Annotated in this window: 55 protein-coding genes, 1 tRNA gene and 1 riboswitch (1 of these 57 running past the window's edge); of the genes, 27 read left to right on the plus strand and 29 right to left on the minus strand. The window is 63.3% G+C overall.

Annotated elements, in window-relative coordinates; all coding sequences use genetic code 11:
- Window positions 1-115: 115 nt before the first annotated feature.
- From thiD to secA, 17 genes are all read right to left on the minus strand, one after another.
- Entirely contained in the window at window positions 116-919 is an 804-nt protein-coding gene (gene thiD, locus B7449_RS01070) for a bifunctional hydroxymethylpyrimidine kinase/phosphomethylpyrimidine kinase (protein ID WP_039736335.1), read from the minus strand.
- Between the two features lie 5 nt (window positions 920-924).
- Window positions 925-2,283 (minus strand): phosphoglucosamine mutase, encoded by a 1,359-nt coding sequence (glmM, locus tag B7449_RS01075; protein WP_039736336.1) that lies wholly within the window; start codon window positions 2,281-2,283, stop codon window positions 925-927.
- 51 nt (window positions 2,284-2,334) lie between these two features.
- Window positions 2,335-3,378: a dihydropteroate synthase gene (gene folP / locus B7449_RS01080; RefSeq protein WP_082084712.1), complete on the minus strand. Its 1,044-nt coding sequence runs from the start codon at window positions 3,376-3,378 to the stop codon at window positions 2,335-2,337.
- A gap of 244 nt (window positions 3,379-3,622) precedes the next feature.
- Window positions 3,623-5,563, minus strand: a complete 1,941-nt coding sequence (gene ftsH / locus B7449_RS01090) for an ATP-dependent zinc metalloprotease FtsH (RefSeq protein ID WP_039736338.1) — start codon at window positions 5,561-5,563, stop codon at window positions 3,623-3,625.
- Window positions 5,564-5,694: 131 nt separating this feature from the next.
- Window positions 5,695-6,969 carry a tRNA lysidine(34) synthetase TilS gene (tilS, locus tag B7449_RS01095; RefSeq protein WP_141654877.1) on the minus strand — a complete coding sequence of 425 codons (1,275 nt, stop codon included), beginning with the start codon at window positions 6,967-6,969 and terminating at the stop codon, window positions 5,695-5,697.
- A gap of 17 nt (window positions 6,970-6,986) precedes the next feature.
- Window positions 6,987-7,730 (minus strand): tol-pal system YbgF family protein, encoded by a 744-nt coding sequence (locus tag B7449_RS01100; protein ID WP_039736340.1) that lies wholly within the window; start codon window positions 7,728-7,730, stop codon window positions 6,987-6,989.
- A 111-nt stretch (window positions 7,731-7,841) separates the two neighbouring features.
- Window positions 7,842-8,312, minus strand: coding sequence for a peptidoglycan-associated lipoprotein Pal (pal, locus tag B7449_RS01105; RefSeq protein WP_039736341.1), 471 nt, complete (start codon window positions 8,310-8,312; stop codon window positions 7,842-7,844).
- A gap of 247 nt (window positions 8,313-8,559) precedes the next feature.
- Window positions 8,560-9,927 (minus strand): Tol-Pal system beta propeller repeat protein TolB, encoded by a 1,368-nt coding sequence (gene tolB / locus B7449_RS01110; protein ID WP_039736342.1) that lies wholly within the window; start codon window positions 9,925-9,927, stop codon window positions 8,560-8,562.
- Window positions 9,928-9,957: 30 nt separating this feature from the next.
- Entirely contained in the window at window positions 9,958-10,950 is a 993-nt protein-coding gene (locus B7449_RS01115) for a hypothetical protein (RefSeq protein ID WP_039736343.1), read from the minus strand.
- A 30-nt stretch (window positions 10,951-10,980) separates the two neighbouring features.
- Entirely contained in the window at window positions 10,981-11,415 is a 435-nt protein-coding gene (gene tolR, locus B7449_RS01120; RefSeq protein WP_010515144.1) for a protein TolR, read from the minus strand.
- 2 nt (window positions 11,416-11,417) lie between these two features.
- The gene (tolQ, locus tag B7449_RS01125; RefSeq protein ID WP_082084716.1) at window positions 11,418-12,083 is read right to left on the minus strand and encodes a protein TolQ; all 666 of its coding nucleotides are present in this window, start codon (window positions 12,081-12,083) and stop codon (window positions 11,418-11,420) included.
- A gap of 201 nt (window positions 12,084-12,284) precedes the next feature.
- Window positions 12,285-12,704, minus strand: coding sequence for a YbgC/FadM family acyl-CoA thioesterase (locus B7449_RS01130; protein WP_039736345.1), 420 nt, complete (start codon window positions 12,702-12,704; stop codon window positions 12,285-12,287).
- Window positions 12,691-13,752, minus strand: coding sequence for a Holliday junction branch migration DNA helicase RuvB (ruvB, locus tag B7449_RS01135; RefSeq protein WP_039736346.1), 1,062 nt, complete (start codon window positions 13,750-13,752; stop codon window positions 12,691-12,693). Before ruvB ends, B7449_RS01130 begins: the two co-directional genes overlap by 14 nt.
- Entirely contained in the window at window positions 13,749-14,369 is a 621-nt protein-coding gene (gene ruvA, locus B7449_RS01140; protein WP_039736347.1) for a Holliday junction branch migration protein RuvA, read from the minus strand. Before ruvA ends, ruvB begins: the two co-directional genes overlap by 4 nt.
- Window positions 14,366-14,872: a crossover junction endodeoxyribonuclease RuvC gene (ruvC, locus tag B7449_RS01145; protein ID WP_039736348.1), complete on the minus strand. Its 507-nt coding sequence runs from the start codon at window positions 14,870-14,872 to the stop codon at window positions 14,366-14,368. Before ruvC ends, ruvA begins: the two co-directional genes overlap by 4 nt.
- Window positions 14,873-14,880: 8 nt before the next feature.
- Complete coding sequence (locus B7449_RS01150; protein ID WP_039736349.1) at window positions 14,881-15,630, minus strand: YebC/PmpR family DNA-binding transcriptional regulator; 750 nt, start codon at window positions 15,628-15,630, stop codon at window positions 14,881-14,883.
- A gap of 60 nt (window positions 15,631-15,690) precedes the next feature.
- Window positions 15,691-18,432, minus strand: a complete 2,742-nt coding sequence (secA, locus tag B7449_RS01155) for a preprotein translocase subunit SecA (protein ID WP_039736350.1) — start codon at window positions 18,430-18,432, stop codon at window positions 15,691-15,693.
- Window positions 18,433-18,679: 247 nt separating this feature from the next.
- Between secA and B7449_RS01160 the strand changes: the two genes are divergently transcribed.
- The 11 genes from B7449_RS01160 (at window position 18,680) to B7449_RS01210 (ending at window position 30,643) form a co-directional block, all read left to right on the plus strand.
- On the plus strand, window positions 18,680-19,585 hold the full coding sequence (locus B7449_RS01160; RefSeq protein WP_039736351.1) for a peptidylprolyl isomerase: 906 nt from the start codon (window positions 18,680-18,682) through the stop codon (window positions 19,583-19,585).
- A gap of 103 nt (window positions 19,586-19,688) precedes the next feature.
- Complete coding sequence (gene argJ, locus B7449_RS01165) at window positions 19,689-20,924, plus strand: bifunctional glutamate N-acetyltransferase/amino-acid acetyltransferase ArgJ (RefSeq protein WP_039736352.1); 1,236 nt, start codon at window positions 19,689-19,691, stop codon at window positions 20,922-20,924.
- Window positions 20,925-21,041: 117 nt separating this feature from the next.
- A complete protein-coding gene (locus B7449_RS01170) occupies window positions 21,042-21,635 on the plus strand; it encodes an RDD family protein (protein ID WP_039736353.1) in 594 nt (197 codons plus the stop codon).
- Between the two features lie 189 nt (window positions 21,636-21,824).
- Window positions 21,825-24,392, plus strand: a complete 2,568-nt coding sequence (locus B7449_RS01175) for a mechanosensitive ion channel family protein (RefSeq protein WP_235721331.1) — start codon at window positions 21,825-21,827, stop codon at window positions 24,390-24,392.
- Window positions 24,385-25,119, plus strand: coding sequence for a 2OG-Fe dioxygenase family protein (locus tag B7449_RS01180; RefSeq protein ID WP_082084714.1), 735 nt, complete (start codon window positions 24,385-24,387; stop codon window positions 25,117-25,119). Before B7449_RS01175 ends, B7449_RS01180 begins: the two co-directional genes overlap by 8 nt.
- Window positions 25,116-26,186, plus strand: coding sequence for a hypothetical protein (locus B7449_RS01185; RefSeq protein ID WP_039736355.1), 1,071 nt, complete (start codon window positions 25,116-25,118; stop codon window positions 26,184-26,186). The genes B7449_RS01180 and B7449_RS01185 overlap by 4 nt, the downstream gene beginning before the upstream one ends.
- Before the next feature lie 208 nt (window positions 26,187-26,394).
- Complete coding sequence (locus tag B7449_RS01190) at window positions 26,395-27,531, plus strand: MlaE family ABC transporter permease (RefSeq protein ID WP_082084717.1); 1,137 nt, start codon at window positions 26,395-26,397, stop codon at window positions 27,529-27,531.
- 5 nt (window positions 27,532-27,536) lie between these two features.
- Window positions 27,537-28,349, plus strand: a complete 813-nt coding sequence (locus B7449_RS01195; protein ID WP_039736356.1) for an ABC transporter ATP-binding protein — start codon at window positions 27,537-27,539, stop codon at window positions 28,347-28,349.
- Window positions 28,349-29,314 carry an MlaD family protein gene (locus B7449_RS01200; RefSeq protein WP_048883132.1) on the plus strand — a complete coding sequence of 322 codons (966 nt, stop codon included), beginning with the start codon at window positions 28,349-28,351 and terminating at the stop codon, window positions 29,312-29,314. Before B7449_RS01195 ends, B7449_RS01200 begins: the two co-directional genes overlap by 1 nt.
- On the plus strand, window positions 29,311-29,994 hold the full coding sequence (locus B7449_RS01205) for a PqiC family protein (protein WP_039736357.1): 684 nt from the start codon (window positions 29,311-29,313) through the stop codon (window positions 29,992-29,994). Before B7449_RS01200 ends, B7449_RS01205 begins: the two co-directional genes overlap by 4 nt.
- A 157-nt stretch (window positions 29,995-30,151) precedes the next feature.
- Window positions 30,152-30,643, plus strand: a complete 492-nt coding sequence (locus B7449_RS01210; RefSeq protein ID WP_235721332.1) for a hypothetical protein — start codon at window positions 30,152-30,154, stop codon at window positions 30,641-30,643.
- An 82-nt stretch (window positions 30,644-30,725) separates the two neighbouring features.
- Here B7449_RS01210 and B7449_RS01215 read toward each other — a convergent pair.
- Window positions 30,726-30,799 (minus strand) — tRNA-Gly (locus B7449_RS01215).
- 116 nt (window positions 30,800-30,915) lie between these two features.
- Window positions 30,916-30,996, plus strand: a riboswitch (SAM riboswitch).
- A 131-nt stretch (window positions 30,997-31,127) separates the two neighbouring features.
- On the opposite strand from B7449_RS01215, the gene metZ reads away from it, so the two are divergent.
- The 3 genes from metZ to folE all read left to right on the plus strand — a co-directional run bounded on the left by metZ (window position 31,128) and on the right by folE (window position 33,488).
- On the plus strand, window positions 31,128-32,330 hold the full coding sequence (metZ, locus tag B7449_RS01220; RefSeq protein ID WP_039736358.1) for an O-succinylhomoserine sulfhydrylase: 1,203 nt from the start codon (window positions 31,128-31,130) through the stop codon (window positions 32,328-32,330).
- Between the two features lie 84 nt (window positions 32,331-32,414).
- Window positions 32,415-32,825: a Co2+/Mg2+ efflux protein ApaG gene (gene apaG, locus B7449_RS01225; RefSeq protein ID WP_010515170.1), complete on the plus strand. Its 411-nt coding sequence runs from the start codon at window positions 32,415-32,417 to the stop codon at window positions 32,823-32,825.
- Between the two features lie 57 nt (window positions 32,826-32,882).
- On the plus strand, window positions 32,883-33,488 hold the full coding sequence (gene folE, locus B7449_RS01230; RefSeq protein WP_010515171.1) for a GTP cyclohydrolase I FolE: 606 nt from the start codon (window positions 32,883-32,885) through the stop codon (window positions 33,486-33,488).
- Between the two features lie 96 nt (window positions 33,489-33,584).
- Here folE and B7449_RS01235 read toward each other — a convergent pair whose 3' ends face one another.
- Window positions 33,585-34,160 carry a DJ-1/PfpI family protein gene (locus B7449_RS01235; protein WP_039736359.1) on the minus strand — a complete coding sequence of 192 codons (576 nt, stop codon included), beginning with the start codon at window positions 34,158-34,160 and terminating at the stop codon, window positions 33,585-33,587.
- Between the two features lie 27 nt (window positions 34,161-34,187).
- The gene (gene moaB, locus B7449_RS01240) at window positions 34,188-34,742 is read right to left on the minus strand and encodes a molybdenum cofactor biosynthesis protein B (RefSeq protein WP_039736360.1); all 555 of its coding nucleotides are present in this window, start codon (window positions 34,740-34,742) and stop codon (window positions 34,188-34,190) included.
- Window positions 34,743-35,001: 259 nt separating this feature from the next.
- Between moaB and B7449_RS01245 the strand changes: the two genes are divergently transcribed.
- The 3 genes from B7449_RS01245 (at window position 35,002) to B7449_RS01255 (ending at window position 37,974) form a co-directional block, all read left to right on the plus strand.
- Window positions 35,002-36,480, plus strand: a complete 1,479-nt coding sequence (locus B7449_RS01245) for a carbohydrate porin (RefSeq protein WP_048883133.1) — start codon at window positions 35,002-35,004, stop codon at window positions 36,478-36,480.
- 45 nt (window positions 36,481-36,525) lie between these two features.
- The gene (locus tag B7449_RS01250; protein WP_039736362.1) at window positions 36,526-37,509 is read left to right on the plus strand and encodes a phosphotransferase enzyme family protein; all 984 of its coding nucleotides are present in this window, start codon (window positions 36,526-36,528) and stop codon (window positions 37,507-37,509) included.
- Window positions 37,510-37,788: 279 nt separating this feature from the next.
- Entirely contained in the window at window positions 37,789-37,974 is a 186-nt protein-coding gene (locus B7449_RS01255; RefSeq protein ID WP_039736363.1) for a hypothetical protein, read from the plus strand.
- A 57-nt stretch (window positions 37,975-38,031) separates the two neighbouring features.
- On the opposite strand, the gene B7449_RS01260 is transcribed toward B7449_RS01255, so the two are convergent.
- From B7449_RS01260 to budA, 5 genes are all read right to left on the minus strand, one after another.
- Window positions 38,032-38,475 (minus strand): NUDIX hydrolase, encoded by a 444-nt coding sequence (locus B7449_RS01260; protein ID WP_039736364.1) that lies wholly within the window; start codon window positions 38,473-38,475, stop codon window positions 38,032-38,034.
- A gap of 253 nt (window positions 38,476-38,728) precedes the next feature.
- The gene (locus B7449_RS01265) at window positions 38,729-40,423 is read right to left on the minus strand and encodes an alpha-keto acid decarboxylase family protein (RefSeq protein ID WP_039736366.1); all 1,695 of its coding nucleotides are present in this window, start codon (window positions 40,421-40,423) and stop codon (window positions 38,729-38,731) included.
- Window positions 40,424-40,561: 138 nt separating this feature from the next.
- On the minus strand, window positions 40,562-42,295 hold the full coding sequence (gene dld / locus B7449_RS01270) for a D-lactate dehydrogenase (RefSeq protein ID WP_082084715.1): 1,734 nt from the start codon (window positions 42,293-42,295) through the stop codon (window positions 40,562-40,564).
- Between the two features lie 204 nt (window positions 42,296-42,499).
- Window positions 42,500-44,191, minus strand: a complete 1,692-nt coding sequence (alsS, locus tag B7449_RS01275) for an acetolactate synthase AlsS (RefSeq protein WP_039736367.1) — start codon at window positions 44,189-44,191, stop codon at window positions 42,500-42,502.
- 80 nt (window positions 44,192-44,271) lie between these two features.
- Window positions 44,272-45,075 (minus strand): acetolactate decarboxylase, encoded by an 804-nt coding sequence (budA, locus tag B7449_RS01280; protein ID WP_199858435.1) that lies wholly within the window; start codon window positions 45,073-45,075, stop codon window positions 44,272-44,274.
- 239 nt (window positions 45,076-45,314) lie between these two features.
- Here budA and B7449_RS01285 point away from each other — a divergent pair, with 239 nt between their 5' ends.
- Complete coding sequence (locus B7449_RS01285) at window positions 45,315-45,719, plus strand: hypothetical protein (RefSeq protein ID WP_039736369.1); 405 nt, start codon at window positions 45,315-45,317, stop codon at window positions 45,717-45,719.
- A gap of 47 nt (window positions 45,720-45,766) precedes the next feature.
- Here B7449_RS01285 and B7449_RS01290 read toward each other — a convergent pair whose 3' ends face one another.
- Window positions 45,767-46,096 carry a chaperone modulator CbpM gene (locus B7449_RS01290; RefSeq protein ID WP_039736370.1) on the minus strand — a complete coding sequence of 110 codons (330 nt, stop codon included), beginning with the start codon at window positions 46,094-46,096 and terminating at the stop codon, window positions 45,767-45,769.
- Window positions 46,093-47,034 (minus strand): DnaJ C-terminal domain-containing protein, encoded by a 942-nt coding sequence (locus B7449_RS01295; RefSeq protein WP_039736371.1) that lies wholly within the window; start codon window positions 47,032-47,034, stop codon window positions 46,093-46,095. Before B7449_RS01295 ends, B7449_RS01290 begins: the two co-directional genes overlap by 4 nt.
- A gap of 279 nt (window positions 47,035-47,313) precedes the next feature.
- On the opposite strand from B7449_RS01295, the gene B7449_RS01300 reads away from it, so the two are divergent.
- The 3 genes from B7449_RS01300 to B7449_RS01310 all read left to right on the plus strand — a co-directional run bounded on the left by B7449_RS01300 (window position 47,314) and on the right by B7449_RS01310 (window position 50,564).
- Window positions 47,314-49,080, plus strand: a complete 1,767-nt coding sequence (locus tag B7449_RS01300) for a Na+/H+ antiporter (RefSeq protein ID WP_039736372.1) — start codon at window positions 47,314-47,316, stop codon at window positions 49,078-49,080.
- 57 nt (window positions 49,081-49,137) lie between these two features.
- Complete coding sequence (locus B7449_RS01305) at window positions 49,138-49,497, plus strand: hypothetical protein (protein WP_039736373.1); 360 nt, start codon at window positions 49,138-49,140, stop codon at window positions 49,495-49,497.
- Window positions 49,498-49,670: 173 nt separating this feature from the next.
- On the plus strand, window positions 49,671-50,564 hold the full coding sequence (locus B7449_RS01310; RefSeq protein ID WP_082084718.1) for a DUF2272 domain-containing protein: 894 nt from the start codon (window positions 49,671-49,673) through the stop codon (window positions 50,562-50,564).
- 54 nt (window positions 50,565-50,618) lie between these two features.
- On the opposite strand, the gene B7449_RS01315 is transcribed toward B7449_RS01310, so the two are convergent.
- Window positions 50,619-51,029, minus strand: coding sequence for a rhodanese-like domain-containing protein (locus B7449_RS01315; protein ID WP_010515722.1), 411 nt, complete (start codon window positions 51,027-51,029; stop codon window positions 50,619-50,621).
- 149 nt (window positions 51,030-51,178) lie between these two features.
- On the opposite strand from B7449_RS01315, the gene B7449_RS01320 reads away from it, so the two are divergent.
- From B7449_RS01320 to B7449_RS01345, 6 genes are all read left to right on the plus strand, one after another.
- Window positions 51,179-52,201, plus strand: a complete 1,023-nt coding sequence (locus B7449_RS01320) for a cysteine synthase A (protein ID WP_039736374.1) — start codon at window positions 51,179-51,181, stop codon at window positions 52,199-52,201.
- Between the two features lie 88 nt (window positions 52,202-52,289).
- Window positions 52,290-53,009: a response regulator gene (locus tag B7449_RS01325; RefSeq protein ID WP_039736375.1), complete on the plus strand. Its 720-nt coding sequence runs from the start codon at window positions 52,290-52,292 to the stop codon at window positions 53,007-53,009.
- Between the two features lie 9 nt (window positions 53,010-53,018).
- Entirely contained in the window at window positions 53,019-54,638 is a 1,620-nt protein-coding gene (locus B7449_RS01330; protein ID WP_039736376.1) for an ATP-binding protein, read from the plus strand.
- 40 nt (window positions 54,639-54,678) lie between these two features.
- Window positions 54,679-55,155 (plus strand): OsmC family protein, encoded by a 477-nt coding sequence (locus B7449_RS01335; protein WP_039736377.1) that lies wholly within the window; start codon window positions 54,679-54,681, stop codon window positions 55,153-55,155.
- Between the two features lie 39 nt (window positions 55,156-55,194).
- Entirely contained in the window at window positions 55,195-55,773 is a 579-nt protein-coding gene (locus tag B7449_RS01340; protein ID WP_039736378.1) for a YqaA family protein, read from the plus strand.
- 144 nt (window positions 55,774-55,917) lie between these two features.
- On the plus strand, window positions 55,918-56,904 hold the full coding sequence (locus B7449_RS01345; RefSeq protein ID WP_039736379.1) for an SDR family oxidoreductase: 987 nt from the start codon (window positions 55,918-55,920) through the stop codon (window positions 56,902-56,904).
- 138 nt (window positions 56,905-57,042) lie between these two features.
- On the opposite strand, the gene B7449_RS01350 is transcribed toward B7449_RS01345, so the two are convergent.
- On the minus strand, window positions 57,043-57,251 hold the end of the coding sequence (locus B7449_RS01350) for a 4-(cytidine 5'-diphospho)-2-C-methyl-D-erythritol kinase (protein ID WP_039736380.1). 718 nt of this gene lie beyond the right edge of the window; 209 of the gene's 927 nt are visible here — the last part of the coding sequence; its start codon lies beyond the right edge, outside the window — the gene reads right to left on this strand; the stop codon is at window positions 57,043-57,045.

The following is a 57,251-nucleotide window of genomic DNA, read 5'->3' on the forward strand; positions in this document are numbered from 1 at the left end:
CTCGGCGTTATCAGCCGCAAAATGCCCAACCCGACAGGCTGCTAAAGTTGATAATATATTACCATTATGTTATAAACTTTTTAAATTAAAAGTCCGGAATTTTATTAATTAATCATTAATTAACCCACGCCGCCATGCCTGCCGCATGATCCAGCGGGCCAGCACCCGCACCGTAACAGGGGGCCGAGGCGATCGCCTTGCGCACATAGGCACGTGCCCGCACAACCGCGTCCCGCAGGGCCATACCCTGCCCCAGCCCGGTTGCAATCGCACTGGCCAGCGTGCAGCCGGTACCATGCGTATGGCGGGTATGGATGCGTCGGGTCACGAATTCCTCGGCCTTTCCGCCCCGTTCCAGCAGCACATCCACCAGTTCGTCACCCTGCATATGCCCGCCCTTGAGCAATACGGCACGTGGCCCCATGGCCAGCAGGTCATGCGCGGCGGCAACCATGTTCGCCCGATTCCCGATCTCGCGGCCCAGCAGGGTCTCCGCTTCGGGCAGGTTGGGGGTCAGGATGGAAGCAAGCGGCAGCAGGCGCGCTTTCAGGGTGGACAGCGCACTGTCCTTCAGTAATGTCGCCCCACCTTTCGCCACCATGACCGGATCAAGGACATAGGGCACATCGGCGGATGTCATCAGCACGCCGGCAATCGCCTCGATCACGTCAGGGCTGTCCAGCATGCCACTCTTGAACGCATCCACGCCCAGATCATCAATCACACAACGCATCTGCGCACTGACGAAAGCAGGCGGCACCGGCATGACGTCATGCACGCCCAGCGTGTTCTGTACGGTCAGTGCCGTCACGGCGGTCATGGCGAAGCCCCCCAGCATGGTGACGGTCTTGATATCCGCCTGGATACCTGCCCCGCCCCCGCTATCGCTACCTGCCATGACAAGAATACGTCCGCGCATAAAAATCAGCCCGCCATCTGGATCGCGTTGATAGCTTCGCACATATCCTCAACCACTTCTTTCACAAGCACTTCATCTTCTGCTTCCGCCATGACGCGCACCAAGGGTTCCGTGCCGCTTTCGCGCAGCAGCAGCCGCCCCCGTTCCCCCAACCGCTTTTCTGCGGCCTTGCGGGCTTCATGCACCTGCGGGTCATGCAGCGGGCTCTTGCCCGCGAAACGGACGTTCTGCAGAAGCTGGGGATAGGGTTTGAACATGCGGCAGACCTCGCTGGCGGGGCGACCGGCTTCCACTACTTCCGCCAGGACCTGCAGGGCCGCGACCAGCCCGTCGCCCGTGGTGGCGAAATCGGACAGAACCATGTGCCCGGACTGCTCACCACCGATATTGGCGCCAAGTTCGCGCATCTTTTCCACCACATAGCGGTCTCCCACCGCCGTGCGGACCAGTTCCAGCCCCTGTGTTTCCAGATATCGCTCCAGCCCCATGTTGGACATGACGGTGGCCACGATATACCGGCTGGACAGCCGTCCCTGCCGTGCCCATGACTTGGAAATCAGGGCAAGGATCTGGTCGCCATCGATCAGGCGTCCCTTTTCATCGGAAATCAGCACCCGGTCGGCATCCCCATCAAGGGCGATGCCAATATCCGCCCGGTGCCGCTGCACCGCCGCACACAGGGCTTCGGGCCGGGTGGAGCCGCAGCCTTCATTGATGTTGATGCCATCGGGGTCGCAGCCAATGCGCACGACCTCCGCCCCCAGTTCCCACAATGCCGTGGGGGCAACACGATAGGCCGCGCCATTGGCGCAGTCGATCACGATACGCAGCCCGTCCAGCCGTAGCCCGCGCGGGAAGGAGGACTTGGCGTTTTCCACATACCGCCCCGCCGCGTCATTCAGGCGGGACGCCCGGCCGATCTGGTCCGGGGCAGCCAGCATGTGGGTCAGGTCGGCATTCATCGCCGCCTCGATTCCGGCTTCTGTCTCATCCGACAGCTTGAACCCGTCGGGACCAAACAGCTTGATGCCATTATCCCCGTACGGATTATGCGACGCCGAGATCATGACCCCCAGATCGGCACGCAGCGAACGGGTCAGCATGGCAATGGCCGGTGTCGGCATTGGCCCCACCAGCGTCACATCCATGCCTGCCGACAGAAAGCCCGACACCAGCGCGCATTCGATCATGTAACCTGACAGCCGCGTGTCCTTGCCCAGCAGCACGCTATGGCGGTGGGTCCCCTGAATGAAGCGCAGGCCAGCCGCCTGCCCCAGCTTCTGCGCCACTTCGACCGTCATGGGAAAGCGGTTGGCAGTCCCCCGGATTCCATCAGTGCCGAACAGCTTTCTTGTTTTTACCATTACTGGGGGTCTCCGGATGCATTCAGGTCGTACTCCGACCTACCTTACCTGTCAGTGACGATCCAGCCCCTGACTGACACGCACGGCCTGCATCATGGCCGGAACATTGTGAACGCGCAGCACCGTATCAGCAAAAACCAGCCCCGGCAGGCTGGCGGCAATGGTGGCCGGGTCCCGGCGGCCCGCATCCGGCTGCGCACAGATTTCGCCCAGCATGCGCTTGCGTGATACGCCCAGCACCATCCGACAGCCCAGATTGGCCAGCAGCGGCAGGCGCGCCAGAAGATCGAGGTTCCCCTCCACCGTCTTGGCAAAGCCGATACCGGGATCAACCAGTATGCGCGTCCTGTCGATACCGGCTGCCACCGCCTCCTCCACCCGCTGCGACAGTTCGCGCACCACATCCACCGCAACATCACCATAGGCCGTATGGTTGCGCATGGTGGCGGGCGTCCCGCGCATGTGCATGAGCATGACCGGGCAGCCATGCCGCGCCACCACCTTCCGTGCCGCCGGATCATATGTCAGGGCCGAGACATCATTGATGATGTTCGCACCTGCTTCCAGCGCCCGGTCCATGACCATTGCCTGCCGCGTATCAATGGACAGGTACAGGTCATCAAATGCGCGGCTTTCCCGCACCGCACGGATAACCGGCCCGATACGACGCCATTCTTCGTCCGCCGATACCGGCGGGGCGCCGGGACGGGTGCTTTCGCCACCGATATCAACGATCCGGCATCCGGCTGCATGCATTGCACGTATGGCCTCCAGCGCGGGGGCTGCATGGTAATGCCGCCCTCCATCGCTGAAACTGTCGGGCGTGACATTGATGATTCCCATCACCTGCGGGCCGGTCGGCACGCCGGCATCGGGAAACGGCGCGCTGATGCGGTCCGCAACCTGCGCCCATTGCGCGGGAATGGCGCAGGCAGGCAGGATACGTCCGTCCTCCTCCCCTCCCCATAACCGCGCCAGCGCATAGGCTGACGGCCCGCCCGCCAGCCAGCGGGCCAGACCGGCGGTTACAGCCTGCCGGGCGGCAGGCCCATGCAGCAGGGCAAGGGGTTCAATCAGCCAGTTGTGCGTCATCATCCATCAATGCGGGTATCTTGAGGACAGCCCACGAAACCACCCTGCCAGTTCCACGGGTGTTCATGGTGAAGCTTTTCCAGAATGTTTCAGGCAACGCCGCCTTTTTGAAAAAGGCGGCGCCCAAAAACTTTCATGTGTTCCTTATCAAGGAATTATTTAAAAACAATCCCTTATGGTTCAGATACAAACATGGCGGGATAGCCATGGGCCATCCCGCCATATTCCTGCGTCCGGATCAGATATCCTAGCCTGCCGGTGCGGTACCAACGCCGCCGCCACTTTCCGGTGCGGGCAGCGGGGCAACCGGCGCGGACGGCGCCGAAGGCGGCACGGACGGACGCCGGTTTTCCGGCATCGGGTCGTCAACCACCATGCGCTCGATCTTCTCGCCCCGCAGCACCTGCCGGATTTCCTCACCCGTCAGGGTTTCATATTCCAGCAAGGCCGCGCCCAGACGGTGCAACTGATCAATATGTTCCAACAGCATGCTGCGGGCACGATCATAAGCGGCATCGATCAGCTTGCGGACCTCGTTATCGATCTCGCGCGCGGTTTCCTCGGACACGTTCTTGTTCTGCGTGACACTGTGGCCAAGGAAGACTTCCTGCCCGTTACCGCCATACGCCACCATGCCGAGCTTTTCGCTCATACCCCATTCAGTCACCATGCGGCGGGCCACGTCGGTCGCCATCTTGATGTCACCCGACGCCCCGGTGGATACGTTATCCGGGCCAAAAATGATTTCCTCCGCCGCGCGTCCGCCCATGGCCAGCGTCAGCTTGCCGATGCACCATGACCGGCTTTCGGAATAACGGTCCTTTTCCGGCAGGCTCATCACCATACCCAGCGCACGCCCACGCGGGATGATCGTCGCCTTGTGCACCGGGTCGGAACCCGGCGTAAGAATACCGACAAGGGCATGGCCACCTTCATGGTAGGCGGTCATCTTCTTTTCGTCCTCGGTCATGACAAGGGAGCGACGCTCGGCCCCCATCATCACCTTGTCCTTGGCGTTCTCGAATTCCAGCATGGCAACGGTACGCTTGCCAAGGCGGGCAGCCATCAGCGCCGCTTCATTGACAAGGTTCGCCAGGTCCGCACCCGAAAAACCGGGCGTGCCACGGGCGATGACCTTGGGGTCCACATCGGACGCCAGCGGCACCTTGCGCATATGAACGCGCAGGATCTTTTCACGGCCCGCCACATCGGGGTTGGGCACCACGACCTGACGGTCGAAGCGACCGGGACGCAGCAGGGCAGGGTCAAGCACGTCGGGACGGTTGGTCGCGGCAATCAGGATTACGCCTTCATTGCTGTCAAACCCGTCCATTTCGACCAGCATCTGGTTCAGGGTCTGCTCACGCTCGTCATTCCCACCACCAAGGCCCGCGCCACGATGGCGACCGACCGCGTCGATTTCGTCAATGAAGATGATGCAGGGTGCGGCCTTCTTGCCCTGCTCGAACATGTCACGGACACGCGACGCACCCACACCCACGAACATTTCCACGAAGTCGGAACCGGAAATGGTGAAGAACGGCACGTTCGCCTCACCCGCGATGGCACGCGCCAGCAGCGTCTTACCCGTGCCGGGGGGGCCAACCAGCAGCACGCCCTTGGGGATCTTGCCGCCCAGACGGGTGAACTTCTGCGGGTCGCGCAGGAAGTCCACGATTTCCTGCAGCTCACCCTTGGCTTCATCAATGCCCGCCACGTCATCAAATGTCACGCGGCCCTGCTTTTCGGTCAGCATCCGTGCACGCGACTTGCCAAAGCCCATGGCGCGACCGCCACCGGACTGCATCTGGCGCATGATGAAGATCCATGCCCCCACCATAAGCAGCAGCGGCGCATAGTTGATCAGGTAGCGCAGGAAGGGGTTGGTATCGCTTTCCAGCGGCTTGGCCGCGACCTCCACCCCCTTCTCCGTCAGGCGGGGAATCAGGGTCGGGTCCTGCGGCGCATACGTGTCGAACGAGGTGCCATCCGTCAGTGTGCCGGTAATGTTATGTTCCTGCACCACGACAGACCGGACATGCCCGCTGTTCACGTCCCCGATGAAATCGGAATATGCCAGTTGCTGCGATGCGTGCTGCACGCTTCCGGGCTGGAAAACGTTAAACAGCAGCAGCAACAGGACGATGATGATAACCCACAGGGCCAGGTTGCGGCCGAAATTGTTCATCTTGCCTACTGTTCCATCCGCTGGCCCCTTCGCCACCACCCCACGCGGGCAGACGAACAGACGCCACGTTCACTACGTCCTATCATACATAGGACGATCAAGGGACATTCACACCCCCAATCCACCACCTTTTATGACAATGGATCAGAACGTCCGTCACCGGGGCCATAAAACATGGCCCCGGGTAACACGGGATGGGGTGGCTGGTTCACAAAAACCGCATCGGTCACGCAATCCTGCGTGCGCAGCCCGATATGCGGGACGGCCATGATGCGCCCATCGTGCCATAGCGCGGGCAGCGTACGCAACACGCGCGCGGGCCAGATGGACCGTGGCAGCCCGCCCGGCCACCATGATGCAACCGCGCCAGCCGCCCCCATGGTGCAGCCATGTGGCAGGTGCTGCGCCAGCAACACGAACCGCCGGTCCCACATCCCGCCCACACGCGCGATGACGGGCGGCGAGACCGCCGATTCTTCCCGCGCGATGATCCATTGCCCACCGCGCCACGGGATAATCTGCGCACCTGCCAGGGTCGCGGGCCGGGGCGCATGGACCAGCCGGTCCACCGCGTCGCGCGCCGGGGGATAGTCGCGCCCGGCCACCACCCGGATCATGGCGGACAGCAGCCGCGCGGGCGCCAGCCCGGCAGGCAGCACCACCCATCCCCCACGATGAAACCGGGCGTGGGCTGCAAGCCATTGTGCATCCACCGCATCCCGCGCCATGCGTCCCGCCCCGGCATGACGGGCTTCCAACAGCAGGCGCGTGGCATGGCCCCCATCATGGGCCAGCGCCTGCCGCGCCCGCGCGCGTTCCGTACGCAGGTCATGGTTCGACGGATCTTCCACCCATTCCACGCCTGTGGCGCGGACGGTGGCGTACAGGGCGGACTTGGGAAATGCCAGCAATGGCCGGACAATGCGTATGTCGGCCGTGGGGGTCACGATCGCCATGCCCGCCAGCCCGTCATCGCCACTGTCGGCACGCGCGCGCATCATGACCGTTTCCGCCTGATCCCCCGCATGATGGGCCACCAGCAGATCCAGCGCCCCGATCTGACGGCAGGCAGCAAACAGCGCCTGATACCGCATGTGCCGGGCACGTTCCGCCATGCGGCTTCCACGTTCCAGTCCCGTCAGCACCAGCAACCGGCCGGGAATGTCCAGCGTGGACAGACGGGCCAGGGTCTGTTCGGCTTCAGCCCGGGATTCGGCCCGCAGGCCATGATCCACCACCAGCGCCACCACATCGCGCCGCCACTGCCGCGCAAGGATGGCCAGCGCCATGCTGTCCGCCCCCCCTGATACGGCAACCGCAACCGGCACGCCCCCGCCCGGCCACGGACCAAGGGACGCCATCATGGCGGAAAAACGCGACGAACTGACCGGTTCAGCCAAAGTCACCAGTGCCCGTCCGCCAATCAGTTACATTTAGCGCGTTTACGATAGACCTGTTCGGCGGATTTGATACGGGCGGCAGGTTCGGGAAACTCGCTGGACAGCTTGTCCAGCGCCTGACAGGCCGAGGCCCTGTCATTCAGCGCCACAAGCGTCGCCGCCACGCCCAGCAGGGCGCTGGGCGCGCGCTGCCCGTGCGGCGCGCGGTTATAGGCATCATAATAGGCCAGCGCGGACTGGCGGTACTGTTTCTGCCCCGCCAGCGACTGCGCCAGAAGGTACTGGGCATCAACCTGCCGGGGTGACCTGGGACCGGACAGGACCTGCTGCGCATCCGCCTGCGCCGTGGCGTAATCCTGTTTCAGCAGCGCCTCATTCCCGGCCTTCAGCACATCATCCGGCGTGCGCTTGCTGGCCGCAGGCGCTGCGACCGCGGCAGCGGCTGCAGGCGCGGCCATCGTAGTAGCCGCCCCCGTGCCAGCATGACCATGCTGCATGGCGAAGTTCATGTCCTCCACCTGCTTGCTCAGCGTGGCATTCTGCTGCTGGACCTGATTGGTCAACTGGTCGATCTGGCCACGCATCTGCCGTGTCTGGTCTTCCAGCGCGTTGACGCGGTCCAGCAGCTGCAGGGTCAGGTTGCCGCTGTCATCGGCCCGGGCCAGCCCCATGCACGCCAGCGATACCCCGCCTGCCAGCATGCCCACCCTGCCCCACCAGCGGCACAGGGACGGGACAGAAAGGAAACATGACATCACAGACCGCATGGACCAAACCCTTTGAAACACAAGACATGCCAACCTAAAACAAAACCGGCCGAGCGATAAGCGCCCGGCCGGTTCCATAACTGTCACGCAATCGAAAGCGTGGGCAGAGACTTACTGTACCGCCGTGATGGCGTTACGGTTCTGGGCCCAGGATGCTTCGTCATCGCCAACGGCGGTCGGACGGTCCTTACCATAGGAAATGGTGGTGATGCGCGACGCATCGACACCTTTCGCCACCAGATAGTCGTGTGCAGCATTGGCACGACGCTCACCCAGCGCGATGTTGTATTCTTCCGTGCCGCGATCATCGCAGTTACCGGCAACCTGCACGTGCACCTGCGGGTACTTGGCCAGCCACGCCGCCTGCTTGTCCAGCGTCGCCTTCGCATCGCTCGACAGCGTGTTCTGGTTCAGGGCGAACAGCACGCGGTCACCAGCGGTCGCGACCAGGTCAGCTTCACTGCCCGGGGTGGGGCCGACCTGCTGCGTGGCTGCGCCCGTGTTCACGTTCTTGTTCGCATGATCGGAACAGGCAGCGAGAAAAAGGGCCATGCCGGCCGCACCGAGAAGCTTCAGTTTCATTACTTTTGATCCTGGATCGGTTCCATTACCTGAAACCATTTGTTGAATTTCCGGATTTAAATATAGAACGGTCCCGAGTCTCGTTGCGTCCTGCCAAACAAACTGTCCAACAGAAACCCGCGATCGCTGGAAACCGCCATTACCATAGAGATAAAACCCGGCCACAGTCAATGTTGGACAAACACATACCCGCCATTTGCTAAATGATTAGGTTGCGGAATATTGTCTGCCCAACTCGTTGAAAAACTTACTTGTTTAGCGGCGACCACGTGGGGTCCGACGCGCTACCCGCCGGAAGGGCGCGTTCATGAAAGCCGGTAATATCAATTGTATTGATACCTGTTGCAAATCCGGCACCATTGCTTCCTGCCGAGCTCTGCCGGCAGAACGCCAGCACGCGGCCATTGGGGCAGAAGGTCGGGCTTTCCACAGTAAAGCCCTGTGTCAGTATCCGCTCGCCCGTTCCATCAGGCGCCATGACCCCCAGCGAGAAACTGCCATTGGCAATGCGCGAAAACGCAATCAGGTCGCCACGCGGTGACCACACGGGCGACCCGTAATGCCCATGGCCATAGGAAATCCGCTTTGCGTCCCCGCCCGCGGCACTCATGATATAGAGCTGCGGCGACCCGCCACGGTCGGAGTTGAATACGATCTGCGATCCGTCAGGGCTGTAGGACGGGCTGGTGTCAATCGCGCCGGACGACGTAATCTGCCGCCGCGCCATCGTGGCCAGGTCTACCGTATAGATGTCCGACCCGCTGCCACGCGTAACCGACAGAACGACGGACCGGCCATCAGGCGCAAAACGCGGGGCAAACGAAATACCCGAGAAGTCACCCAGAAGCCGTTGCTGCCCAGTATTAAGGTTGAACAGGTAAACCCGCGGCCTGTAGTTCGCGTACGACATGAATGCCAGTTCACTATTGGCCGGGTTAAAGCGCGGCGTCAGCGTCAGCCACTGCCCGTTGGTCAGGTAACGGCTGTCCGCCCCATCCTGATCCATGATGGCAAGCCGCGTGACCTGCCGCGCACGCGGGCCGGAACGGGCGATATACGCAATGCGGGAATTGAAGTAACCCTGTTCACCCAGCAGGCGGCCATAGATCACATCGGCAATCACATGCGCGATGCGGCGCCAGTCCTGCGACGCGGCGGTATAGGCCGTGCCCTGGATCTGCTTGCCGGTCACGACATCCCACAGGCGGAATTCCACCCGCAGGCTGTTGCCCTGGTCCACGACCTTTCCGGTCATGGCCGCGCGTGCGCCCATGGACTTGTAGCTGCCGAAATCCGGCGTGCCCTGCGGCATGCTGGCGCTGATGGGACGGAACAGCCCGCAATTCCCCAGATCGGCGGAAATGACATCCGTGATCTGCTGCGCGACGCCGCTGCCCAGCGAAGGCAGGACAATGGGAATGGGCGCGGTGCGTGCCTGATCCACCGTAATTTCGGCATCGCCCGCCGCCTGTGCATGGGCAGCACCCGCGGCGAACAGCGGCGTGGCCATAAGGCCGCCGGCCACACCCGCCCCCATGAAGCCACGACGGCCAAAGGCCGCGGCCAGCCGGTCGGCATCATCATCGGGGATCAGTGGCTTTACGCTTGACGTCATTTTCCTCTCCTCGCCTTCGTTCCCTGTATCTCAGGGACGGAATACGAATTTCAGTTGTCTGGTCTGTCCCAGCAGGTTCTGCGGAATGGGCAGTTTGGCACAGGTGGGGCTGAGCACCGCATCACGCGCGCGTTCCGCCAGCGCGCGGTACGACGGGTCCGACGCCATCTGCGCCTGCGTCTGGGGGGCGAATTCCACCAGTCGCGCCGTACCGGTCCCATCGACCGTCACCACCAGATGCGCCACGAACTGGGCATAATTCCGCGCGGCCGTATCTTCCGAATAACAGCGCCTTACGGAATTGCCGATCGCCTTCTGCTGCGTTGCGTTCAGCGCACTGGTGATATCGCCATCCGGCGTCCCGCCGCCATCGGGCGCGCCGCCCTGCTGCGGGTTGGGGCGCGCCTTGGGCGGATGCGTCTGCTTCTGGTCCGCACGGAAGGCATCCAGCGTCGCCAGCAGGGAATGCGTATCGGGCACGTGCTTTTTCGCCTCGTTGGGCTGCGTCGTGCTTGACCGCTCCTGCACCTTGGGCGCAGCCGTCGGATCCGGCTGATCCGACGGGGGAACCGGGGCATGGGCCTGCGCAGGCGCTGCCTTGGGCGGCGTGGGCGGCAGTTTCACCGCATCGGGTGACGGCTGCTGTTCACGCGGCGGCGTTGGCGCATCCGGCACGGGCTTTGGCGCCTGCTGTGGCGGCGGCATGGGTGGCGGCGGTGGTGGTGGCGGGGCCGCTTCCTCGTTCGGTGCCTTTTCCGGCGGGGTGGGCGCAGGGGGCGCTTCCTGCCTGACCGGCGCGGGCGCCGGGGCGGGCCTGGGCGCGGGCCTGTTGCCCTTATGCGGGGTCGACGTGCCGGTATCGGCCGCGAATTCCATCTCGATCGTGGGCGGCGGTGGCGGTTCCTTGGGAACCGGCACCGGCATCCTGAGCAGTACCGCAAGCAGCAGCGCGACATGCAGCCCGCCCGATACAAGGACGGAGCGCCGCATGAGGATACGTTCGGAACGACGCGGTGGCACCACGATCAGACGGCTCCCGATACCTGGTTCAGCTCAGTGACCGCCGGGCGGCTGCTGCGCCAGCAGCGCCACGTGCGTAAAGCCGCCGGCCGTGATCTGCCCCATGATCTGCATCACCCGGCCATAATCGATATGGGAATCCCCACGCACGAAAATGCGGTGTTCGCGGTCATTCTGCGCCGCCGCCTTCAGCTGGTCCACCAGCTGGTCCGGCGAGACGGGATCATCACCCAGGTACAGGTCGCCATTGGACCGGATCGAGACGGTGATCGGCTTGGTATCGGTATTGACCGGGGCCGCGTCCGTCTTGGGCAGATCTACGTTCACGCCGCTTGTCATCATGGGGGCTGTCACCATGAAGATGATGAGCAGCACCAGCATCACGTCAACCAGTGGGGTGACGTTGATTTCCGCCATGGGCCGCCGCTTGCGCCGGCGTCCACGCAGGTCGCTCAGGCTTGCCCCCATGATCAGGCGCCCCTTTCTTCGGACTGCCGCGACAGGATGGCGGCGAATTCGGTACCGAAAGCGTCCAGCCGGTCCTCGAACACGCTCATGCTGTTGCTGATCACGTTATAGGCGATCACCGCCGGAATGGCCGTGACAAGACCGATGGCTGTCGCGAACAGGGCTTCGGAAATACCCGGCGCCACGACAGACAGGTTGGTGTTGTGCATCGCCGCGATCGACCCGAAGGCATGCATGATCCCCCATACCGTGCCGAACAGGCCGATGAACGGTGCGACCGGCCCGATGGTGGCAAGGAAGATGATCCACCGGTTCAGGCGGTCCATTTCCCGTGTAATGGTGATGGCCATGGCGCGGTTGACGCGGTCCTGCACCCCGCCATGCACCAGGTCGATGCCGGTAATGCGCGACGACCGCCGCCATTCACCCATTGCCGCGCCAAAGACCGCCGACATGGGGTGGACCGGCTTCGCCCCATCGGATTCGTAGAGGTCTTCCAGGCTGCCACCGGCCCAGAAGCGTTCCTCAAAATCATTCGCCTGCCGGTTGACCCGGCGGATGGTCGTGAATTTGTCGAAGATGATTGCCCACACAATCACACTGCAGGTTACCAGGCCAATCATTACCAGCTTGACCACAATCGATGCGTGCATGAACAGCGCCCACATCGACAGATCACCCGCTGCAGCGCCCAGATTCGCCGCGTTAACCGCTTGGTCCAAATATACCTCCTGCCCACCTTGACCGTTCGCACAAACACGAAACTTGCCCCTTTAGCAAGTCGCGGCCAACCCGCTTTCCGCACAGCCTTGCATCCCGGTCAACCCATGGCACGAAAAGCACGTGCACACTGCATGCCTTTGCCTGATTCAGGCCACAAGTTCACGTAAAAGATCACGCCATAGCGGCGGAAATCGGGCAGCACGCCCATCTTCCGCACGGATGCAGGCCAGACGGACATCCAGCAACCCGCACGCCGTGCCGCCTTCCCCATCCACACGATGGAAATCCTGAACCAGCCGGCAGCTTGCAGCCCCCAGTTCCGTCAGGCGAGTCGTGATGCGCACGATATCATCCAGCCGCAGCGGCGCGCGGTAATCGATGGCCGCATGCCGTACCACAAAGGCCAGCCCGTAATCGGCCAGCAGGTCGGACGCTGCCTGTCCCTGCGCGCGGATGGCTTCCGTGCGGGCGCGTTCCGCCAGCGCAAGGTAGCGGGCATGGTAGACCACGCCCCCCGCATCCGTGTCCTCGTAATAGATACGGAAGTCGATATTATGTTGTACCATCAATCCCATCCCCCAGCAGGTCACCCTGTCCGGGCGCGCGGGCGGGGGGTTGCAACCCAAGGTGTCGCCAGCCCCGTTCGCCCAGCATGCGCCCACGGCTTGTCCGTAGCACAAGCCCTTCCTGAATCAGGTAAGGCTCGATCACGTCCTCGAGTGTATCACGCGCTTCCGCCAGGGCGGCGGCCAGCGTTTCCACGCCCACCGGTCCGCCATGGTGGTATTCGGCAATCCGGCGCAGGTAGCGGCGGTCCATGCCGTCCAGCCCCATCGAGTCGACTTCCAGCCGCGACAGCGCGGCATCGGCCAGCGCCCGGTCCACCGGGCCGCTGCCCGCGCGCGCCACGGCGGCAAAGTCACGCACCCGGCGCAGAAGCCTGCCCGCGATACGCGGCGTGCCACGGGAGCGGCGGGCGATTTCCTCCGCCCCCTCCGCCGTCAGGTCGAATTCCAGCTTGCGCGCGCCCCGGGTCACGATCTGGCACAGTTCTTCGGGGGTATAGAACACCAGCCGCAGCGGGATACCAAACCGGTCGCGCAGCGGTGTCGCCAGCAGGCCCGCGCGCGTGGTAGCCGCCACAAGCGTGAAGGGCGCCAGGTCGATCCGCACCGAACGCGCGGCAGGCCCTTCGCCAATGATCAGGTCAAGCTGGAAATCCTCCATCGCCGGATACAGCACTTCCTCGATGGAGGGATGCAGGCGGTGGATTTCATCAATGAACAGCACGTCACGCGGCTGCAGGTTGGTCAGGATCGCCGCCAGATCGCCCGCGCGCTGGATCACCGGCCCCGATGTGGCGCGAAAGCCCACACCCAGTTCGCGCGCCACGATCTGCGCCAGCGTGGTCTTGCCCAGTCCCGGCGGCCCGTGCAGCAGCACATGGTCCAGCGCATCCCCGCGCTGCCGGGCCGCGGCAATGAAAATGGCAAGGTTTTCGCGGCTGGCCTTCTGGCCGGTAAAGTCATCAAGCGTCTGGGGCCGCAGCGACCCTTCGTTGCCGTCTTCCTCGCCCCTGCGGGCGTCGATCTCGCGCTCGGGCTGTTCGCTCATCGGGCCAGCTCCTTCAGCGCATCACGGATCACGACATCCAGATCGGCATTGCCCTCGCACCGGTCAATCACCCGCTCCACCACGGGCTGTGCCTCGGCACGGCGGAAGCCAAGGCCGGACAGCGCCAGCACCGCATCGGCCGCGATGCTGCGTGGCGTGGGAACCGCAACCGTAGCCGCCGATACCGCCACCCCTGCGGGCAGGCCCGTGGGCATCCCGTCGCACTTGTCGCGCAGTTCGGTCACGATGCGCTGCGCCAGCCGCGCGCCCACGCCGCCCGCACGGGTCAGCATGGTCCTGTCGCCCGCCGCGATCGCGGCCATGAGGTCCGGCGGCGGCAGGACCGACAGGATGGCCAGCGCCACCTTCGCCCCCACACCCTGCACGGTGGTCAGCAGGCGGAACCATGACCGTTCCGATGCATCGGCAAAGCCATACAGCAGGATGGCGTCTTCCCGCACCACGGTTTCCACCAGCACGCAGGCCAGTTCCGGCGGCTGGGGCAGTGCAGCCAGCGTGCGGCTGGATGCCTGCACCAGATAGCCGACGCCATTGACGTCAATGACGCAGCGATCCGCCTCCACCTGCGCCAGCAGGCCGCGCAGCTGTGCGATCATGCCATCCTCGTCGCATTGGCGATGTGGGCGGCGCTGGCGCGATGATGGGCGTGACAGATGGCGACCGCCAGCGCATCCGCCGCATCCGCGCGCTTCAGCAATGCCGTGGGCAGGATACGGCGGACCATCATGCTGACCTGTTCCTTTGTCGCGGCCCCGGTGCCGACCACGGCACGCTTGACCGTTTTCGCCCCGTATTCGGCCACGGGAATATCCAGCAGCATCGGCACCAGCAGCCCCACCCCGCGGGCATAGCCCAGCTTCAGCGTCGCGGCCCCGTTACGGTTGACATAGGTTTCCTCGACCGCCGCTTCATCCGGGGCAAAGTTCCGCGCCAGTTCCAGCAGCGCGTCATGCAGGTGACGCAGGCGTTCGGGCACGGACAGAGCCGAATCGGTGGCAATCACCCCATCGGCCACGTGGCTCAGCCGGTTGCCCTGCGCCGTCACGACCCCCCAGCCGGTAAACCGCAGGCCGGGGTCGATACCAAGGATGCGGACCACCGGCCGGATCAGGCCGACAGCTTTTCAGCCACGTCGTCCGGCACGTCGAAATTGGCGTACACCGCCTGCACGTCGTCATGGTCTTCCAGCGTGTCGATCAGCTTGAACACGCTGCGTGCCCTGTCTTCATCCAGTTCGACCGTATTGGACGGGCGCCAGTCCAGCTTGGCCGAAGCCGGTTCGCCAAAGCGGGTTTCCAGCGCGTCACGCACGGCGAAGAAGGATTCGACCGGGCAGGTCACTTCATGCATGCCGTCCACCGTCTCGACATTTTCGGCGCCGGCTTCAAGGCCAGCCTCGATCAGGTCGTCCTCACTGGCCGCATCAGCCGGATAGGTGATCACGCCCAGACGGGTGAACATGAAGGAGACCGAGTTCGTCTCCCCCAGCGAACCGCCATGCTTGGAAAACGCAGCCCGGACATCGGACGCCGTGCGGTTGCGGTTATCGGTCAGCCCTTCCACGATCACGGCGACACCGGCGGGGCCGTAGCCTTCGTACCGGACTTCCGTATAGTCATCGCCACCACCGGCACCGGACGCCTTCTTGATCGCGCGTTCAACCGTGTCCTTGGGCATGTTGACTTCACGCGCGGCGGAAATGGCGGCACGCAGGCGCGGGTTCATGGCCGGGTCGGGCATGCCCTCACGCGTGGCCACGGTGATTTCACGGATGACCTTGGCAAACTGCTTGGCCCGCTTGGCGTCCTGCGCGCCCTTGCGGTGCATGATATTCTTGAATTGGGAATGACCCGCCATCGTTCGTCCCTGATCCTGTTTCGTCTATCGTTCTTGTCTGTCCGCCCCGGGGACGGCTGGTCAGACCAGCCGCCCGTGGCAGTGCTTGTATTTCCTGCCCGACCCGCAGGGGCACGGCGCATTGCGCGAAACCTCGCCCCAGCTGGACGGGTCATCGGGCATGACCGCCGCCCCGCCAATGGGCGTGGCCATGGACGGGTCCGGCTGGCGGCCCGTTGCGTCGGGCATCAGGCCGGGGCCCGGCTCGTTCTCCAGCCCCGGCACTTCGGGGTCGGAGTGGATTTCGGCAACACCGGCAAACGGATTGTCAATCGGCGGGGGCGCCATTTCCACCCGCGCCATGGTGGAGGTCACGCGCACCCGCAGCAGGTCCAGCATGGCGTGGAACAGTTCGAACGCTTCATGCTTGAACTCATTCAGCGGGTCCTTCTGGCCATACGCGCGCAGGCCGATGCCCTGGCGCAGCTGGTCCAGGGCCAGCAGGTGCTCCTTCCACACCGCGTCGAACGTGGTCAGCAGAACCTGCTTTTCAACATACCGCATGACCGAGGGGCCGAAATTGGCGGCCCGGCTGGCCTGCGACTGGGCGGCGGCCTGCTCGATCCGTTCGGTCACGACGCCGGCGTCCACGCCGTCTTCCTTCGCCCAGTCCGCAATCGGCAGGGTCAGGTTCAGCGTGGCCTGCACGCCCTGCGCCAGTTCGTCCTTCAGCCACTGTTCGGGGAAGGATTTTTCAGGGATGCAGCGGGCCACCATGTCGTGGATCACGTCTTCACGCATTTCGGTGATGATGGGGGAGACATCTTCCGCCCCCATGTATTCCCGGCGCTGGGCATAGACTTCCTTGCGCTGGTCATTCATCACGTCATCGTATTTGAGCGTGTTCTTGCGCATGTCGAAGTTGCGGGCCTCGACCTTCTTCTGCGCGCGCTCAAGGGCCTTGTTGATCCAGGGATGGACGATGGCCTCCCCTTCCTTCAGGCCCAGCTTCTGCAGCATGTTGCCCATGCGATCGGTGCCGAAAATGCGCATGAGGTCATCTTCAAGCGAGATGAAGAAGCGCGAATTGCCCGGATCACCCTGACGGCCCGCACGGCCACGCAGCTGGTTGTCGATACGGCGGCTTTCATGCCGTTCGGTGCCGATGACATACAGGCCACCCGCCTTGCGCACGATATCGTGATCACGCGCCACCGTCTCGCGCAGTTCCTGCTCGCGCCGGGCGCGTTCCTCGGTATCCTCGATACCGGCAAGGCGCTGGTGGATCAGCATGTCCACATTGCCGCCCAGCTTGATGTCGGTGCCGCGCCCGGCCATGTTGGTCGCGATCGTGATCGCCCCCGGCGCACCTGCCTGCGCCACGATCTCGGCCTCAAGTTCATGGAAGCGGGCGTTAAGGACGTTATGCTTGATGCCGTGCTGGCGCAGCAGGGATGAAAGGTATTCGCTCTTCTCGATGGAGGTCGTGCCCACCAGCACCGGCTGGCCGGATGTCCTGCTGATCTCCTGTATCAGACTGGCGACCGCTTCGTATTTCTCCCGCGCGGTCAGATAGACCTCGTCATCATCGTCCTTGCGCGCGACGGGCAGGTTGGTCGGGATCTCGATCACGTCGAGCTTGTAAATATCCGCGAACTCGTCCGCTTCCGTCATGGCCGTGCCGGTCATGCCCGACAGGCGGGGATACATGCGGAAGTAGTTCTGGAACGTGATCGAGGCCAGGGTCTGGTTTTCCTGCTGGACCTCGACATGTTCCTTGGCTTCCAGCGCCTGGTGCAGGCCATCCGAATACCGGCGGCCTTCCATCATGCGGCCGGTGAACTCGTCAATGATGATCACCTTGCCCCCGCGCACGATGTAATCGACATCGCGGGTAAACAGCGTATGCGCGCGCAGCGACTGCTGGACATGGTGGATCACCGCCACGTTGTGGCTGTCATACAGGCCGCCTTCATGCAGCACGCCCGCCGTGCGCAGCAGGTCCTCCACCTGTTCCGCGCCCTTTTCCGTCAAGATGACGGAGCGGAATTTCTCATCCTTCTCATATGTTTCCGGATCGGCCACCAGGGCAACCATCACTTCGTCCACGGCACGGTACAGGTCGGAACTGTCCTCGGCCGGACCGGAGATGATGAGCGGGGTGCGCGCCTCATCGATCAGGATCGAGTCGACCTCATCGACGATGGCATGATGGAAGGGCCGCTGGACCATGTCCTCCACGCGGTACTTCATGTTGTCGCGCAGGTAGTCAAAGCCGAATTCGTTGTTGGTGCCGTAGGTTATGTCGGCGCGGTAGGCGGCGCGGCGCTCATCCTCGGGCATGTTGGGCACGACCACGCCCACGCTCAGGCCAAGGAAGTTGTACAGCGCGCCCATCTGGTCGGCATCGCGGCTGGCGAGGTAGTCGTTGACGGTCACGACATGCACGCCCTTGCCCGCAAGCGCGCTGAGATAGACGGCAAGCGTCGCGACAAGGGTCTTGCCCTCACCCGTTCGCATTTCCGCAATCTTGCCATCATGAAGGACCATGCCACCAATCAGCTGTACGTCGAAATGCCGCATGCCCAGCACGCGCTTCGATGCCTCGCGGCAGACGGCAAAGGCTTCGGGCAGCAGGGCATCCAGCGTTTCGCCCCTGGCGAGGCGTTCACGGAACTCGGTCGTCTTGGCGGCAAGGGCTGCATCGTCCAGCGCCTGAACCTGGGGTTCCAGCGCATTGATCGCGGGCACACGCCGCTGGTACGATTTCAGCGCCCGGTCATTGGCGGTTCCGAACAGGGCGCGGGCAATACTGGCGAACATGAAGACCTTCCCGGAATGACAGTCCCGCACGCCCGCAGCGGACCGGCGGGGGCGGGGGCAGGCTTGGCGGATAAAATTCTCGCGCGGAAACATGAGATAGGACCCACGCCGCCACTGGTCAACCGATGGACCGCAGCGCCATGGCGGAAACGGGGGAAAACGGCCATATCGCATCCGGCCCTTGCAGGTCGGGCCGCCCTTCGCCATGATGCCTGCCGAACGCGTTCATAACTAGGGTTTTTTGCACATGCGGACTATCAGTCCGGCAAAGGCTGTCGCAACGATGGCCCTGCTTGCTTCTTCTTTCATTGTCCCTCCTGCATTCGCGGCATCGCCCGCGCCGGCGGCGGCCAAGCCCGCGGCGCCGGCCACGGCGGACCAGAATCCGCTCCTCGCCAGCGTGAACGGGCAGGACATCCGCCTCAATGACGTGCGGCAGGCCATGGCCACGATGCCCGAGCAGCTGCGCAAGCTGCCCGACAACATCATCGTGCCGATCCTGCTCAACCAGCTGGTGGACCAGCGCGCCATCCAGGTCGCGGCCGCCAAGGCCGGGCTGGACAAGCAGCCCGACGTCCAGCAGCAGATGCAGCAGGCCGCGCAGAATGCGCTGCAGAATGCCTATCTGTCCGCACAGGTCGCCCCGACGCTGACCGATGATGCGGTCAAGGCGTATTACGACAAGAACTACGCCAACAAGCCGGGTGCGGAAGAAATCCACGCCCGCCACATCCTGGTGCAGACCGAGGCCGAGGCCAACGACGTCATCAAGCAGCTCAAGGGCGGGGCCGATTTTGGCCAGCTGGCCACGAAGCTGTCCAAGGACCCCGGATCGGCCAAGCAGAACGGCGGTGATCTGGGCTGGTTCAAGAAGGGCGACATGCTGCCGACCTTCTGGGATGCGGCATCGGCCATGCAGCCCAATACCTTCAGCCAGACCCCGGTCCATACCCAGTATGGCTGGCATGTGATCCAGGTTCTGGGCAAGCGTACCGCGCCGACGCCAACGCTGGACGCAACCCGCGACCAGATCCGCCAGAAGCTGATCCAGGAAGGCGTGCAGAAGGCCGTGAGCAACGCCCTGTCGCAGGTCAAGGTCGTGCGCTACGGCCCCGACGGCAAGCCGCTGCCCGAACAGCCCGCGGCCCACTGACCCCGGATGTGGCGCGGGCGGACGCGTAACCGCGTTCCCGCCCGCGCCACCTGCCTTATCCATTCCCCTGTTTCCCGCTGTCATCCCAGGATCCTGACCGACCATGGCCAATGCCCTGCCCGTCTCCCCCCTTGCCCGGCCACTGCCTGAACTTCCGCCCGTGGCGGGGGTGCGTTTTGGCGCAACAGCGGCGGGCATCCGCTACACGGGACGCACCGACCTGGTGATGGCGGAATTCGTGCCGGGCACGACCGTCGCGGGCGTGTATACCCGCAGCAAGTGCCCCGGCGCGCCGGTGGACTGGTGCCGCGCCGCCATGGCCGATGGCCGTGCGCGCGCGCTGGTGGTCAATGCCGGGAACGCCAACGTCTTTACCGGTCGCGCGGGGTTTGAGGCGACACAGGCCAACGCCGCCGATGCGGCGCGCCTGGTCAACTGTGCCGCGAGCGAGGTTTTCCTCGCCTCCACCGGCGTAATCGGTGAAATCCTGCCCTACCAGAAGATTTCGGCGGCACTGCCCGGCCTGTACGCCACCCTGTCGGATAACGGCTGGGCGGACGCCGCGCGCGGCATCATGACTACCGACACCTTCCCCAAGGCAGCGACCCGCACGGCGCGCATCGGGGACACCACGGTACGCATTCAGGGCATCGTCAAGGGCAGCGGCATGGTGGCGCCCGACATGGCCACCCTGCTGTCCTTCATCGCAACCGATGCGAAGCTGCCCGCAGGTGTGATCCAGTCCCTGCTGTCCGATGGCGTCAAGCACAGCTTCAACTGCATTACGGTGGATTCGGACACCTCCACCTCCGACATGATCCTGCTGTTCGCCACGGGACAGGCAGGCAATGTGGAGATCGGGGATGCGCAGTCCCCGCATCTGGCGGACTTCCGCACGGCGCTCGATTCCCTGCTGCTGGAACTCGCGCTGCTGGTGATCCGCGATGGCGAGGGCGTCACGAAGATGATGCACATCGTCGTCACGGGCGCGGTGTCCGATGACTCGGCCCACCGCGTCGCCATGGCGGTCGCCAATTCCCCACTGGTCAAGACTGCCGTGTCAGGTGAAGACGCCAACTGGGGCCGCGTCGTCATGGCGGTCGGCAAATGTGGCGAACCCGCCAACCGCGATACGCTGTCGGTCGGCATTGGCGGGACATGGATCGCCCGGAACGGCACCGTCGTGCACGATTATGATGAAACGCCCGTGGTCGCACACATGCGCGGACAGGAAATCGAGATCACGGTCGACCTGGGTCTGGGCAACGGCACGGCGCAGGCATGGGGCTGTGACCTGACGCACGGCTATATCAACATCAACGGGTCCTATCGCAGCTAAGGCGCCTGCCGGGCGCCTGATTGCGGGCGTCCGTTTTTTTCCTGTTCCGTTGCGCACGCAGCAATGGCATTGCTGTGGTGGTATACCCATCACGTCTGCCAGACAGGAACAGCCTGCATGACAAACCCGTTTTTCCGCCCTGCTTCCACCCCTCAGGATGTCTGGACCTATGGAGGGTTCTGGATCCGGGTCGTGGCCCATGTGATCGATTCCATCGTGCTGTGGGCGCTTCTGGGGCTGCTGGGCATGCTGCTGGTGCCGCCCAGCCTCTCGATCTCCATATTCGACCCGCAATCAACCGGGGGCAGCGGGGGCGATTACCGGATTTCCTATATCCAGCCAGCAGACTACACCATCGTTTCCAGCATGCCCCACCTGCACTGGAACGGTAACGGGCTGTTTGAACTGATCACCCTGCTGCTGCCTGCCGCGTACTACATCGTGTTCGAGGCGTCGTCCCTGCAGGCCACGCCGGGCAAGATCCTGTGCCGCATGCGCGTGACCGACCTGTATGGCAACCGCATCACGGCGCTGCGGGCAGCGGGGCGGTATTTTGGCAAATACCTGTCGGCGCTGATCTGCGGGGTGGGCTTCCTCATGGTCATGTGGACGCAGCGCAAGCAGGGGTTGCACGACATCCTGGCGGGCACATGCGTGATCCGGCGCGAAGCGCGCGCGCCCGCGCCGCTGCCGCCGCAATGGGGCGGCTGACACAAAAAAACATGACAAAAATGCAACCTTGTCTCCTCTGCCCGCCTTCTATTCTGATATTGAATGTTTTTCCCGCAGCATGACGGTCCGCCCCGCGCAGGAATGCGCGCGGGCGTTTTGGTGTTACGGCGAGGGACCCGGGCAACGCTGCGCAGGGGTCCCGGATTTCCAAGGAGGTGAACAATCGGCATGTCGGCCCATTACGCGACAACGGTCCATCCCGCCCCTGCCCGGTCCAGACGGGGCGGCATCCTGACATTGCTGGCGGCCTTCATGCTGGCACTGCTGCCCATGGCCATGCAGGCCCGCGCGGCAGACACCACCGCCCCGGCCGCGCAGGGAATAACCAGCCAGCAGGCGCAGCAGGTCCTGTCGGTCATGAACGACCCGCAGAAGCGCGAGGAGTTCACCCGCACCCTTGATGCCATAGCCAAGGGACTGCCCGCGCCCAGGCCGGCTGCCGCCGCACCTGCCCCGGCCCCCGCGAAAAAAGCCGCCGCGCCCGCCGATGTGTCGCTTGAACCCGACAGCATCAGCAGCGAAACCATGAACGAACTGACCCACATACGCGACGTCGCGTTGCAGCAGGGCCAGAACTTCATGGCGCTGTTCAAGGACCTGGCCTTTGTGGGCCGGTGGGTCCATTCCATCCTGTCCAATGCGGATTCACGCCGGATCCTGCTGGATGCGATGGGACGTGCCAGCATCATCTTCATCCTGGCCCTTGTCGCCGAACGTGCGCTGTCCATCGCCATGCGCAAGCCGCTGGCGGGTGTCACCGCGCGCGCGGTCGCGACCGAACAGCGCCTGAACCAGCGCCTGACGCGTGAAGACCAGGCGGATAACAGCCAGCCTGCCCCGCCACCTGCATCCTCCGCCGATGCCAAGGCCGAACAGCAGACCGAACAGACCCGGCAGCAGGATGACCGCCAGCAGCATGAAACGCTGCGCATCATCACGCGCATCCCCTATTCGCTGCTGCACCTGCTGATCAAGCTGATGCCGGTCGCCCTGTTCTGCGGGCTGGGTTATGGCGCGTCCGCCCTGTTCACCTCCACCCATCAGGCCGCGATGGTCACCATCACGCTGACGAACGCCTATGTCATCGCGCGCGTGATCTACCTGCTGCTGGAAACGGTATTCGTTCCCCATTCGCCCACCATCCGCCTGTGCAGCGCATCGGACGCAACGGCGCGCATGGTCACGCGGTGGTGGAACTTCCTTGTCGCGGCACCGTCCATCGTGGTCTGCCTGTCCACACTGGGCGGCGTGTTCGACATGCCCGCACGCGGCACGGAGGCCATCATCCGCGCCGTGGTGCTGATCGAACATATCCTGATCGCAATCTTCATCTGGCGCATCCGCCACCATGTGGGCGCGGCCCTGCAGCCATCGGGCCGCCTGCGCGAAAAGCCGTTCTGGATGTTCGTGGGCAAGATGGTCCGCTTCTGGTGGATACCGGCCATGTTCTTCGACTTCGCGCTGTGGCTGGTATGGGCGACCCAGATCCGTGGTGGCTATGCATGGATCCTGCGCACGCTGTCGCTGACAATCGTGGTCATCCTTGGCGCGCGGCTGCTGTCGGTGCTGGCCTTCAGCCTGCAGAACAAGATCTTCCATGTGCCTGAAGCCACCGAAAAGCGGTACCCCGGCCTGCAGGCCCGCGTGGACTACTACTATCCCATGGCCCGGCGCACGCTGTCGGTGCTGCTGACATTCGTGACCGTCGTGCTGCTGCTGCAGTCGTGGGGCCTGCCCGCCATCCGCTTCTTCCTGCATGGTTCGCTGGGTCCGAAGATCGTGGGCGCCATGCTGACGATCATGGTCGCCTACACCATCGCCATCGTGGTGTGGGAAGTGGCCAACGCCACATTGCAGAACCAGATCACCCGGTTCGAGACATCGGACCAGGCATCCCGCGCCACACGGCTGCGCACGGTGCTGCCGATCATCCGCACGGTGCTGCTGACTTTCATCATCATCATCGTGACCGTGACCACGCTGTCGCAGATCGGCATCAACGTCGCTCCGCTGCTGACCGGTGCGGGCATCATGGGCGCCGCCATCGCCTTCGGTTCGCAGAGTCTGGTCAAGGACTTCATCACCGGCTTCTTCATGCTGGTGGAAAATGCGATGCAGGTGGGCGACTGGGTCACGGCGGGCAGCGTCGCGGGCACGGTGGAACACCTGTCGATCCGCACCCTGCGGCTGCGCGCGGTCAATGGGGACCTGCATATCATCCCGTTCTCCTCCGTAACGTCGATTGCCAATACCTCGCGCGATTACAACCTTGTGGTGGTCAGCTTCATGCTGGACCTGTCGGAAGATCCGCATCGCGTCGCTGCGATCCTGAAGGACGAACTGGGCCTGCTGCGCAAGGATCCCGTCTATGGTCCGCTGATCAAGTCCGACTTCTCGTTCCTGGGCGTTGAGCAGGCGGATGGGAACGGGGCCAAGTTCCTTGGTTCCATCCGCACGGCTGCGGGGGCCAAATGGAAGGTCTATCGCGAATACTATGCCCGCCTGGGCGCGCGCATGGTGAAGGAAAAGGTTGCCTTCCCGATCCCGACCTCGGTGAACATGCTGGCCAATGCGCCCAGCGGCGCCCTGCGCATGAACATGGAGGAAAATCCCGCAGCCATCCTCGCCGCGCACAACGCGCAGCCTGAGGCACCCAGGCCCGTCGCCCCCGGGGCGGATGGCGGGGACGGCAAGGACGCCACCGGCCCCAAGGGGAATGACCCCTCCCATGGCTGATGGAACGCCCATGCTGCTGGCGGGGCTGGAATCCCCGCTGCGCACGGATGGCTACGCCTTCGTGCCGGCGGGGGACATGCGTCCCCTGCTGGAACAGTACGGCCTGCGTGACTGGGCCAGCTTCGCCAGCAGCTGGAACCGGCTGGGACTGGACCGCTACATGGCGGATGGCGGCCGGTACCGCCGCCGCCGCCATGCCACCTTCGCCATCAGCGCCGATGGCATCCAGCGCAAGAAACACCAGCCCCATTACCAGAGCCGCGATTATAACGAACTGAATGGCGGCATCGAACGCTGGTTCCGCTCGGTGGAACCGGAAATGGGGACGCATCCGGCGCTGGTCGCCATCCTGCGGCTCATGCACCGGATCGTGACCGACCTGACCGATCCGGCCGTCATGCCCGATACATGGCATACCGAAATCCATCAGTTCCGCATCGAGGCGCAGGGGGATAATCCCGGCCAGCCGACACCCGAAGGGCTGCACCGTGATGGCGTGGACTGGGTCATGGTCGTGATGATCCGGCGCGAGAACGTCATGTCAGGCGAAACCGCCATCCATGACCTCCAGCGTAACCTGGTGGGCAGCTTCATGCTGGACCAGCCGCTGGATACGGCGGTGGTCAATGACAACCGCGTCTATCACGGGGTCACCGCGGTGCGTCCCCTTGATCCCACGCGACCGGCCTATCGTGACGTACTGGTCGTGACATTCCGCCATCAATGACGCCGGTGCAGGCGGGGGCGTGGCGACACTTCTGCCGGCTTGCGCTGGCGGTCATGCTGGCAGTGGGGGGCGGGCTCTACCTGTTCATCGTAACGGTTGACCCATGGGACGTGCTGCCCCTTTCCCCCCGCCTGCCCCGCATACCCGTTACCTCCAACGCCCGTTACACCATGCCCGCGCTGGCGCGTAACCCGCGGTTTGATTCCGTCATGCTGGGCACATCCACCAGCCGGCTGATCCAGCCCGCCGTGATGGACCGCGCCCTGGGCACGCATTTCCTGAACATGGCCATGAACAGCGCCAGCCCGTGGGAACAGGCGCGCGAACTCGATACCTTCCTGCGCGCCCATCCCGCCCCGCGCATTGTCATGATCGGCGTGGACGCCGCCTGGTGCCATGAACGCCCCGGCAGCCTGACATCCCCCAACCGCCCGTGGCCGGAATGGATGTACGGCCACCCCGCATGGACCGGCTACCTGCACATGGCCAGCCTGTATGCCCTGCAGGAAGCCGCCAACCAGTTCCTGTGGCTGACCGGCCAGAAGACACAGCGTTTCGGCATGGATGGCTATACCAGTTTCGTGCCGCCCGATGACCGGTACGACCAGTTGCGGGGACGGGTGCAGGCCGCGTTCGACCACTGGGCGCCACCAGATAACAGCCCCGCCCCGCCCGGCATGGCCGACACGCCACCGGCCACAATGGCGCTGCTGGATTCAATGGTCGGGCGCATGCCTGCCTCCACCATCCGCATCCTGTGGTTTCCGCCCGCATCGGCATTCCTGCACGGGACGGCGGGAGGCATTGCCGCAGCCCGGCTGCAGGCATGCAGGCTGGGGGTGGAACGGATTGCCGCCCACCAGCCCAACGTGATCGCCCTTGATTTCAACCATGACAGCGCATTGACGGAAAACCGCGATAATTTCTGGGATCCCCTGCATTACCGCATGACCACGGCCCTGCGCCTGATGGCGGACATGCGTGCTGTCATACAGGGGAAACCGCCTGCGGACCCGGTACTGGACGTCCTGCATGACCCACCCGGCCTGCCCCGCATGGACCGGTAACGGGGCAAAGCCATGCGCTGCCATCGCGGAGCCTCCACACCGGCGGGGCTTGTGCCGGGCGGGTCATCTGGTATGGAAAACAGGATACCGTGAGATGCCCGCCATGCGCATGCGCGACGCAGTCATGCAAGATGGACGGGGATTGTTTTGTGCATGCCGCCCCCGTAACCGGGCAGGCAAGGTTGCGGCACTGAGGTTGGAGAGGCTGGTGAATACGTCCGTCAATGGTGCGCCGCAATGGCATCTTCAGCCCGAGGCGAACCGGACCCTTGTCACCCTGTCGGGGGACTGGATTGCACAGGAAGGACGTACGCCCGCCTTTCCCACCGATGCGCTGAAAGACGTGCCGCACGGTGAGCCGGTCGAATTCAGCACCGACCAGCTTGGCAAATGGGATACCTCGCTGATCAGCTTCCTGTGGGAACTCAAGCGCAGCGCGCGTGAAGCCCATGTGAACGTCGATACCAACACCCTGCCGGAATCCGCGCACAAGCTGCTGGACCTGCTGCCTGAAATTCCGCCCGAGCCAACACCTCCGCCGCCCCATCATTTTGCCCCGGTGGCGGCCGTGGGGCAGTTTACGCTCGACACCCTGAACGAAGTCGGCTGTGTCAGCGAGATGGGCACGGCGGCGGCCAAGGGGGGACTGGCCTCGCTGGTCGGGCGCGGGATGATGCGCACCGTCGACCTCATGTCCGACCTGAACGCCGCGGGCCCGGCGGCGCTGCTGATCGTGGGCGTGGTGAACTTCCTGGTCGGCGCGATCCTGGCCTTCGTCGGGTCGGTGGAACTGCATAAATTCGCGGCTGACATCTATGTCGCAAGCCTTGTGGCCATTGCCATGGTGCGCGAGATGTCGGCTGTCATGACCGCCATCATCATGGCCGGGCGTACCGGCGGCGCCTATGCCGCGCGCATTTCCACCATGCAGGCCAATGAGGAAATCGACGCGCTGCAGGTTTTCGGCATTCCGGTTTCCAGTTACCTGATCCTGCCATCGGTGCTTGCCCTCGCCTTCACCATGCCGCTGCTTTACCTGTACGGCTGCCTGATCGGCATGCTGGGCGGGTTCTTCGTGTCCTATATCATGCTGGACGTGTCGCCTCTGGGCTATTTCCACGAAACGATCCAGGCGCTGCCACTGGACCAGTTCACGTTCGGCTTCATCAAAAGCTTCGTATTCGGCACATTCGTCGGCCTGACCAGCTGCCGCATCGGGCTGAAGGCCGGACGTAGCGCCGCCGACGTGGGCATTGCCGCGACCAAGGCCGTGGTCGTGGGCATTGTGGGCGTGATCGCACTGGATGCGATCTTCGCGGTTATCGCCAATGTCATCGGGATCTGACCGCCATGAATGAGACCAATACCCAGATGCCCTCCACCGATGACCGCCCGGTGATGATTTCGGTCGATGACGTGACGCTGGCGTTCGGCAGCAAGGTGATCCAGCACGACGTATCCTTCCGCGTGAAGCGGGGCAGCATCTTTGCCGTCATGGGCGGGTCAGGCTGTGGCAAGAGCACCCTGCTGAAAAGCATGATCGGCCTGCTGCGTCCCACGCACGGCACCTATCTGGTGGAAAAGGACAATTACTGGGCCGGCGATGATGCCAGCCGCGTGCGGATCGGCCGGCGTTTCGGCGTTCTGTTCCAAAGTGGCGCGCTGTGGAGCTCCATGACCGTGGGCGAGAACGTCGCCCTGCCCATGCAGATGTTCACCAAACTGGAACCCGATGTGATCCGCCAGCTTGTGGAACTCAAGCTGGGGCTGGTGGGCATGCTGCATGCCATCGACCAGTATCCGTCCGAACTGAGTGGCGGCATGCGCAAGCGCGCAGGCCTGGCGCGCGCCATGTCACTGGACCCCGATATCCTGTTTTTCGATGAACCCTCCGCCGGGCTGGACCCGATTACGTCCGCCCGGCTGGATGAGCTGATCCTGAACCTGCGCGACGGGCTGGGGGCGACGATCATCATCGTCAGCCATGAACTGTCCAGCCTGTTCCACATCGCCGATGACGGCATCTTCCTTGATGCCGAGCAGAAGACGGCCATTGCCCACGGCTCCCCCACATGGCTGCGTGATCACTGCACCGACCCGATGGTCCATGCCTTCATGCACCGTGAACAGCTGGACAGTTCCGGCTCCGCCGGAAACGGGTAATGCCGATGGCCGGCAGGCAAACGCTGATCGGATCAGCCGTGCTGGGGGTTGCGGCCGCTGCGCTCATCATACTGGGCGTGAAGGGGGCGCTGCCCCTTCCCGGCCGTACCAGCGAGGCAATGGTCATTTTCGAAAGCCCGACCAACGGGCTGGATATTGGCTCCCCCGTCAATTTCCGGGGCGTGCCGGTGGGGGCTGTCGAACGCATTACGGTCAAGGTCGATCCGGCGGACCATCACACCTACATGCCGGTCTATATCCTGTTCGATCCCAGCCATGCACCCGGACGCAGCGACCTGCCGCCGCTGCCCGAACTGATCGCCAATGGCCTGCGGGCGGAAATGACGCTGCACAGCCTTGTCACCGGGCAGACCGAACTTGACCTCGACCTAGACCCCAAAACCCCGGCGCGGCTGCACCCGGGGCTGGTGGACACGACGCTGACGGAAATCCCGATGGGGCAGACGGCGCTGCAGCAGCTGGAAACCACGCTGGTGTCCACCTCCGTCCAGCAGCTGCACCATGACCTGCAGACTGCAATGGCCAGCATCCGCAGGCTGGCGGCCGACATGAACCGCGACCTGCCGGGCATGATCACCAGCATCCGCGAAACATCGGCGCATAGCGACGCGGCGGTCACCCATATCCGCACAGTCATTACGGATGTGGAAAACCGCGCCAGCATCACCATCAACAAGCTGGACCGGCTGATCGCCACCAACAGCCAGCAGTTTGCCGCGCGGCGGGCGGAACTGCTGACGCTGATCGCCACTACGCACCAGACCATGACACAGGCGCATGAGACACTTGCCAGCCTGCGTACGCTGACCGATCCGCAATCACGTGACAGGCTCAATCTGGACGATACGATGCGTGATATCATGGAAGCAGGCTATGGGCTGCGCGGATTCGCCAATGAAGTCGAAAGTAATCCGCAACTTCTGCTGATGGGACGCAATAAATGAAAACGCGCCAGCCCGCTGTCTCCCTTTCCCGTTTGTATCCGGCCCTGCGGGCAGGTGGCGGATTGCTGCTGTCGGCGGTTGTGCTGTCGGCCTGTTCCTCGGCCCCGGTCCGCTTCTATACCCTTGGCGCGCCTGCCGTGGCCGTGGGCGCGGAAGGCAGTTCCACCATTCCCATCACGGACAGCACGCCTGTCATCGAGGTCGAGCGCGCGCGCATGCCCGACTATCTGGACAGCCAGGACATCATGGTCCGCAATGGCCATGAAATCGAACGCAGCGGTCTGGGCCGCTGGGCCAGCCGCCTGTCCGTAGGGGCGACCGACCTGATCACGGCGCGGCTGGCGCAGAAATGGCCGAACCTGTTCGTAACCGACCAGAGCCAGCCTGACCGCCCGACATGGCGGCTGCAGCTCAATATCAGCCGTCTTGATGTCAGCCGTGATGGCAAGTCCGCGCTGAACGCGGACTGGGCCATCATCCCGCAGGACACGCGCGCGTCCATCCTGCGTAACCGCACCACCATCGTCATGGATGGCAATACGGCCAGCAACGCCAACATCGCCAAAGTGACGGAAAGCCTGCTGAATGAGCTGAGCGACCGGATCGAGGCAAGCTGGCCCAGCACGACCGGCACGACACCGCAGACCGCCATGACCTTCCACCGTCACAGCAAGGGCTGAGCATCCGGCACGACAGGGGTGGCCAGTCCTGTCCCGCTCTGGTTAGGCTGTGGGGTGAAACAGGCCACCTGCCCCGCCCTGCCGCCATGAATGGGGGAACCTTTCGGCATGCACGGCATTGGGTGCGCAATCCTGTCCAACCTGCCGGAGTGTCGTCATGCCCCCTCTTTTTCCGTCCCTTCGCCGGGCCGCATGTCTGATCTGCCTGCCTGCCGCCGTGTTGTTGTCCGGCGCGGGCATGGCATGGGCGGAAGGCGGGCCGGTCATTCTGGCGCAGCATCCCGGCACGGAACTGGACCGGCAGGCGCGCAGGCTGGTGACGCAGGATCTGCATGATGCCGCGAACCAGCGTGAACAGCCTGTCCTGCTGACCGGATCAGGCCTGCTGTCGGACAACCCGCGTCGCATGGCGCTGTTTGTGCAGCTACAGTCCGCCAGCCTGTGTGGCTCGGCAGGGTGTTCCACGTCCGTGTACCTGCCTGACGGGCGCAAATGGACCCTGGTGCTGGATTCCGTCAGCGGACCGATCACCATTACCCCGCAGGTGCACGGCAACATGCATGACCTGCTGGTTGATGACACCGATCGCTGGATCTGGAACGGCACGACCTATACCGACACGCAGGCGGCCCCTGAACCTGCCCCATGACAACAGGCTGGCTACCGGCCACCATTGCATGATGGAACGACCGCAGGTCAGGCCTGCCGGATATATGGTTTTATGGGAAAGATGGAGCGGGTGAAGGGAATCGAACCCTCGTATGCAGCTTGGGAAGCTGCCGTTCTACCATTGAACTACACCCGCGTTGTGGCCCCTCTATACTGCACAAGCCGTGCGGATGCAATCACCCCCACATTACGGGCGGCAGTTGACGCACCCTGCCCTGATCCGCAATAAGCAGTGATGTCCGGGGACAGTTTCCACCGGACCCTCGTGATTTGATACGGCCGGCTTGCGGCGAGGTAAAACATACGCGCTAAAGAGGCCTGATCCCGCCCGACAGGGCGCGGGCATCATGGTTTCCACGGTCGTGAACCGCCTTTTTGGGGGAATGGGCTGCCGGAACTGCCCCGGCGCTGACATCTCTGCCCGTATTCACGCCCATCCCCGTTCACAGGAATAGCCACCAGCCATGACTGACCAGCCTGATCCCAAGTCCTTCCGCCCCGCCACGCGCCTGATCAACGCGGGCCTTGAGCGCACGCCATATGGCGAAACCAGTGAGGCGATGTTCCTGACCTCCGGCTTTGTCTATGACAGCGCGGAACAGGCCGAAGGCACCTTTACGGGCGATGTCTCGCACTACCAGTATTCGCGTTTTGGCAACCCGACCACATCCAACCTCGAACGCCGCCTGTGTGACCTGGAAGGGGCGGAAGCCTGCGTCCTGACGGCGACGGGCATGGGGGCCGTGTCTTCCGCCCTGCTGGCGCAGGTGCGCGCGGGTGACCGGGTCGTGGCGTCACGCGCGCTGTTCGGGTCATGCCACTGGATCGTGGCCGAACTGCTGCCGCGCTATGGCGTGGAAACCATATTCGTCGATGGCGGCGACATGGCGGCGTGGAAGGAAGCACTGTCGACGCCAACCCGCGCCGTGCTGCTGGAAAGCCCGTCCAACCCGATGCTGGACGTGCTGGACATCCGCATGATCTGCGATCTGGCGCACAGGGCCGGTGCGACGGTTGTGGTGGATAATGTCTTCGCCACCCCGCTGTACCAGAAGCCGCTGGAACTGGGCGCCGACGTGGTGGTGTATTCATGCACCAAGCATATCGACGGACAGGGCCGCGTGCTGGGTGGCGCGGTGCTGGGCAACGCCAAGTGGATTGACGAAGTCCTGCGCCCGTTTACCCGCAACACCGGCAACAGCCTGTCACCCTTCAATGCATGGGTCATGCTGAAAAGCATCGAAACGCTGGGCCTGCGTGTGGACGCCATGACGCGCAATGCCGCGAAGGTAGCCGATTTCCTTGCGGATGCGCCCGGCATCGTGCGTGTGTCCTACCCCGGCCGCAAGGACCACCCGCAGTATGAACTGGCGAAAAAGCAGATGTCCGCCGGGTCCACGCTGGTGGCGTTTGAAGTCGAGGGGGGCAAGGACGGGGCATTCGCCTTCATGAACGCGCTGCGCCTGATCTCGATTTCCAACAACCTTGGCGATGCGCGCTCGCTTGTCACGCATCCGGCCACCACCACCCACATGAAGCTGGCGCCCGAAGAACGCGCCCGCCTTGGCATTACCGACGGGGCGATCCGCTTTTCCGTCGGGCTGGAAGATGCCGACGACCTGATTGACGACCTCAAGCGCGGCATTGCGGCGCTGGGCAACCGGTAAACAAGGAGCATCCCCTCCATGAGCAAGAACAGGCCTTTCCCTCCCCCCGGTGGGGAAGGAGCGGAGTCCCCGCTGGGCGAGACAATGGACAATACCCCCTGTTTCGAGGAGACGACCGACAATGTACGCGTGGTTGTCCAGACCTTCTGGCTGGATGACCAGTCGGAGCCGGACGAACACCGTTACGTATGGGCATACCGGATCCGTATCGAAAACCACGGGACCGAGCAGATACAGCTGCTGCGCCGGAGCTGGCGCATCGTGGATGGGCAGGGACGGATCGACCGCGTGGAAGGCGACGGCGTGGTGGGGGAGCAGCCCCTGATCGACGCCGCCGCCAGTTTCGAATACATGTCCGGGGCCGCCCTTGAAACGCCAACCGGCTTCATGGGGGGAATGTACCACATGATCCGTCCCGCGAGCCGACAGCACTTTGATGTCAGCATTCCCGTCTTCAGCCTGGACAGCCCGCACCATCCGGCCATCCTTCATTAAGTGTCCCCCTGCGGCCTGTCCCTGCCGGACAGGCCCATGCAACAAGAACCAACAGCAATGACCCCCATCGATTCCCATCCCACCCGCCAGGAAGCAGAGGAGGCCGTCCGTACCCTGCTGCGCTGGGCGGGCGAAGATCCCGACCGTGAGGGGCTGCGTGACACGCCCCAGCGCGTCATCAAGTCATATGACGAATTTTTCTGCGGCTACGCCGAAGACCCGGTCGACCTGCTGCGCCGCACCTTTTCCGAAGTCGATGATTATGACGAAATGGTGCTGCTGCGCGATATCCGCGTGGAAAGCCATTGCGAACACCACATGGTGCCCATCATTGGCGTGGCCCACGTGGCCTACCTGCCGCGCAAACGGGTGGTGGGCATTTCCAAGCTGGCCCGCGTGGTGGATGCCTATGCCCGACGTTTCCAGATCCAGGAACGCCTGACGGCCCAGATCGCCAATACCATCAACGAAGAACTGCAGCCCTATGGCGTGGCGGTGGTGATCGAGGCATCGCACCAGTGCATGACCACGCGCGGCGTGCACCGTCCCGGCGTATCAATGGTGACCAGCCGCATGCTGGGCACCTTCCGCACCAATTCGGACACGCGGCGCGAATTCCTGTCGATCCTCAACCGCCCGGCCATGAACAGCAGCGGTATCTGAGGGTATAAATGCCGCCTTTTTTTGAAAAAGGCGGCATTTCCCTGAAGCTTTTTGCAAAAAGCCTCACCAGAAAACGTCTTTACTGATCGCGCGACGTTACAGACTGACTTTTGCCCCCAGCACGGCAATGAACTGCGCCAGCCATGCCGGGTGGGCGGGCCATGCCGGCGCCGTGACCAGCCTGCCATCCGTCACGGCTGCATCGAGCGCAATATCAGCATATATGCCACCGGCCAGTTCCACATCAGGGCGGCAGGCGGGATAGGCTGAAACCGTCCGCCCCGAAATGATGCGTGCAGCCGCCAGAAGCTGGCCCGCATGGCAGATCGCGGCGATGGGCCGGTCAGCAAAGGCACGGACCAGTTCGATGACCCGCGCATCCAGCCGCAGGTATTCCGGCGCGCGCCCACCGGGCAGGACAAGGCCCGCGTAATCCGCGTGACTGATTTCGTCGAAGGTCGCGTTCAGCACGAAACGGTGGCCCGGCTTTTCGCTGTAGGTCTGCGCACCTTCAAAATCATGGATTGCCGTCAGGACATGCTCGCCTGCCTTACGGCCGGGGCAGACCGCATCAACGCGATAGCCCAGCATGGCCAGCGCCTGGCAGGGCACCATGACCTCGTAATCCTCGACATAGTCACCAGCCAGCAGCAGAAGCCTTGGTGCACTCATTATCCGCATCCTTCCCGTTATATCCGGTCAGTCGTGGTGGTCATCCGGGGACAGGTGTTCACGCAGCCGGGGCATGAGTTCAACAAAATTGCAGGGCACATGACGGCTGTCGAGCTGCCAGACCAGTATGTCGTCCCACCCGTCCTTCACCGCGCCGGATGATCCGGGCAACGCGAACAGGTAGGTGCCATTCGCCACCCCGGCCAGCGCACGGGACTGGATCGTGGATGTCCCGATTTTCTGGTACGACAGCATGCGGAACAGTTCCCCGAAGCCTTCGATCCGTTTTTCGATCACTTTATCGAAGGCTTCCGGCGTGACATCGCGGCCCGTTACCCCGGTACCGCCTGTTGAAATAATGACATCCACCTGCGTATCCGCAATCCAGCCCGCCAGTGTGGCGGCCAGACGGTCCACGTCATCGGGCACGATGGCGCGGGTGGCCACCACATGGCCCGCCGCGGCAATGCGGGCGGCCAGTATGTCGCCGGATCGGTCCGTTTCCGGCGTGCGGGTATCGGACACCGTCAGCACGGCGATGCGGACAGGCAGGAAGGTTCTTTTCATATCAAGTCGCGACATGCGGCCATGTTCACCACTCCCGCGTCGTGGCGTCAACGGGCATTGCGGGGCACATGCCGGAACCCCCACGACAGGAAAAATGAGTAATATGTGAGAATAAACACAAAATTCTGATGTATTTGTGCATTGCACAAAAAAAACACACCAAGGAATAACAACACTCTATATGAATCTATTGATATAACAAAAAAATCCCTTTACCGTTATTTTACAAAATATTAGTTTTTACATAATTCCCTTCCCAAGGTTTATATTCGGCATGAAATATGTTATCGATGCGCGAATGATCAGAACATTCTCCCGATTTTTTATACCGCTATCCCTGCTTCTTCTTGCGCTTTTCACCCTGAGTGAAACCGCATCGGCACAGGCCATTCCCGGAGAAGGTCAGGGCGTCATAGGTGCGCAGCCCAGTCTGAACGTCAATTCACGACGCAATGTTCCCGTGAACGATCCTGGGTCATTTTTCAGCGCACCATACGGAAACCAGCATTTTTTCGGGGACTGGGCCGGGCTTCAGCCCTTCCTGCTGAAACATGGCGTCCATATTGAAGCCGACGTGCATGAGGAACTGGCAGGCAACTTCCGCGGGGGCGCCAAGCAGGGCGTAACCGATGCCGGGCAGGTCGGCGTGGAGGTCGATATCGACTGGCACAAGCTGGCGGGCGCACCGAAGAATTTCTGGACACATACCATGATCGTGAACGGTCATGGCCGTAACGACAGCACGGATTACATTCACGATTCCCTTGCCGGCGTGCAGCAGATCTATGGCGCGCGTGGTAACGTGGTCGCCCATCTGGTCTACATGTATGCCGAACAGTCACTGTTCCATAACCGGCTGGATATCAGCGCGGGCTGGATTCCCGTTGGCAGCTTCTTTGCCGCATCCCCGCTGTTCTGTGACTTCATGAACGTGTCGATCTGCGGTAACCCCGCGCCGGGCAAATACGTGCCGGGTGGCCGTGACTGGCCGTCGGGCAACCTTGGCGTGGTCATGCGCGTCATGCCCACGGTCGATACCTACATCATGGCCAGCATGTTCGCCGTATCGCCGCATTCCTATAACGGCGGCATTTCGGGATGGTCATGGGCACAGAGCGGCCTGGGCAAGTTCTCGACCCCGGTGGAATTCGGCTGGCTGCCGGAATTCGGCCGCCATCACCTCGCCGGTCATTACAAGGCGGGTTATGGCTACGACAATTCGCAGTACAGCGACCTGTATCAGGACATCAACGGCAACTCCGCCGTTCTGACAGGACAGCCGTTCCGCAAGCAGTCCGGTGTCAGCACCGCGTGGTTCCAGGCCGACCAGATGTTCATCCGCAATGGCGCGGGCCCGACCAACGGCCTGATCGCGCTGGCGGGCTTCATGTACACATCGGGCAAGGTCTCGGCGATGAAATACCATGCCTGGGCCGGCATGGTGGAAACGGGTGCGGCATGGGGGCATCCGCTCGATACCGTTGGCGCCATGTTCCATTATTTCGAGATGAGCCGCGCATCCGTCCTGCAGCAGGAATCCTCGGTTCTGGCGGGCACGCCGTTCCTGTCCAACCAGTGGGGCAAGGCATGGGGCATCCAGACGCATGAGGATGTGTACGAAGTCTTCTACAACATCCACACCGCACGCGGCATGAGCTTCCAGCCCGATTTCCAGTATATCAACCGCCCCGGTGGCACCACCACCTACCACGATGCGGCGGTGATGGGCCTGCAGTTCAACTGCATCCTGTAACATCCCCTTCATCAACGGGCGTCCACACGGTATGGGAGGCGGATCATGACCGATCCCTCCTTCCTTTACCAACAGGCCCATGCGGCGCTGTCTGGCTATCCCCTGCGGGATGCCCGGCCAACGCTGGTATCCATTTCAGAAAACGTTATTTTCCGTGTCGATACGGCCGGGGGCCCACGCTATGCGCTGCGCCTGCACCGGCCCGGCTATCATACAGCACCGGAGATCCGCAGCGAACTGGCGTGGCTTGACGCCCTGCATGCGTCGGGGGTGGACGTTCCCCTGCCCGTTCCCGGTCATGATGGCCAGTGCCTGCGCACGCTGCCGGGCAATGATGGCGTGACCCGCCATGCCGTCATGTTTGTCTGGATGGACGGCTGCGAACCCACCCCGGACATTGATCCTGCCGCCTTTGCCCGACTGGGCCGCATCACCGCCCGCCTGCATGACCACAGCCGCGGCTGGACACGCCCGGACGGGTTTGTCCGCAAGGCATGGGTGCCCGACACCATGACCGGCCCCCATGCCCTGTGGGGGCAATGGGACAGGGTGCCCGGCACGACCGGGGCCGCCCGTGACCTGATCGCGCACTGCCTGCGGCAGGTTGATGCACAACTGGCGGATTATGGCACCTCCCCCCATCGATTCGGGCTGATCCATGCCGACCTGCGGCTGGCCAACCTGCTGGTCAGCGGCACGCATACGCGCGTAATCGATTTTGATGACTGCGGCATAAGCTGGTTCATGCAGGATCTTGCAGCCGCCCTGAGCTTCCATGAAGACCACCCGCATGTGCCCCGCTGGGTTGACCACTGGCTGCGGGGCTATGCCACGACCGGCACCATCACGCAGGCCGACCTCGACATCCTGCCCGCCCTTGTCATCCAGCGCCGCATCCAGCTTCTGGCATGGACCGGCACGCATCATGACACGCAGCAGGTCCGCAGTCTTGGTCCCGACTGGTCCGATCGCACGCTGGGATTGTGCCAGGCGTGGATGCAGGGCCGTCTACTGCGTCATATCGGCTGATCGCCACCGGTACGGGACCGCATAATTAGATATTTTTTTAATTCATCTTTGTGATGAAACCGCCCACATTACTTTTCAGAAAGTTTTCGAGGCGAAAACCGCATGATGCGAGGGTTGCATGAGATCAAATAAATGTGACCTTAAGAATCAGATTTCCGGCGCACTATGTCTTTTATGCCTCATTCCTGACATGTATGAACGTTAGGTAATGTGTCGTTCGGTTAACAACCCGATTCACCGGAGCCCGTCCCGTCCTTGGCACATAACGGAAAAACAGCAATGACCCCTGCAGTTGACACGATCGCCTCGTCCCCGGCAGCTTCCTCCGTCGTCGCCGTTGGCCTGCCCGTAACGCCCGAGGAAATCCCGACCCGGTCCCAGACCACGCGGATGATCTATTCCCGCCACCGTCGTGCCCTGCGTGATTATGCCCGCACGCTCAATACCCCGACCGAAAACGCCTGATCACCCGCACCGTGGGGTCAGTTGACCGCAGGTCCATCATCCGGGCCACGATAAAAATCAAACTTTGACATTATTTTCCTGTGACCGTTCAGATCGCATCCGCAGGGCAGCCAATGCATGACGGGTCGGTTCGGTCAGATCCGCAGGCAGGCCGTCGAGGGCATACCAGCATGGTCCCTCATGCTTGTCCGGTTCCATAAGGGTCGGCATACCCTGCCATGACGTGACCAGATACACCGGCGAAAGCCAGTGATACCCGGCCCTGGCATCCATCTGCTCCACAAGGCACAGCAGATCACGGGCCTGTATGATGATGCCCAGTTCTTCCCTGATTTCACGCTCGGCTGCATGGGCAGTGGTCTCGTATGGGTCCACCTTGCCACCCGGCAGGCCCCAGCATCCGGCCTCCGGCTGCTTCAGGCGCCGCAACAGCAGGATACGGCCACCCCCGTCCATAATCGCCGCGCCACATCCCACGCGTGGGCTGGTTATCGCCGTCATCGTCCGACCTCTTTTCCGTTCAAGACCCCGTTAGGACACAGCCCGCTGGTAAAAAATAAAAGTTTCCGGGAGCTGCCTTTTCCCGGAAAGGCGACGTTTTCCGACGCTTCTTGAAAAACGCTTCACCAAAAACATCCTGCTGATCTGCGGACTGTAAAAAACAGTCCCCGGAAAATACGTCCCCATACGACAAGGGGATGCCCGAAGGCACCCCCAATCCTTTTGCAGTACGGAATTATCCCGCCATTCGCGATCAGCGCGCGGCCGGCGGCCGGGCATTGGCGGTTGCAACGCGACGCCCCCATGAAATCAGGTCGCTGGTGCAATCATCACGATCAATCACGCATTCGATCAGCGTCGGACCTTCCGTGTTCGCGACCGCCGCGGCAATGGCCTTTTCCATCTCGGCGCCAGTCGTGGCGCGGAAGCCCTTGCCGTGGCCATCTTCCGCGTTGAACACGTTCATCAGGCCCGCATAATCCCAATTCTTGATGTTGTTGTAAGGACCATCATGAATCTGGACTTCGATGGTGTAACCCCGGTTGTTGACCAGGAAGATAATCACCGGCAGCTTCAGCCGCACCATCTGGGCGACTTCCTGCGCCGTCAGCTGGAAGGAGCCATCGCCGATCATGGCGATGATCCGGCGTTCCGGTGCCGCCACGGCGTAACCGAAGGTGGCGGGAACGGACCAGCCGATATGACCCCACTGCATTTCCAGTTCCACGCGTGCGCCACGCGGCAGTTTCATCTGTATGGCGTTGAACCAGGAATCCCCGGTCTCGGCGATGACAGATGTATCGGATGTCAGCAGGCCCTGAATCTGACGGGCCATTTCAGCACGCACCAGCGGGGCATTCGGCTCTGCTGCGGCCACCGGGGCCTCGGGGGTTTTGATACGGCGGTATTCAACCAGCGTCGCATCCTTCTTCGGCTGCCCCTTCAGCCGGTCGATCAGGCCCTCGATCACGTCACGCAGGTGCACGCCATCAAATGCCCTGCCACCAGCTGCGATATGCCGCGCATCCATCAGCGCCACGTTGTCGCCCCTGGGCCATGCGGTCCAGCCAACGGTCGAATAATCGTTGAACACCGGGGTCAGGCACAGCACGCCATCCGCCCAGTCAAATATCTGCTGCGCACCGGGGCTGCTGACATCGCCCCAGTAGGTCCCGGCATAGGCGGGATGATCCTCGGGGAAGAAGCTCTTGGCGGCGGCCATGGAGGTCACGGCGCAGCCCAGCGCGTCAGCCAGGCGAATGGCGGCATCCTCGCAGCCTGCGGCACGCAGGCGGCTGCCCACCAGCATGATCGGCTTCCTGCGCGCGGCAATGAAGCTGGCCAGTTCGTCAATCGCCAGCTTCAGCGTTTCCGGGTCGGACGGCGCATCGGCCATAATCGCGCCAACCGGACCGGGACGCGGGCATGGCATCGGGGCCACGTTACACGCGATTTCAATATAGGCCGGCTTCTTTTCACGCAGCGCGGTGCGGATGGCATGGTCGATCAGCACCGGCGCGTCCTCGGCCGAGGTGATCGACACCGCCGCACAGGTCAGGCGTCTGGCGATTTCAAGCTGATAGGAATAATCCGGCGTGCCAATGGTATGGTGCAGGATATGCCCGCTGCCATGATCGTTGGAGTTGGGCGCGCCTGAAATCAGGATGACCGGCAGGTTTTCGGCATATGCGCCGCCAATGGCGTTCAGCGCGGACAGCGCGCCCACGCTGAAGGTGACGACAGCAGCCCCGGCGCCGTTCGCGCGGGCGTAGCCTTCGGCACTGAAACCACAGTTCAGTTCATTACAGCAGTAGACCTGCCGCAGGCCGTCGATTTCAAGAAGCTGGTCAAGCAGGACGAGATTGTAGTCGCCCGCAACCGCGAAATGATCTTTCAGCCCGATCTGCGCCAGGCGTTCACCAAGGTAATGGCCAACTGTATACGTCATTATTTCGACTTTCCTTCCCTTGTGTGGGGGCGCGGAATACCGCGCCCTTTCCCCATACGGGGGGAGCCACATGGATGGCCCGCAGCCGGGCCATCATGCCGAAAGGACAGCAGGGCCGCCGCCGTGCGCGGCGGGCGCTCAACCTACACTTTCGGCAACCCAGTTCCGGCGCTTGGTGGCCTGGCCAATGCCCGGATTGAAACAGTTGCATGGATCAAGCTGGCGGTAATGGGCCAGCACGTCATCGGGCGCTGCATACAGGTGCCCGAAATTATGTTCCGCCGGGTACCGCGCCCCGCGCCGGTCCAGCAGCGGCAGCATACGGTGTTCCAGCGCCATGCAGTCATACCCTTTGCGGACCACGTAATCCTGATGCATCACGTGGCACAGGAAATGCCCATAGTACAGCTTGACGATGATCTCGTCATCAATGTCCCTGGGCAGCACCTCGAACCAGTCCTGATCGTTCCGGCGCAGGGCCACGTCCAGCGCCACGATGTTTTCGGTCGTATCCGTATGGACGTTACGGTACCGCACGGCGGCCCCGGCGGCGGCGAAGCGGTGCAGGAAGGCCTTCGCGCCCTCATCGGGGGTACATTCGAAGAACGCGCCCTCATGCGTCGCAAAATGGCTTTTCAGGAAATCCCGCGCTTCCTGCGCGCCGGATGCACTGACCTTGAGCATCAGGTGGTGCTCGAACCGGTCACGGTAATCACGCATGCGCGCAGGCAGGTGCTGCGGGAAGAAATGGCTCATGAACTGCATGAACCGGTCACTGAAATGCCTGGGCAGAAAGCCGATCCTGTCGGCCAGACGATCAAACGCGTTTTTCATCGCGAACATGGCTGGCAGGCGCTTCGTACCGATCATGCGGATGATGACAAACGTGTCCTTGCCGTATTTTTCGGCAATATTGAACGCGTCCCGATGCAGGTATTCGCCCGCGATCGGCAGTTCGGCAAAGGACGACAGGATGTGGCGGCGCACGTCTTCCAGCACATCAGTCTGGTTGGTGCCGATATAGAAGACAACGGGATCCTTTTCGGCCTCGAACGTATCAAGGCGAACGGCGAACAGGCCCAGCTTGCCCGCACAGCCAGCCCCTTCGTGCAGGCGGCGCAGGTCCGCATTATAGCGGGCGGGCGTGTCAGCATTCACGTCGCGCACATGGCGGGCATAGTCATCATCATGCCCGCGGCCTGCGTTCCAGCTGATGCTGGCTTCGGGGAAGTTGCCTTCCTCCACACGCTTCAGGATCTCCTCGGGGTCGCCGCCCAGTTCGATGCCCAGATGGTTGACCAGCTGCAGTTCGCCCCTGTCCGATACCTGCGCAAACAGCGCCATGTCGGTATAGGCCGGGCCACGGCGTACCAGCGCACCACCGGAATTGTTGCTGACACCGCCGAATACCGACGCGCCAATGCACGACGACCCGATGACCGAATGGGGTTCGCGCCCGATGGGCCTGAGCATGTTTTCCAGCTGGTCCAGCGTGGCGCCGGGCAGGCAGACGACCTGCCTGCCTTCCCCGATCAGGTGGATCGTGCGCATGCGCATGCCGTGCACGATCACCACGTCGCGGTCATAGGTATTGCCATCGGGCGTGGACCCGCCGGTCAGGCCGGTATTGGCTGCCTGCATGATCACGATCACGCCTGCCTTCACACAGGCCTGCAGCACACGCCACTGTTCCACCAGCGAGCCGGGCATGACCACCGCAAGGGCACGTCCCTCACCAAAACGGAACCCGCGACGGTAGGGCAGCGTCGCCCCGTCCTCGGTCAGCACATGGTGGTGGCCTACGATCTGCTGAAGTTCCGTAACCAGTTGTGCGCCCGCAGTAGATGACATGTCCTGTGCCGCTTTCAGCATTTTATTTGTTCCTCAATCCCATTCCGGAACCTGCCGGCGGCCTGTGGCCGGGCCATGCCGCATTTCCAGAATGGCGTTTCATAGTCTGGCATGTGCCGCATCGGACGACGTGCGCATAAAATGCCGATGTCGCATGTCCAAACAGAACGACCCGCCCGCCGGTCAGGGCGTGGCGGGCCGTTTTCCTCACGCATGCGGCCGGTTTTACGCGGCGGCTGACGTCTCGCCCAGCGTCGCCAGCGGCTTCATCAGCAGGTGATTCTGGGAATAGTCAACCGGCACCGAAATCACGACCGGGCCTTCGATGTCCATGGCTTCGCGCATTGCGCTGGCGATTCCGTCGGCGGATTGCACCGCAATGCCGTGCGCACCGCACGAACGGGCGAACATGGCAAAGTCGATCGGCCCGAATTCCACGCCCGATCCACGACCGTACTTCTTCTTTTCCTGCATCTCGACCATGTTGTAGGCCTGATCGACCCAGACCATATGAATCAGGTTGCACTTCAGCCGCACCGCCGTTTCCAGTTCCATGCACGACATCATGAAGCCGCCGTCACCGGAGATGGAGATCACCTTCTGCGCCGGGTTGACCAGGCTTGCGGCAATACCCCACGGCAGGCCGACACCCATGGTCTGCTGGCCGTTGCTGATCAGCATCTGGCGTGCGCGGAAGGACAGCAGGTAGCGCGCCAGCCAGATGTGGAAAGTGCCCATATCAAGGCACATCGTCACATCGGGGGTCACGAACGGCTCCAGCTCACGCACGATCTGCAGCGGATGCACCGCCGTATTGCTGGTGCTGCGCGCGCCCGACAGCGCGGCCAGACGGGTTGCGTGGTACTGCGACAGGATGTCTTCCAGCTGTGGCGCGCGCGGCAGCTTGCCCGCCTGTGCGGCAAGGGCGCGCACGGATGCCGCGATGTCACCCACCAGTTCCACCGCCGGATCATAATGCGTGTCCAGTTCAGCGGCCACGACATCGACATGGACGATCTTGCGGCCGTTATCGACATTCCACAGCCACGGATCATATTCGATCGGGTTGTAGCCGATCGAGATCACCAGGTCCGCCTCATGCAGCAGCTGGTCACCCGGCTGGTTGCGGAACAGGCCGACGCGACCGCCAAAACGGTCGGACAGCTCTTCCGATACCGCGCCCGCGGCCTGATAGGTGCCAATGACCGGCACGCCCGTTGTCGCAACCAGCGCGCGCACCGCATCGGCCACGTCCGGACGGCTGGCCAGCAGGCCCAGCAGGATGACGGGACGCTTCGCCCTGCGCACCAGGGACAGGGCCTCGTTCACCGCATCAGCCGGGGCCGCCCCCGTGGTGGGCACCTTGCGGCCGGACAGCACCTTGCCTTCAGCCGGCATGGACAGGATATCCATGGGCGTGCTGACGAAGGCAGCGCCCGGACGCCCGCTTTCGGCAAAGCGCAGCGCGTTGGAAATACATTCCGACACGGCGGCGGGAGAGGTGATTTCCGCGCTGTATTTCGTGATCGGCTGGAACAGGGCAACGGTGTCCATGCTCTGGTGCGTAAGCTTCAGCCGGTCAGCCAGCTTGACCGCGCCACCGATGGCCAGCACCGGGTCACCTTCGGAATTGGCGGTCGCAAGACCGGTCACGAAGTTGGACGCACCGGGGCCGGAGGTGGCAATCGCCACGCCGGCCTTGCCCGTCAGACGGCCGATGCCACCGGCGATGAAGGCGGCGTTCTGTTCATGGCGGGTCACCACCGTTTCAATGGGGCTGTCCACCAGTGCATCGAACAGGCGGTCCACCTTCGCCCCCGGAATGCCGAATACGTGGGTCGTGCCATGTGCGACCAGGTTGCGCACGATCATGTCCGCCCCGCACTCAGGCGCGGCCGGTTTGCTCTTGTCAGTCATTGTTCCAGATTCCTGAACGGGTAGGCGCCGCAGCCAGGGCGCGGACGGTCAATCCAAGTCAGCGGGAGGGGAAAGCCCCCTCAGCCGCCTTCAGCCACGCGAATGGCTTCGTGAATGTTTTCGGGGGACAGGTTGGCGCGGGCGAACTGTTCCGTGCGGGGCAGCTGGATTTCCACGTCGGAAATCACGCCCACTTCCAGCTTGCCCTTCAGCACCGCGTAATCGGTCACATGGCCGCCACGACGCCCGTCTTCCGTCAGGAAATGCAGGTGGTAGCCCGCGACGTTCACGCCCTGCATGTAACCCGGCGTGCGGAAGCCCAGCATGGTGCCGGTGGACGCCCCCAGCTGCATGGTCGGCTGGCGGGCCACCACTTCCAGCATGGGCGGATAGGGACGGCACTGACAGAACACGGTGCGGGTCTCGACACGTTCGAACATGCCGGTAAAGCGCACGGCGGCGAACAGGTTGGGGTTGTTGACCAGCTGGTCGACAATCGCCTCGAACCCGTCCTTGTCGCGCGCGGTGTCGATCATGTATTCCTTCTCCGGGTTGAAGAAGGTGACACAGGCGAACGGGGTCTTGAGATCACCGGGCACGCGGCCCGCCTGGCCATCGGCGCGGAACTGGTGGATCACGCTGTCATTGACGATCATCTCGCCATCCAGCCCGTTGAACGTGCCCAGCCCGAAATTGCCGTGCATCAGCAGTTCATCAAGCGTGGTTTCCCCGTCGTACACCGCGTCAAGCAGCGCCGCCATGGTGGACGTCTGGTACAGGCGGTTCATGCGCGGACGCACACCAGTCGCATCCGCGGCGCTGGAGCGGGTATCGACATCGCCTACCGAGTAGCATTTCAGCTTCAAGACCTCAGTCTCCTGCATCGGGTGGCAGCGTATGCATGGGCGCCGCACTTCCCGGTCATGTGTGATTGCAGGAAGATGGTGAGCCAGCCGGGTCCGTACGTCCAATATATATTCAAGGCGTTTTCCATATATAAAAAATATGGATTGGGCCGTACCCGTTTCCCCGCATGGGGCCTGACGTGCAGCCCCCGCGCTTGCCCAAGACAGCGCCCACCTGCCATTGTAGTCCGCGAAATAGGATCAGGAAGACTGGATTGATGAAACCATTCCACATGGCGCTTGCCGCGCTGGCCCTTGGTGGCGTTGTCGGAAGCAGCACCATCGCCCGCGCCGACGGCACGGACCCCAAGCCCCCCTATGGCCCCGGCGCGTATACCGGGGACTGGACGGCGCTGGGCCTCAAGCCCGTCACCATCAGCGCCAACAGGGCACTCGGCCCGGCGGCGCGGCTGTACCTCCGGCTGCCGGACTCGCTGGGCAAGATTACCGGCCTGACCGGACGCACCATCGAAATGAAGGTGCAGGACGACACCTCGCTGCGGTCGGTTGATGACAACCCGCACGCGGTATTCCGCCTGACATCCCCCAATGCCGCCGACCTGCAGATGCAGGGCACGAAACCGGGGCAGAAGCTGGACCTGCCGCTCAGCCGCGCGGATTAAGTAAAAAAATACCCCCATGCCGTCCGGGCATGGGGGGGGCGGAGCCGTCAGTCCCGCATGCTGGCCAGCAGGGCGCGCACCCTGCTGCGCAGTTCGTCGTCGCGCGGGACGCTTATGGCCTCACGCAGGCGCAGCATCTGCCGCCGGGCGGCATAAAGCTGGTCCAGCAGGGACAGCACGACAGGCATCCCTTCATCATTGATGCCCATATCATCGCGCAGTTCAAGGATCAGGCGGGCACGGGCCTCGTCAATCTCGCGGAACAGGTAATGTCCGCGCACCCCTGCGGGGCGCAGCCAGTCGCTGTCGATCCAGCCCTGCACTTCGTCCGCCGGCACGTTGCCGATGCGCACGCACAGGGTTTCGAGCGTGATCATGCCTTATCCTTCCCCTGCTCCCCGGCCTGATCCGCCGTGCCCTTCAGGAAGGCCTCAAGCGCGGGATCGACCTTGCCAATGGTTACGACCAGCTTGACATACAGGTTGCCGGCTTCCTGCTTGCCATGCGCCTTGACCCCACGCCCGCGCAGCCGCAGCACGCTGCCACTGTCGGAATGGGGGGGGACATTCATCTTCACCGACCCCGCGGGCGTGGGAATGGTGATGCTGCCCCCCAGCACCGCCGTCTTCAGGTCTACCGGCAGCGACATGCGGATGTCATTGCCATCGCGCGTGTAGGTGCTGTCGGGGGCGACGGTGATGGTAATCAGCGCATCACCGGCGGGACCGCCCTGCACGCCCGGATCGCCCTTGCCGCGCAGGCGCATCACCTGGCCGTCGGTAATGCCGGCGGGGATCTTCACATCCAGCTGAGTGCCGCCGGGCAGGGTAATGCGCGACGTACCGCCATTGACGGAATCAAGAAAGCTGACGGTCAGGGCATACTGGCGATCGGCCCCCTTCTGCGGCCCCTGCGGACGACGGCGGAAGCCACCGCCAAATCCGGCGCCACCGCCCTGACCGAACATGGTGCCGAAAATATCGCCCAGGTCATCTTCCGAAAACTGGCCGCCGCCATAATTGAAGCCCTGCGCCCCTTCGGCATGATCACGGTAGCCGCCGCGCCCGCCGCCAAAGCCGAAGCCTTTTTCCTGCCCCGTGGCGTCAATTTCGCCACGGTCGAAGCGGGCGCGCTGTTCCTCGTCCGACAGCAGGGCATTGGCTGCGCCCACGGCCTTGAAGTTCTCTTCCGCCACCTTGTCACCGGGGTTAAGGTCAGGATGGTACTTCTTGGCCAGCTTGCGATAGGCCTTGCGAATGTCATCCTGGCTTGCCGTGCGGGCGACGCCGAGTACTTCGTATGGATCCTTGCTCACTTAAAAATCATCCTCCGTCGGAACATGCCAGCCCGGCCTGTGCCACGCCCGTTATCGTCCCGAACACCATGAATACGACCTTGCGGTCACTCTTACCTCGATAATGGGAATTGGGGCGCACAGGGTCAATGAAAGCGGGGGGAAATCTTTATTTCCTGCATGGCAGGCAGAAGAAAATAACAAAACGGAGACTTCGAAATAACATTTTTTGTATTTTTAATTAAATGAAAAATGAAGTATTTGCCCATGACAATAGAAATATAAAAAAGACCCCCGCAGATGCATGCCGTTTTCATCACCCTTGCATTACTGACCGTTACCGGAATCAGCAGCCTGATCTCACGCGTGGGACGGATTCCCGTGCCGCTGCCCCTGATCCAGATCGGGGTGGGGGCGATTGCCGCCCTGGCGGGGCTGAATATCGGTTTCGATCCGGACATGTTCCTGCTGCTGTTCATTCCGCCGCTGCTGTATGCCGATGCCTACCGCATGCCGATGCGCGAATTCGGGGAACTGCGGAACATCATCATCATGATGGCGCTGGGGCTGGTGGTCTTTACCACGCTGGCGTGCGGATACTTCATCCACTGGCTGATCCCGCCCATCATGCTGCCCGCAGCCTTTGCGCTGGCCGCCGTCATGTCCCCCACCGATGCGGTTTCGGTCGGCAGCATGATCGAAGGCGGCCGTGCGCCCGCACGCGTGGTGCATATCCTGCATGGGGAGGCGCTGCTGAACGACGCATCGGGACTGGTTTGCTTCAAATTCGCGGTGGCTGCGGCCATGACGGGGCTGTTTTCCTTCCAGCAGGCGCTGGGCAGCTTCATCTTCATGTCCACGGGCGGCATCCTGATCGGGATTGCCTGCGCATGGGCCGCCTGCCGGGCGGAACACGTGCTGCTGACACGCGGCTATGACGATCCGCCCACCCATATCACGCTGGCCATGATGCTGCCGTTCGGCATTTACCTGATTGCCGACGCGCTGCAGTGTTCGGGCATCCTGGCCGCCGTGGCGGGGGGCATGACCGTCAAGTTCACCGGCGTGATGAACGAAGCCCGGACCGAGACGCGGCTGAAGGCCACCACGGTGTGGGACATGGTGAACTTCACGTTCAACGCCGTGATTTTCCTGCTGCTGGGCCTGCAGCTGCCCGACCTTGTCAGCGGAGGGGCCGCCATCGCACGCGCGGGCGGGGTATCGCCATGGTTCCTGATCCTGGCCATTGTGGGCATCCAGCTCATGATGAGCCTGATCCGCTTCGCATGGATCTGGGTTTCCATTTCCGCACGGCGGCTGTTCGCCCATTTTCGCCACCGCAAGACGGTCATCCCCTCTGCCCGCACCGTGATGCTGATGACGGTGGCGGGCACGCGGGGGGCCATTACGCTGGCGGCCGTGCTGTCGCTGCCGGTGGCGTCGGCGGCGGGACCGGGGTTTCCGGGCCGTGACCTGCTGGTGACGCTGGCGGCGGGGGTGATCATCTGCTCACTGCTGCTGGCCAGCATGGCCATTCCGCCGCTGCTGCATGGCATGCGCACCGATGAAGAAGACCCCACCCTGCATGAACTGGACATGATGCGCATCGAACTGGCGCAGACTGCCATCGAAACCCTGCATGCCGAACAGGCGGCGCTGGCGCAGCAGGAAATCGATGGGCTGCCCGGCCATGAGGAATCGGTAGACCTGAAACAGGAAGCCATTGGCCGCCTGCTGCATGAATATCAGGACACGGTGCACAGGCTGGACAATTCCCGCGCAGCGGAGGCCAGCATCCGCGCCACCGCCATCCGGGAAAAGCGCGCCGAACTGGCGCTGCGCTTCCGGATCATCCGGCACATGCGCGAACGCCTGCACATGCGCGTGGTCCAGAAACACATCAATGACGAAACCGAATGGACCATCAACCAGGAACTGGACTTCATTGAACAGGAACTCCAGATCGAGGCGCGCTCCCTGCCCCGTCCCGACAGCCTGCCCGCAGAAGACCACGAAACCACAACCCAGCCCACCAGTGCACGCATGGCCAGCGCCGTCAGCCACTGACACGGCCGGACGGTGCCCCTATACCCGCAACAGAGCTGCAAACCGGAGAAACTGCCCATGACGCCCCTCCTACGCGCCCTGTTCGCGGGCGCGTGCCTGACCGCTGCCCTTGCACCGCGTGCGCAGGCCCGCTCACATCATTTCAGCGTGCCCCAGCACCGTGTCCATGCGGATTCCCCCTATGGTCATGTCAGGGGCTACATGCCGGCAATGGATGAACACGATCCCCGCTACGTCGCCGCTGAACAGAAATGTGAGACAAAAGCCTCGATGGGCGCGCTGTCCAGCAACAATTCAGGCAGCGCAACCACCACGGTGGGCAGTACCCATATCCGCTTTTTCTCGGAATGCATGGTGGCCGAAGGCATGTGGCGCACACAGTCCTCCAACAATACGGGTGACCGGATCGGCAATTAGTCCGTCCCGGGCCATCTGCGCGCAGATACTTCGGGACATGCCACCTGCCTGAAAACGCCTGTTTTTCATCGGAATGAATGGCGCATTTTCACCCCTGTACGGACCGCCCCCCTTCCACCGGGGCGGTGCACCCCGTATGGATTGGGCACGCCGCCTGCAATGGAGTGCCGATTTTGCGCAAGATCGCCCTTTTCGTTTCCCTGGCCTGCCTTGCCGCCTGTGCCCATGGTCCTGACAACCATACCCGGCGGGCGACCACGCCGGTTGCGCAATACGCCACCGGGGCCGGACCGCTGGCGGTCAGCGCCCATGTGCCTGACTTCGCCACCCGCAATTACGAACCCTTTACCCGGCAGGACGTGGTGGCCATCGCCCTGCGCGAATGGCGGCTGTTCGGGGAACCGGTCAGTGATGACGATCCCCTGCTGCGCCCCGAACCAACCACGCCCGTGGTCAAGCCCGAGCGCACGCCCGGGCTGTGGCAGCGCGTGGGCGAATACTGGTGGATTGGCCAGGACCCGCAGGAAACCGAGATCGCATGGGACGGCAAGCATGATGCGGACGGCCATATAACCGATTTCGTTCATGATGGCCGCTTTGCCTGGTCTGCGGCGTTCATTTCGTATGTCATGCGGGTGGCGGGGGCGAATGACCGCTTTGCCTATTCCCCCAACCACGCCACCTACATCAACGCTGCGGCATCGGGACAGGAAAAGGGCGTGAAGGCGCGCAACCCCGCCCGTTACGCGCCAAAACCGGGGGACCTGATCTGCGTGGGGCGCGGCGCCAGCAAGTCGGTGCGCTTCCGCGACCTGCCCACGCCACAGGGCTTTCCCGCCCATTGCGGCATCGTGGTGGCAGGCCCCCATGACGATGCGCCCTTCGGCCATGAAATCAGCATTATCGGCGGCAACATAGATGACGCGGTCGCGCTGACCCATGTCCCGGTGGGACAGGACGGGCGGCTGTTCGACCACAGGGGCCGAAGCCTTGACCCCCGCTATCCCTGGTGTGCCGTGCTGCAGGTCCGCTATGACGCCGATAGCGAGCCACAGACGGACCAGTAACCACCCCGCCCGACAGGACCACGCCCACCGGGCCGGGCAGTGCCTGCCGGATGATCAGCCACGCGACCACGGCAGTTCGGATGCCTGCCAGCCCGCAACGCAGCCGCGACGGCCGGTTGCGTCTTCCGGCCCTTCGAACCCGTCAGCCACGTTATGCACGTTGTGGTACCCCGCATCATACGCCGCATGGGCTGCGGCCATGCTGCGCGCGCCGGAACGGCAGATGAAATAGACCTCATCCGTTTTACCGATCCCCGCCTTTTCCAGCGTGGTGACGAAATCCGGGTTGACCTGCCCCGCAGGCGGCAGCTGCCAGCTGTCACGCACCAGCGTCCGGCCCGCGCCCGACAGATCGGGCACGCCGATATGCTCCCATTCCATGGGGGTACGCACGTCAACCAGCCAGGCGTTGGGGCGGCTGCGCACGGCCTCCCATGCGGCGGTGGGGGAAATATCGTCGATCATTGCTGTTTCCTTTCATCGGGAAAACCTGTTTAGGGATATGCCAAGCCGCACGCATTCCTGATAGTAAGGAATGCAACACGCCCGGCATGGCCGCCATGTCCGGCCGCCGTGCCGCATGATATGACCCAGACCAGTGAAGGTGCTGCCTTATGGCCGAAAGTGCAAATCCCGCCTCATCCCTCTCACCGGACATGCCGGCCGCCATCGGCCATACGCCCCTGATCCGCCTGCGACGGGCATCGGAGGCAACGGGATGCGATATCTACGGCAAGGCGGAATTCATGAACCCCGGTGGTTCGGTCAAGGACCGCGCGGCCCTTGCCATCATCAACGACGCCGAACGCCGGGGCACGCTCAGGCCCGGCGGCACGATTGTCGAAGGGACGGCGGGCAATACCGGCATCGGTCTGACGCTGGTGGCCAATGCGCGCGGCTACCGCTCGGTCATCGTGATGCCCGAGACGCAGAGCCGCGAGAAAATCGAGTTCCTGAGCATGATCGGCGCCGACCTGCGCCTTGTCCCCGCCAGGCCGTTCCGCGATCCCGGCAACTACGTCCATGTCTCGCGCCGCCTGGCGGAGGAAACCGGCGGCGTCTGGGCCAACCAGTTCGACAACACCGCCAACCGCGAAGGCCACCGCCACACCACCGCCCCCGAAATCTGGGACCAGATGGGCGGCAGGATCGATGCCTTCACCTGCTCATGCGGGACGGGCGGCACGCTGGCCGGTGTCACGCTGGGGCTGGAAGACTGCGCGAAACAGGCCGGTGTCGCCCGCCCGCGCGTCGTCCTGGCCGACCCTGAAGGGTCGGGCCTTTACGGCTGGGTCAAGACGGGCGACCTGTCGATCAGCGGGTCATCTGTAACCGAAGGCATTGGCCAGTCGCGGGTGACAGGCAATCTGGAGGGCCTGCATTTCGACGACGCCGTGCGCATTCCCGACCCCGAGGCGCTGGAGCAGATCTATGACCTGCTGATCCATGAAGGACTGTCGGTTGGCGGGTCGGCCGGCATCAACATCGCCGCCGCCATCCGGGTCGCGCGCGCCATGGGGCCGGGGCACCGCATTGCCACCATCCTGTGCGACGGGGGGGCGCGGTACCAGTCCAAGCTGTTCAACCCCGAATTCCTGCGCGCCAAGGACCTGCCGGTTCCTGGCTGGCTGGCCTGAGGCCGCGCGCCTGATCCTGATAGGGCGGTAATTGCAACGGATTGAAACATCTGATGTTCCCGCCCCGATGGTCATGTAGGATGGTATCATGAGCCCGCTGCCCCATATCCTGATCATTGACGATGATCGCGAGATCCGTGACCTGCTGGCACGGTTCCTTGAACGCAATGAACTGCGCGTCACCACCGCGCGCGACGGGCAGGAAGCCCGCCGCCGGTGGGCGGAGGGGCATTACCAGCTTGTGATCCTCGACCTCATGCTGCCCGGCGAGAGCGGGCTGGACATTTCACGCTGGCTGCGCACGCAGGCCAACGTGCCCATCGTCATGCTGACCGCCATGGGCGATGATACGGACCGGATCATCGGCCTGGAACTGGGGGCGGATGATTACGTGCCCAAGCCCTTCAACCCGCGTGAACTGCTGGCGCGCATCCGCGCCGTGCTGCGCCGGGCCAGCGACACCCCCGACCCCCGCAGCGTGCCGGTGCTGCACACGCTGCGTTTCGCGGGGTGGCAGCTTGATACGGGGCGGCGGCGGCTGCTCAACCCCGACGGGGTGGAAGTCCCGCTGACCGGCGGGGAATACGACCTGCTGCTGGCCCTGCTGGAACGGGCCAACCGGGTCATGACCCGCGACATGCTGTTTGACCTGCTGCGCGGCCGGCAGGCCGGCCCGTTTGACCGGGCGATCGACGTGGCCATAAGCCGCCTGCGCCGCAAGCTGGAAGATAACGGACGCAACGCGCAGCTGATCAAAACGGTACGGGGCGGTGGCTATGTCCTCGCATCAGAAGTCGAGCGTTGCTGACCGACGCCCATGTCCAATTCATCCTGGTCGTCATTCCTGTCTTCCCCCGAAACCGATGAAAGCACTGCGCCCGGCTGGACGCAGCGCATCCGCTCGCGCCTGCTGCCGCAATCGCTGGCGGCACGCACCACGCTGCTGCTGATTGGCGGGCTGGGAATCATCCAGATTATCGGCCTGACCATCCACGCGATGGACCGGTTCGATTTTGACCAGCGCATGATCTATGAACGCGCGCGCAGCAAGATGTTCACGTACTACCGCGCCATAGTGGAAACCGCGCCGTCCGACCGCGACCGGGAACTGGCCGCCCTGCACCTGCCGGAAAACGTCACCATTACCCTGACCCCCGGCCCCGAGCCAGACATGATCAATGCGCGCGCGCTTCCCGGTCGCCCCCCCTTCGCCGCGCACATGCACCAGCCACATGAATGGAACGGCCCCAGACCCGATGACATGGGTCCTGTCCCCTTCGGCTCCGGCAGGCCGGATGGTGGGGGCGACGGGTCGCCCGGACGGCATGATGGCGGCGGTCCCTTCAGCCCCGACAGCCCGGGCGGGCCGCATGGCTTCGGCCCGGAGAACGATCAGGGCATGGGACCGCTGCCCCCTTCCATGCGCCCTGAACAGGTGCTGGTTTCCCCCGGGACGGGACGCAGGCGGGCGGTGGCCTTCCTGCTGCCCGATGAACGCCGATGGGTCACCATCCATTACGTGCTGCCCCGGCCCAGCCTGTTCCGGTCCCCCACGTTCCCCATTGCCTTCCTGATCATGACGTTCACGGGGGGGGTGCTGATCCTGTGGGGCGTGCGCAGGCTGATCGCGCCGGTCAGCACCCTTGCCGCCGCCGCCGAGGAGCTGGGCCGCAACATGAACGCGCCCCCCATGCCCGAAGACGGCCCGCGCGAAGTGGCCCGCGCCGCCCATGCGTTCAACACCATGGCGCACCGGATCCGCCGTTACCTGACGGACCGCACGCTCATGCTGACCGCGATCGGCCATGACCTGCGCACGCCGATTACACGGCTGAAGCTGCGGGCCGAATTCATTGAAGATGATGAAATGCGCATCAAGATGCTCAGTGATCTTGATGAACTCGAAGCCATGGTCGCCGCCACCCTGGCCTTCGGCCGGGATGCGTCCCAGCGCGAACCGATGGGACAGGTCAACCTGACCGCGATGCTACAGACCATTGCCGATGAGGCCGCCGAAACCTACCTTGATGCGGCGGACCAGATCGTGTTCGTATCGGAAAACATGCCCGACGTGCTGGTGCGCGCGCGCCCTATGGCGCTCAAGCGCGCGCTGAGCAACCTTGTGACCAATGCGGTGAAATATGGCGATGGCGCCAGGATCACCCTGCTGCATCCCCACAAGGGCGAAGGCGAGGACGCCGGCGAATACAAGGTCACCATCCTGATCGAGGATGAAGGCCCCGGCCTGCCCACCGAAGACCTTGAACGCATGTTCGATCCCTTCGTCCGCGCCGAACAGAGCCGCAACCGCGAAACCGGCGGCACGGGGCTGGGGCTGTCGATTTCGCGCAACATTATCTGGGGGCTGGGCGGTGATATCCGTCTTGGCAACCGGCAGCCTCACGGATTGCGTGTGACAGTCACACTTGTCTGCTAAGGTCCGATTCCCGTACGGACAATTCAGGATATAGCGTTCAATGCCGGACAGAACACACCGCTATCAGGTCTCGCTTTTATGGACCGGAAACGGCGGAAATGACGGGGCTTCCCGGCAGGCCCATCATCGTGATTACGAACTGCACTGCGTGGGCCGACCGGTTATCGACGGTTCGGCCGCACCTGCCTTCCGCGGCGATTCCCAGAAATGGAATCCCGAAAAACTGCTGCTCGGGGCCCTGTGCGCCGATCACCAGCTCTGGTTCATTCACCTGTGCACCGCCATGGGAATCGGCATCCTGTCCTATTCCGACAGCGCCGAAGCCCTGCTTGATGAATACGAGGACGGTTCCTTCTCCATCACACAGGTCATCCTGCGGCCCCATGCCGCCATTTCCACCCCCCATGACATACAGCAGGTGATCGACCTGCATCAGGACGCCACGATGCGCAGCTGCATCGCGCGTTCGGTCAGCTTCCCGGTATTGTGTGAGCCACGGGTAACCGGCGCGCAATAATGCCTTGCCGTGGGAGAGACGTAATGGCATTGCCCGATAATGCTTGATCGCCTGTATGCCCGCATCATTGCCCTGGCCGCCAGCCGACATGCCATCATATGGCTGGCTGTCATCGCCTTTGCCGAAGCCAGCGTTTTTCCGCTACCCCCCGACATCATGCTGGTGCCCATGGTGCTGGCGTGCCGGGCACGCGCCTTCCGCCTTGCGGCCATCTGCACGGCTGCCAGCGTATGCGGGGCCATTCTGGGGTGGACCATCGGGTCATTCCTGCTGGAATACATTGCGATGCCGATTGTGCGTTTCTATCATGCACAGAACACATTGCTTGTCCTGCAGGAACGCTTCCGGGAATGGGGCGTGTGGATCATCCTCATCAAGGGGCTGACCCCCATCCCGTTCAAATTCGTCACAATCGCCAGCGGGGCGGCCCACCTGCCGCTCGCGCCCTTCCTGCTGGCCTGCGCGGTGACGCGTGGGGCGCGCTTCTTCCTGCTGGCCGCCCTGCTGCGCCGGTTTGGCGCGCCGATCCAGGCATTTATCGAACGCCGCCTGCCGCTGGTGGCGGGCCTGTTCGCGCTGGCGCTGATTGGCGGCATCGTGGCGCTGAAATACATATGACGGACCGCCCGCCGCCCCGGTCCGCCCGCATGGCAGTGTTCGGGTCAGGCGCGGCGTGATATGACGAACCAGTCATGATTTCATCCCCGCGCGGACTGCACCATCCTCGCGGGCCTATATTCCAACGGGTGGGGGAGCACATTCATGCCGCAGCAGGTTGCCGTCATTACCGGAGCGGGCGCAGGTATCGGCCGCGCCACAGCACGCACGCTGGGCCGCGCGGGGTGCGATGTCGCCCTGCTGGGCCGTAACCGCGACCGGCTGAATGATGCGGCGGCCGAACTGCGCGAACTGAACGTGCGCACCCATATCGTCTGCGTTGACGTGGCCGATGCCAAGGCCGTCGATCAGGCGGCCGAGGAAATCGAGGAAACCCTTGGCGCCATCACCCTGTGGATCAACTGCGCGGGCGCCAGCGTGACCGGGCAGGTCGCCGCCCTTGACCCCGATGAAATCCGGCGCGCGACCGAAGTGACCTATCTTGGCACCGTCAACGGCACCCGCTCCGCGCTGGCGCGCATGCGCAGGCGCGGACATGGCACCATTGTCAACCTCGACCGTCTGGCCAGCCTGCGTCCGCCGCCGCTGCAGGCCGTGGAAAACGGCGCCCGCGCCGCCGTGCGCGCCTTTTCCGAAAGCATCCGTCCGGAAATCCTGCATGATGGGGACCGGATCAATATCGTGCTGGTGCACCTGCCCTCCATCAACACGCCGCGCTTTTCATGGACACGCAACCATACCGGCAAGCGCCTGAAGCCGATGGGCCCGGTTTACGAACCCGAAATCGCCGCCGAAGCGATATGCCGCGCCGCCTTCGGGCGTGAACGTGACATATGGGTTGGTCTGTCTGGCGTGCGCAACTGGGCGCTGGCCACCTTCCTGCCTGGCCTGTCGGACCGCTGGCTGTCGGGCAAGGGCTATGCGAAGCAGATGGAAAAGACGCCGGTTGCGGGCAACGAACCCGATGACCTGTATGACACCGTGCCGGGGGCCTATGCCGCCCATGGCCGCTTTGACATGATCACCCGCAAGAGCATGCCCCTGCTGCTGACCAGCCGCCATGCACAGCTGGCCACCGTCACGGGGCTTATGGGCATCATAATGCTGGCCCTGCGCCGCAGGCGGGACTAGGCGCGCATCCCGCCACGGGCGCCTCTTTTTCAAAAAGGCGGCGTTCCCCGAAGCGTTCTGGAAACAGGCTTCACCAGAAGCGCCTTCCCGAGCCATGGCATGTTTCACGGGCTGCCATCTGCGACAGCCCGTGCCCTGTCAGGCGGATAGCGAATCGGCCCGGGCGTCCAGCCGCGTGCCCGCGCGGCACAGATCGCCTGCCCAGACCCACCATTTCCCCTGACGCACCGCAGGTTCAGCCGCCCGTGCCGCCTCCGGGCTGTCAAACAGGGCGAAGCAGGTGGCGCCAGACCCGCTCATCCGCGCAAGGCGGCAGCCGGGTGCGGCGCGCAGGGTATCGAGCACGG

The organism is Komagataeibacter intermedius TF2, from assembly GCF_000964425.1.
Classification (GTDB): Bacteria; Pseudomonadota; Alphaproteobacteria; order Acetobacterales; family Acetobacteraceae; genus Komagataeibacter; species Komagataeibacter intermedius.

Excerpts from the sequence above, each read along its gene's own strand:
- thiD (WP_039736335.1), bottom strand. The coding sequence starts at position 919 with ATGCGCGGACGTATTCTTGTCATGGCAGGTAGCGATAGCGGGGGCGGG.
- glmM (WP_039736336.1), bottom strand. The coding sequence starts at position 2,283 with ATGGTAAAAACAAGAAAGCTGTTCGGCACTGATGGAATCCGGGGGACT.
- folP (WP_082084712.1), bottom strand. The coding sequence starts at position 3,378 with ATGATGACGCACAACTGGCTGATTGAACCCCTTGCCCTGCTGCATGGG.
- ftsH (WP_039736338.1), bottom strand. The coding sequence starts at position 5,563 with ATGAACAATTTCGGCCGCAACCTGGCCCTGTGGGTTATCATCATCGTC.
- B7449_RS01100 (WP_039736340.1), bottom strand. The coding sequence starts at position 7,730 with ATGCGGTCTGTGATGTCATGTTTCCTTTCTGTCCCGTCCCTGTGCCGC.
- pal (WP_039736341.1), bottom strand. The coding sequence starts at position 8,312 with ATGAAACTGAAGCTTCTCGGTGCGGCCGGCATGGCCCTTTTTCTCGCT.
- tolB (WP_039736342.1), bottom strand. The coding sequence starts at position 9,927 with ATGACGTCAAGCGTAAAGCCACTGATCCCCGATGATGATGCCGACCGG.
- tolR (WP_010515144.1), bottom strand. The coding sequence starts at position 11,415 with ATGGGGGCAAGCCTGAGCGACCTGCGTGGACGCCGGCGCAAGCGGCGG.
- tolQ (WP_082084716.1), bottom strand. The coding sequence starts at position 12,083 with ATGTGGGCGCTGTTCATGCACGCATCGATTGTGGTCAAGCTGGTAATG.
- B7449_RS01130 (WP_039736345.1), bottom strand. The coding sequence starts at position 12,704 with ATGGTACAACATAATATCGACTTCCGTATCTATTACGAGGACACGGAT.
- ruvB (WP_039736346.1), bottom strand. The coding sequence starts at position 13,752 with ATGAGCGAACAGCCCGAGCGCGAGATCGACGCCCGCAGGGGCGAGGAA.
- ruvA (WP_039736347.1), bottom strand. The coding sequence starts at position 14,369 with ATGATCGCACAGCTGCGCGGCCTGCTGGCGCAGGTGGAGGCGGATCGC.
- B7449_RS01150 (WP_039736349.1), bottom strand. The coding sequence starts at position 15,630 with ATGGCGGGTCATTCCCAATTCAAGAATATCATGCACCGCAAGGGCGCG.
- secA (WP_039736350.1), bottom strand. The coding sequence starts at position 18,432 with ATGTTCGCCAGTATTGCCCGCGCCCTGTTCGGAACCGCCAATGACCGG.
- B7449_RS01160 (WP_039736351.1), top strand. The coding sequence starts at position 18,680 with ATGCGGACTATCAGTCCGGCAAAGGCTGTCGCAACGATGGCCCTGCTT.
- argJ (WP_039736352.1), top strand. The coding sequence starts at position 19,689 with ATGGCCAATGCCCTGCCCGTCTCCCCCCTTGCCCGGCCACTGCCTGAA.
- B7449_RS01170 (WP_039736353.1), top strand. The coding sequence starts at position 21,042 with ATGACAAACCCGTTTTTCCGCCCTGCTTCCACCCCTCAGGATGTCTGG.
- B7449_RS01175 (WP_235721331.1), top strand. The coding sequence starts at position 21,825 with ATGTCGGCCCATTACGCGACAACGGTCCATCCCGCCCCTGCCCGGTCC.
- B7449_RS01180 (WP_082084714.1), top strand. The coding sequence starts at position 24,385 with ATGGCTGATGGAACGCCCATGCTGCTGGCGGGGCTGGAATCCCCGCTG.
- B7449_RS01185 (WP_039736355.1), top strand. The coding sequence starts at position 25,116 with ATGACGCCGGTGCAGGCGGGGGCGTGGCGACACTTCTGCCGGCTTGCG.
- B7449_RS01195 (WP_039736356.1), top strand. The coding sequence starts at position 27,537 with ATGAATGAGACCAATACCCAGATGCCCTCCACCGATGACCGCCCGGTG.
- B7449_RS01200 (WP_048883132.1), top strand. The coding sequence starts at position 28,349 with ATGCCGATGGCCGGCAGGCAAACGCTGATCGGATCAGCCGTGCTGGGG.
- B7449_RS01205 (WP_039736357.1), top strand. The coding sequence starts at position 29,311 with ATGAAAACGCGCCAGCCCGCTGTCTCCCTTTCCCGTTTGTATCCGGCC.
- B7449_RS01210 (WP_235721332.1), top strand. The coding sequence starts at position 30,152 with ATGCCCCCTCTTTTTCCGTCCCTTCGCCGGGCCGCATGTCTGATCTGC.
- metZ (WP_039736358.1), top strand. The coding sequence starts at position 31,128 with ATGACTGACCAGCCTGATCCCAAGTCCTTCCGCCCCGCCACGCGCCTG.
- apaG (WP_010515170.1), top strand. The coding sequence starts at position 32,415 with ATGGACAATACCCCCTGTTTCGAGGAGACGACCGACAATGTACGCGTG.
- folE (WP_010515171.1), top strand. The coding sequence starts at position 32,883 with ATGACCCCCATCGATTCCCATCCCACCCGCCAGGAAGCAGAGGAGGCC.
- B7449_RS01235 (WP_039736359.1), bottom strand. The coding sequence starts at position 34,160 with ATGAGTGCACCAAGGCTTCTGCTGCTGGCTGGTGACTATGTCGAGGAT.
- moaB (WP_039736360.1), bottom strand. The coding sequence starts at position 34,742 with ATGTCGCGACTTGATATGAAAAGAACCTTCCTGCCTGTCCGCATCGCC.
- B7449_RS01245 (WP_048883133.1), top strand. The coding sequence starts at position 35,002 with ATGAAATATGTTATCGATGCGCGAATGATCAGAACATTCTCCCGATTT.
- B7449_RS01250 (WP_039736362.1), top strand. The coding sequence starts at position 36,526 with ATGACCGATCCCTCCTTCCTTTACCAACAGGCCCATGCGGCGCTGTCT.
- B7449_RS01255 (WP_039736363.1), top strand. The coding sequence starts at position 37,789 with ATGACCCCTGCAGTTGACACGATCGCCTCGTCCCCGGCAGCTTCCTCC.
- B7449_RS01260 (WP_039736364.1), bottom strand. The coding sequence starts at position 38,475 with ATGACGGCGATAACCAGCCCACGCGTGGGATGTGGCGCGGCGATTATG.
- B7449_RS01265 (WP_039736366.1), bottom strand. The coding sequence starts at position 40,423 with ATGACGTATACAGTTGGCCATTACCTTGGTGAACGCCTGGCGCAGATC.
- dld (WP_082084715.1), bottom strand. The coding sequence starts at position 42,295 with ATGCTGAAAGCGGCACAGGACATGTCATCTACTGCGGGCGCACAACTG.
- alsS (WP_039736367.1), bottom strand. The coding sequence starts at position 44,191 with ATGACTGACAAGAGCAAACCGGCCGCGCCTGAGTGCGGGGCGGACATG.
- budA (WP_199858435.1), bottom strand. The coding sequence starts at position 45,075 with ATGCAGGAGACTGAGGTCTTGAAGCTGAAATGCTACTCGGTAGGCGAT.
- B7449_RS01285 (WP_039736369.1), top strand. The coding sequence starts at position 45,315 with ATGAAACCATTCCACATGGCGCTTGCCGCGCTGGCCCTTGGTGGCGTT.
- B7449_RS01290 (WP_039736370.1), bottom strand. The coding sequence starts at position 46,096 with ATGATCACGCTCGAAACCCTGTGCGTGCGCATCGGCAACGTGCCGGCG.
- B7449_RS01300 (WP_039736372.1), top strand. The coding sequence starts at position 47,314 with ATGCATGCCGTTTTCATCACCCTTGCATTACTGACCGTTACCGGAATC.
- B7449_RS01305 (WP_039736373.1), top strand. The coding sequence starts at position 49,138 with ATGACGCCCCTCCTACGCGCCCTGTTCGCGGGCGCGTGCCTGACCGCT.
- B7449_RS01315 (WP_010515722.1), bottom strand. The coding sequence starts at position 51,029 with ATGATCGACGATATTTCCCCCACCGCCGCATGGGAGGCCGTGCGCAGC.
- B7449_RS01320 (WP_039736374.1), top strand. The coding sequence starts at position 51,179 with ATGGCCGAAAGTGCAAATCCCGCCTCATCCCTCTCACCGGACATGCCG.
- B7449_RS01325 (WP_039736375.1), top strand. The coding sequence starts at position 52,290 with ATGAGCCCGCTGCCCCATATCCTGATCATTGACGATGATCGCGAGATC.
- B7449_RS01330 (WP_039736376.1), top strand. The coding sequence starts at position 53,019 with ATGTCCAATTCATCCTGGTCGTCATTCCTGTCTTCCCCCGAAACCGAT.
- B7449_RS01335 (WP_039736377.1), top strand. The coding sequence starts at position 54,679 with ATGCCGGACAGAACACACCGCTATCAGGTCTCGCTTTTATGGACCGGA.
- B7449_RS01340 (WP_039736378.1), top strand. The coding sequence starts at position 55,195 with ATGCTTGATCGCCTGTATGCCCGCATCATTGCCCTGGCCGCCAGCCGA.
- B7449_RS01345 (WP_039736379.1), top strand. The coding sequence starts at position 55,918 with ATGCCGCAGCAGGTTGCCGTCATTACCGGAGCGGGCGCAGGTATCGGC.